Source organism: Caulobacter sp. FG121, from assembly GCF_057809815.1.
Window position 1 is genome coordinate 223519 of record NZ_JBMDKR010000002.1, and the last position, 54090, is coordinate 277608.

Genomic DNA, 54090 nt, shown 5'->3' on the forward strand with positions numbered 1-54090 from the left:
GTATCGAGATCAGCCGCCAGCACCGCCGCGCGGATCGCCGCCGCCTCTTCGGGCGAAACATCCAGCACGGTGTCCGGCGGCGCGCTCATGATCCTGCCAGGCGCTCCAGCGGTTCACCGGTCAGCCGGCGGGTCGTCCAGCCGTCCAGCGCCTCGGCCCCCAGGGAGTCATAGAAGGCGATCGACGGCGCGTTCCAGTTCAGCACCGCCCAGTCGAGGCGGGGCAGCCCCTCGTCGCGGCAGCGCCGCGCCAGCCCGGCGAGAAGCGCCTTGCCCGCCCCAAGGCCACGCGCCTCCGGAACGACGAACAGGTCTTCCAGATAGATCCCGTGTCGGCCCCGGAAGGTGGAGTAGCTGTAGAACCAGACCGCGAATCCCACCGGTTTGCCGTCCTGTTCGGCGATATCGCAGAACACGCGCGGCGCGGCGCCGAAGAACGAGACCTCCACATCCCACAGCGTCAGGTCCGCCTCGTGGCGCAGCTTTTCGTACTCGGCCAAGGCCTGCACGAAATCGAGGATCATGGGTGCGTCGCCGGGGTGGGCGGGTCGGATGGTCAGGGTCATGGCGCGAGCGTAGCTCTCGCGCGCCTTCATGGGGAGAGTGCGTGGTTCGAGACGCGGACCCGAGGGTCCGCTTCTCACCATGACGAGCAGGGTGGCGATCAATCCCTTGCCGTCATCCTGAGGAGCGAGCCTCAGGCGAGCGTCTCGAAGGACGCAAACGCCATCCGCGTGGCGAAACCCTGCGTCCTTCGACACGGCCCTGCGGGCCTGCTCAGGATGACTTTGTATTTGTGTTGGTCACGCTGAGCAGCGCTTGGAGAGCGCGTCTCGAACCACGCACCATCAGCCCGCGCCGACTGTCTCCACGGACAGGGCCCACAGCCTCTCCGCGCTGTCGGGGTTCAGGGCATGCGGCATGACGCCGGTGAAGGGCGACTCCTTGCTCCAGGGCAGAGCCTGGCCGCAGTTCTCGAGGTAGAGACCGCCGACGCCCTCAAGCTCAGGTCCGACTGCCGCCCAGACACTGGTCGAGGCGCCCTGTTCGGGCGTCTTGAAGCCATCGCGGATCTTGCCGGTCTCGGGGTCGATCCAGCCCATGGCGACCATCTCCTCGTGCTGCATGTGGCGCTGCAGCGGGGTCATGATGCCACCGGGCATGACGGCATTGGCCGTGATCCCGCGATCCTTGAACCGCTTGTGGAAGCCGACGGCGAACAGGGCGTTGGCCGTCTTGGCCTGACCGTAGCTCTCCCATTTGTCGTAGGGCCGGGTGACGTAGTTGACGTCTTCCCAGTTGATGTCCGAGCGGCGGTGGCCGATCGACGACAGGCTGACCAGTCGCGAAGGCTTGCTGGCGCCCTTGGCGCCCGCTTCCAGCGCCGGGGCCAGCAGGTTTCCGAGCAGGAAATGGCCGAAGTGGTTGGTGCCGATCTGCATCTCGAAGCCGTCGTGGGTGCGGTCCAGCGGACAGGCCATGACGGCGGCGTTGTTGATCAGGATGTGCAGCGGCGTGACGCCCCAGCGGGCGCCGAACGCGCGGATCGAGGCCAGCTCGGACAGGTCGAGCATCTCGAAGCGGGTCTTGCCCGGCGCGGTCTTGTCGATGTCGGCGATGGCCGCGGCCGCGAGGTCCGGCTTGCGGGCGGCGATGACCACGTCTGCGCCGGCCTCGGCCAGGGCCCGGGCGGTCTCGATGCCGATGCCGGTGGCGGCCCCGGTGACGATGGCGGTCTTGCCCGTCAGATCGTGACCGGCCACGACCTCGCGGGCCGGCGTGAAGGCCCCGAAGGGCGAGGTGATGCGATCGGTCATGGGGTTCAGTCCTCTTTCGTGAGTTTGGTTGTGACGGACTCGAGCCAGCGCGCGATGGTCCGCGCGTCCGCCTCGGACAGCCCCTCGCCCATGCGGGCATTGAGCTCGCCCAGCACCCGGACTGCGTCGTTGCGCGCCGACCAGCCCTGTTCGGTCAGATGGAGTCGTTGGCCGCGTCCGTCGCGGGGGTCCGGCCGCCGCTCGACCAGTCCGGCGCGGGTCATGCGGTCGACCAGCCCGGTCATCGCGGAGGGCGCCACGTCGAGCGCCTCGGCCGCGTCGCCGATGCCCGCGCCGTCAGACTTGCCGAGAAAGAGCACCAGTCCCGCCTGGGCCGAGGATAGGCCTTCATTGGCGGCCTCGGCCTCGATCCAGCGCTCCATGCGCCGGTAGGCGGTCTTTAGCAGGAGATAGAAGGTCGGGCGTCCAGTCATCGACCGCCGATATATACTTCATATGCGAAATATCAAGTTCGCATGTGAAACAGATATGGGCCTTCCTCCCCGCGAAGCCGGGGAGGGGAACCATGCGAAGCATGGTGGAGGGGACGGAACCACCTCTTCAGGTTGCTCAGGTGGAAAACAATCGTTAATATGGCATCATGGAAGCCCGCTCAACCCTGACACAGGCCAGACACCTCCGGCGGCACATGACCCGTGCGGAGATCACGCTCTGGCAAGCGCTGCGCGGCAAGCAGCTCGCCGGCCTGAAGTTTCGCCGCCAGCAATTGATCGGCGCCTATGTGGTCGATTTCTACTGCAGCGGGAGCCGACTGGTCGTGGAGCTCGACGGAGGCGTTCACGGCGACGAAGACGCGCGGATCCATGACGCGGTGCGCGATCAATGGATCGGCGCACAGGGGTTGAGCATTCTAAGGCTGCCCAACCAACTGGTATTCGATGACTTGAGCGGCGTCTTGGCGGCGATCGTTAGGACCGCCCGGCCAGATGCCCGGATCGGGTCAGTCCGCTAGCGGCGGCGCTGCCCCCTCCACCGCCCTCCGGGCGGTCCCCCTCCCCGGCTTCGCGGGGAGGAAGAATCTCGACTCACCTCGCCCGGTACCAGATCACGCCGTCTTCATCCGCCTCTGCCACGGCCTGGCCGCGCTCGATCAGGCAGTTGAGGTGGGCCAGGCTCTCGCCCGTCGCCATGCCGACCAGTTCGGGCCCGATCGGGCGGGCGAACAGGGCGCCGAACACGTCAATGGCGCGCTTCGGTTCGGCCAGCGACTTCTCCAGACGGCCCAGTGACCGCTCATGGCCGGCAATGAGATGGTCGAGCCGCGCGTGCAGACCGTGGAACGGATCGTTGTGCGCCGGCAGCACCAGCACTTCATCCGGCACGGCGGCCTTGACCTTGGCGCAGCTGGTCATCCAGTCGGTCAGCGGATCGTCCTCCGGCTCGGTCGGAAACACCGAAACGTTCGAGGAGATGCGCGGCAGAACCTGGTCACCGGAAATCAGCAGCTTCAGCTCAGGACAGTAGAGGCAGGCATGGTCCGGCGAGTGCCCGCAGCCGGTGACGATGCGCCAGACATGGGCGCCAATCAGGAACTCCTCCCCGTCGTTCACCCGGCGATAGCTGTCCGGCAGCTGGTAGATCGCCTTGCCGAAGCCGCCGAAACGGGCGCGGTAGTTCTCCAGCGCATCCTCGTCCCAGCCGGCGGCCTTGTAGAAGCGCATCCCGTCCTCGGGCGCCTCGCGGCCGGTGTCGGCCACCAGCATCCGGCACTGGAGGTACTCCAGCCGGGTCATCCACAGCCGGCACTGGAACTTGCGGGTCATCCAGCCAGCGAGACCGATATGGTCCGGGTGCAGGTGCGTCACGATCACGCGGGTGATCGGCTTGCCGCCCAGCGCGTCCTTGAACGCGGCCCGCCAGGCCTGGGACGTGTCACGGGTCTGCATGCCGGTATCGACCACGCACCAGCCCTCTCCGTCGGCGAGCGCCCAGACGTTGATGAACTGCAGCGCCCCGCCCAGCGGCATACGCAGCCACAGCACACCGGGGGCGACTTCGACCGCCTCACCCGTTCCGGGTGCAGGGCCCGTCTCGAACGGATAGTCCAGTTTCGGACGACGGATCTCGGCGGCCGTCTCTTCGATTCCGTCCCGCAACGTGCTGCACTCCCGATGAATGCCCCCATCATCGGCTGTTCAGCCCCGCGCCGCAATTCCGCCAGTCGGTTGCGTGACCTTGACCCCCGAAAAAAGCGCGCGTTTAAGTCCGCGCGAGGAATCTGCCAGGAGACAGAACAATGAGAAAATTCGGGATCGGCCTGGCGGCCGTTCTGGCCCTGTTGGCCATCGCGCCCGCCACGCTCGTGCTGGCGGCCAAGAAGCCGGCCGAAGCCGCGGGCGGCGTGGACGCCAAGTCTCGCGAGAAGGGCATGGCCGACGCGCCGGCGCTCATCGCGGCGGCGGGCCTCAACTGCACCCTCTCCGACGCACGCTGGGTCGGCGCGGACCCGAAGACCAAGACGGCCTACTATGAAATCGCCTGCAATCCCGGCATGGGCGGCGTCGTCGTCGCGTCGGCCGGAAACGTAACCCCGCCAGCCTATTACCCCTGCCTCGAAACCGGCAAGCCCGGCCCCGATGGCAAACCCGGCCAGCTGGCCTGCAAACTGCCGGCGAACGCCAATCCGATGCAGTCGCTCGCACCGTTCGTAACCAAGGCCGCCGGCTCCTGCGATATCACCAACGCCCGCTCGATCGGGGCCAGCACCAAGAACACCTTCTTCGAGGTCGCCTGCGCCAACGGGTCCGGCCTGGTCGTGATCACCTCCTACCCGGCTGACGCCTCCAAGGAGGTCAAGGCCAATACCTGTCTTGCCTACGAAGACGGTTCAAACCTGTCCTGCACGCTGACCACCCGCGAAGCCCAGCTCGCCATGGTCGACACCCTGGCCGCGGCCTCGGGCAAGAACTGCGTGGTCAAGGACAAGCGCTACATCCTGTCGGCGGTGAACGGATCGACCTACTTCGAAGTCGCCTGCCAGGACGGCAAGGGTTACGTGCTTGAACGCGCCGCCAGCGGCGCGCTCGCCCGCGCCATCGACTGCGCCAACGCTCCGGGCGGCGCCGAATGCACGCTGACCGACTCGCGCGAGGCGATGACCGAACAGGCCGGCCTCTATACCCGCCTGGCCACCAAGGCCGGCTTCCCCTGCAAGGTCGAGAAGTACGCCCTGTTCCCGGCCCGCGGTAAGCCCGAGGAAGTGGTTGAGCTGAAGTGCTCGGATCGCCCCGACGGCGGCGTCGCTGTCTTTGACTCCAACGGCGGCGGCAAGGTCTACAACTGCATTACCGCCGAACTGCAGGGCTACGGCTGCTCCTTCACCCCGAAGGCGGCGTCGGTGGTCAAGCTCAGCACCGACCTTCGCGGGCTGGGCAAGGGCTCCTGCTCGGTCTCCGACGCCCGCGTCATCGGCAAGACCGAGACGGGCGACGGCTTCATCGAAGTCGCCTGCGCTGACGGCCTGCCGGGCTGGGTGATCAGCTATCCGCTGAGGAACGAGACGCCCAAGGAAGTCCTGAGTTGCAAGCAGGCCTCCGGCATCGGCGGCGGCTGCAAGCTGCCGACCAACAAGACCAGCAACTGATCCTTCAGTTGGTCTGAAAGATGAGGGCCCGCCGGAGCGATCCGGCGGGCCCTTTTTCTTTGGTTGCGATCGGAAAGCGCTAGAGCGCCGCCTCGATAAACGCCGGGCCCTTGCGGCTCATGGCCCGGGCGAAGGCCGCATCAAACTCATCCACCGTTGAGCAGCGCTCGGCGGGCAGGCCCAGGCCGCTCGCGACATTGACCCAGTCGATGCGCGGATCGCCGAGATCCAGCAGCTTCTTCGCCGCCGGTCCGGGATTGCCGGCTCCGGTGCGGCCCATCTCGATGTTGAGAATGCGGTAGGCGTGGTTGGCGAACACGACGACGCAGACGTCGAGCTGCTCGCGGGCGATCGTCCACAGGCCCTGCACGGTGTACATGGCCGCGCCGTCGCCGTTGAGACTAAGCACCTTCTGGTCCGGACAGGCCACCGCCGCGCCAATGGCCAGCGGGATGCCCTGGCCGATGGCGCCGCCGGTCAGGCACAGCCAGTCGTGAGGCCTTGCGGTCCGGGTTGACTGGAACACGGGCAGGCCGGCGGTCACCGCGTCGTCGCTGATGATGGCGTTGTCGGGCATGTGCCGGGCGATCGAGGCGCCGATCGTGTAGGGATTCTGCGCGCCGACCGGCATGTCGGGCAGCTTGAGCGCCTCGATCGGAGTGGCTTCGGGCGCGCCCAGCGCATCGGCCAGGGCCTGCAGCGCGCCGATGCCGTCCGCCTCGCGGCCGCACAGACTGGCGGTCTCGCAGCCCTCCGGAACCAGCAGGCTGGGCCGGTCGGGATAGGCGAAGAAGGCCACCGGCTCGGTGGTCTCGACCAGCACGATCAGATCGACGCCCTCGAGGTCCGCCAGGGCCATCTCGCCGAAATACATCATCTTGTCCGGCGCGAACCGACCGGCGCCGCGGGCGATGCGGGCGACGAACGTGTCGGTCAGGGTGCGCACGCCGGTGGCGGCGATCCGGCCTGCCTGGCGCACGCCGGCGTCGAGACAGGTCGAGCCTCCCATCAGGATCACCGGCTTCTTCGCCGCCTTGATCCGCGCGGCCATGGCGGCGGTCGCGTCCGCTGAGACCTTGGCGCGCGGCTTCGGCGCGAGCACGGGCCCGACCACGGCGGTCTCGGTCCAGGCGCTGTCGGCCGGCAGGATCAGGCTGGCGCAGCCGCCGGGCGCGCCGAAGCTGGCCTGCACCGCTTCAGCCGTCAGCGGCCCGACCGTGTCCGCCGACTCGGCCGATTTGACCCACAACGAGTTGGGCGCGGCCCAGCCGGCGATGTCGGAGTTGAGCGGCGCGTCGTACTGCCGGTGATAGGTGGCGTGGTCGCCGATCACGTTGACCAGCGGCGTGGCCGCCCGCCGGGCGTTGTGCAGGTTGGCCCCGCCGTTGGCGTAGCCGGCGCCCAGGTGCAGCAGGGTGCAAGCGGGCTTGCCGGCCATCCGGCCGTAGCCGTCGGCGGCCCCCGTGGCTACGCCCTCGAACAGGCACAGCACCGACCGCATGCGCGGCTCGCGATCCAGGGCCGAGACGAACTGCATCTCGCTGGTGCCTGGATTGGCGAAACAGGCGGTCACGCCGTTGTCGGCGAGCGTGGTGATCAGGGCGTCGGCGCCGTTCATGGTCTTCTCCGTTCGGGGCAGCACGCCACCCATCCAACATTTCGCGCGCCACGCCAACGGGTGGGCGCCCAGCCCTTGATCAGGCGATGATCTTTCCAGGGTTCAGAATGCCTCGTGGATCAAGCGCCACCTTGAGCCGCCGCATCAGGGCGATCTCGGCCGGCGAGCGGGTCAGATCGAGATGATCGCGCTTCTGAAGGCCGATGCCGTGCTCGGCCGAGATCGATCCGCCCAGCGCCGCCAGCGGGCGATAGACGATCATCTCGACCCTGTGCCGGTGCTCCGGCGTCATGGCCGGGACGCGAGCGATGATGTGCAGATTGCCGTCGCCGAGATGACCGAACACCATCGGCGGCCCGAGCTCCGGCCAGTGCTCAGCCAGGGCGGTCTGCACCGCCCCGACATAGGCGTTCATCACCGGGATCGGCAGGCTGACATCAAAGGTCACGATCGGGCCGTTGCGCGCGGTCTGGGCGACATCGTCGCGCAGGGCCCACATCGCCTCGCGTTCGGCCTTCGAGCGCGCGATCACGGCGTCGGCGATATCGCCGTCCTCCAGCGCCGCCGCGAGGCAGGCCTCGAACCGAGCGGCGTCGATATCCGGATCGGCGCCCAGACTTTCGACCAGCACATACCAGGGGTATCGGCCGTCCAGCGGCGGGCGGCCCCGCGCCGGGGCGGTGGTCACCAGGTCGTGGAAGTCGGCCCACATCACCTCGAAGGCCGACAGGTTGCCGCCCAGACCCCGCTCCAGCCGGCGCAGCAGCCTCGGCAGGTCGTCGAACCGCTCGACGCCGATGAAGGCCGTGTCCTGGCTGACGGGCGCCGGCCGAAGCCGCAGCACCGCCCGGGTGACCACGCCCAGCGTGCCCTCCGAGCCGATGAACAGCGGCTTGAGGTCGTAGCCGGCATTGTTCTTCAGCAGCGGGTTCATGGCGTCGATGATTGTGCCGTCGGCCAGAACCGCCTCCAGCCCCAGCACCATCTCGCGCATCATGCCGTAGCGCAGGACGCGGTTGCCGCCGGCATTGGTGGCGATGTTGCCGCCGATGGTCGCCGAGCCACGCGAGCCCAGATCCAGCGGCAGCAGCAGCCCCTCCCCGGCGGCGGCTTCGCAGGCGGTCTGCAGGATGCAGCCGGCCTGGACGGTCAGGGTCCCGGCGGCGGCGTCGACGCGTTCGATGGCCGCCATGCGGTCGAGTGACAGGGCGACGGCCCCGTCCGCGACACAGCCGTCGACCAGGCCCGTGCGCCCGCCCCAGGGCACGACGGGCACGCCTGCGGCCGACGCCAGGCGCAGCACCGTGGCCACCTGCGCTGTCGAGGCCGGCCGGACCACAGCCAGTGGTTCGCCCAGCCGGGTCCAGGGGCTCTGGAACCTGTCGGCGCCCTCCGCGCCGCCCAGCACCGCGTCGGGAGCCAGGGCCTGTTTCAGGTCATCGATGAGGGTGGTCATGCCCGGCGGCTCCCGTGTCTGGCGGCACCCTAAAGGCCCTGCCCGGGCGGCGGCTTGATCCAGACCAATTCGACCTTTTGCCGCCGCGCCAAACCGGGCATGCAGAGGGCAAAGAGGGGACACGACCATGACACTGCGCGACAGGGCGGCCCGCTGGGCGCTGATCGGCTCGATCCTCGGCGGGGTGAGCTACATCGCGTCGTGGGGTCTGCATCTGCCCACGCCGCTGGAACTGGCGTGGAAGGGGACCGGCGTCGGACTTCTGGCGGTCTACGCCGCGCTGAAGGCCCGTGACCGCGACGGATGGCTTCTGACGGCGGTGATGACCCTCGGCTTCCTCGGCGACGTGTTGCTGGGCATCCAGTTCATCGTCGGCGCGGTGGCGTTCCTGATCGGCCACGTCGTCGCCGTCGGCCTCTACCTGACCAATCGCCGTCCGGACTTGAGCCGCAGTCAGGGGGCTCTGGCGCTGCTGCTGGTCCCGGCGGCGGTGTTCATCGCCTTCATGCTGCCCGCCGACCGGTCCGGCGCGCCGGGCGTGGCCTTCTACACCCTCGGCCTGTCGCTGATGGCCGCGACTGCCTGGACCAGCCGCTTCCCGCGCTTCACGGTTGGCGCCGGGGCGCTGATGTTCCTCGTCAGCGACCTGGTGATTTTCGCCAAGATGGGGCCTCTGCCGGACAGTTTCCTCAGCGGCCTGGCGGTCTGGGTCCCCTACTATTTCGGCCAGCTGTTGATCTGCGTGGGGGTTGCCGCGGCGTTGGCGATTGAGCGCGCTCCCCAACCCCTGTCATCCCGGCCGTAGCGAAGAGACGGGACCAGGATTCGGCCTGGACTTGATCTGGGTTCCGGATAGCCGCTGCGCGGCTTCCGGGATGACAGTGGATCAGAACACCATCACCCCGTCATCGGGCGCATCCGCGAACAGCCTCGCCACCTCCGCCGGCCGGCGATCCCGGGCCATGGCCTGGTTGATGTAACCCTTGTCGGTCAGCTCGCCGCTGGCGGCGTCCGGCGCGCCGTCGAGGATCAGGGCGCGCCAGATCCTGCCGCCGCCGCCCCTCGCCGCCGCGTTCATCTTCTCCAGCCCGGTACGGATCACCGCCCGCACCTCCGCCGGATCCGGATGGCGCGCGTTGAACGACGGGTCGAGGAACAGCATCAGGCCGACGCCCTCCTGCCCTTCGCCGCAGACCACCGCATCCAGCGCTGCGCCGCCGATGGCCGAGACGGCCGTCACCCGCAGGGCTCCCGCCGCGACGAAGGTCCCGCTGGCCAGCTTGAAGTTCTCCACCAGCCGGCCATCGAACATCAGGCCAGCCTCCGGATCGGCCGGATCGATGGCCCGCGCCGCGTCGCCGAGGCGATAGAAGCCCTCCTCATCGAAGGCGTCGGCCGACAGTTGCGGTTCACCCAGATAGCCGGGCGAGACCTGCGGGCCTTTCACGCGGATCTCGAATTTCTCGCCGGCCGGAACCAGCTTCACCGCCGTGCCCGGCACTGGCAGGCCGATCATCCCGCCCCGACCGTTCAGCCAGTGGATGTTGCAGGCCGTCGGCCCGGTCTCGGTCGAGCCGTAGCCGGTGGCGAAGGTCACCCGTTCGCCGATGGTCCTGATCGCCACGGCCTGGACCCGGTCGATGATGCTCTGGGCGATAGAGGCGCCGCCGTACTGCAGCACCCGAACCCGCTTGAAGAAAGTCCGGGCCAGGGCCTCGTCCTTCTCCAGAGCTGACGCGAACAGCCCCCAGCCGGCCGGGACCATGTTGTGATAGGTCGGCGAGACTTCCGACAGGTTGCGGATTGTCTCGGCGAACCGCGCCTGGGTCGGCTGGCCGGCATCGATGTACAGCGTCCCGCCCCGATGCAGCACCATGTGCAGGATGGCGTTGGCCCCCAGGCTGTGGCTCCAGGGCGCGGCGTTGACCACCACCGGCGGATCAGGATCGTCGAAACAGGCCGCGATCTGGGCGGCGTTGAAGGCGATGTTGCGGTGCAGGCCGATCACCGCCTTGGGCCGTCCCGTCGAACCCGAGGTCAGCAGCAGCTTGGCCGTGTCGTCCGGCCGGGCGACGAACGCGGTCGGCGCCGAAGTCAGCAGGCTGGCAAAGGCAATGTCGGTCGGCCGCGCGTTGGCGCTGGCGACCACCGGGAGGCCCTGCAGAAAGTCGGCCTCCAGCGCCCCGGCGAAGGCCGCCGCGTCGTCGGCATAGACCGCGTCCGGGCTCAGCACGCCGCAGGCATAGGCCAGTCGCGAAAGATCGGCCCCGGCCAGGCCGTACTGCGGCGACACCGGAGCCACCGCCACGCCGAGCGCCATGGCCGCGTAGCAGATCAGGGCGTGGTCGACCGTGTTGCGCGCGAGGATCAGCAGGCAGTCGCCGCGCTTCAGCCCCAGACCCTTGAGACCGCCGGCGAGCGCCGACACCTGTTTATGGGCCGTGGCAAAGTCGACCGTCCGCCAGCCGTCCGCAGCCCGCTCGGCCAGCCAGACCCGATCCGGCGCCTCCGCGCTCCAGCGGACCAGCGCGTCGAGCGTGGTGGTGTAGCGCCCGTCGACCGGCGTCGGATTGGCCAGCACCAGCGACCCGTCCGCCCGCCGCTCGACGTCGAGCCGGCGCGGCGCATAGCGGGCGTCACGAAAGGGGGTTGTGGAGAGCGCGGTGTTTCCGTCCATGGGCGCGGTTATCGGGCGCCAATGCAACGCGTTCAATCCTCCCCGCTTCGCGGAGAGGATCAGTGTTTCAGCGTCTCCCCGAACCGCACGGGCTTGCCCCGTCCGTGCGCGACGATCTCGTCGTCACGCATGACGCTGATGCCGCGGACGATGGTCGCGACCGGCCAGCCCCTGGCTTCGAAGCCGTCGAACGGGGTCCAGCCTACCCGGCTGGCCTGGTCGGCGTGGCGGATGGTTCGACGGGCCTTGAGGTCGACGATGGTCAGGTCGGCGTCGAAGCCCTCGGCGATGCGGCCCTTCTCGGCCAGACCGAACACGCGGTTGGGGCCGTGGCTGGTCAGGTCGACGAACCGCTCCAGCGTCAGCCGGCCCTCGGCCACATGGGTCAGCATGATCGGCACCAGGGTTTGCACCCCCGGCATGCCCGACGGCGAGGCGGGATAGGGTCGCGCCTTCTCCTCGGCGGTGTGCGGCGCATGGTCGGAGCCCATGACGTCGGCGACGCCGGTGGCGAGGCCGGCCCACAGCGCGGCGCGGTGGTGCGCCTCGCGGATCGGAGGGTTCATCTGGGCATAGCCCTTGAGCCGCTCATAGGCCTCCGGTCCCTCCAGCGTCAGATGCTGCGGCGTGACCTCGACGCTGGCGACGTCCTTGTTGAGGGCCAGAAATTCCATCTCCTCGGCCGTGGTCACGTGCAGCACATGGATGCGCTTGCCGACCTTGCGGGCGAGGCCGACGAGGCGGCGGGTCGAGCGGATCGCGCTCTCGGCGTCGCGCACCTCCGGGTGGCTGGTCCAGTCGCCGGTGCGGGCGATCGGCCGCCGCTCTTCCAGCCGGTACTCGTCCTCGGAGTGGAAGGCGGCCCGGCGGTTGATGTGCTTCAGCACCTCTTCAACGCCCGCATCGTCCTTGATCAGCAGGGAGCCGGTCGAGGCGCCCATGAACACCTTGATGCCGCAGCAGCCCGGCAGCCGCTCCAGCTCGCCCAGGAACCGCGCGTTCTCGTGCGTGCCGCCGACGTAGAAGGCGTGGTCACAGCTCATGCGGCCCGAGGCGCGGCGCAGCTTGTCGGCGAGAGCATCCGGATCGGTGGTTGTCGGCTCGGTGTTCGGCATCTCGAACACGGCCGTGACCCCGCCCAGCACGGCCGCGTTGGCGCCGGTCTCGAGGTCTTCCTTCCATTCGAGGCCCGGCTCGCGGAAGTGCACCTGACTGTCGATCACGCCCGGCAGGACGGTCAGACCGGTGGCATCGATCACCTCGCCGGCCGAGGCGTGCGACAGGTCGCCGACGAAGGCGAACTTGCCACTGCGAATGCCGATGTCGGTGATCCCGCGTCCCGCGTGGTTCACCACTTCGCCGCCACGGATGATCAGGTCGTAGGTCTGGGTCATTTCACAATCCGCTCATCCGGCTCAGGCCGGCTTCGTCGCTTCCAGCAGTTCGCGCGCCGTCTCGACCACCCGGTCCACCGGCAGGTCCATCATATGGCCGATGGTCTGGTTCAGGCCGGGGTCGACGGCTTTGAACTGGTCGAACTCACGCGGACCCCGTACGACGCGCGTGTCGGGTCCCCACGGGGCGTACAGCCGGTCGTCGGAAGGCCCGAACAGGCCGATGGTCGGGGCGCCCGCCGCCGCGGCCAGATGCATCAGTCCGGAGTCGTTGCCGACGAACAGGCGCGCCCGCTTGAGCACGGCGTAGGCCGTCAGCAGATCGACCTGACCGGTCAGGTCGATGACCCGGTCGCGCGGGATGGTGCGCACCAGCGGCTCGACGTAGCGGGCATCTTCCGGTCCGCCAAGCACCAGCAGTCGGCCGCCGGCCATCGGTCCATCCGCGTCGAGCAGTTCGATGGCCACCCGGGCGAAGCGCTCGATTGGCCAGGTCTTGCCCAGCCAGTTCGCCGCCGGCCCCATGGCCAGGATCGGCCCGCCCTCGCCGAGCAGCTCGACGGCGCGCGCCTCGATCTCGTCGGAGGTGAACAGGAAGGGCGCGGGCGGATCATCCTCCAGCGTCAGCAGACTGGCGGCCTCGATGACCTTGTGCACCGGCTCGCCGCCGGCCTTGCGGTGCCGGGCCCGACGGTCCGCCCTGAGGAACCGCGCCGTAGCCGAACCGCGCATGTCGACGACGAGGCTCCAGTGTGTGCTTCGCACCTGGTTCCACAGGGCGAACCAGTGGCCCGACCCCTTCTGCTTCCGCATCACGATGAGGGCGTCGAGCCCGGGCACCTCGGCGAACAGCGGTGCGGCGGCCGGGCCGACCGCGATGGTGAACCGGGCGCCGGGCGCCTCGTCGGCGAGCTTCCTGATCAGGCCGGACGCCAGAACAGCGTCGCCGATACGGGAAGGGCCTATGAACAGAATCGGGAAGGGCTTGATCGCCATTGCGACACCTTAGACTGGCATGCACTGGCGTTACAGCGTGTGAAAGGCCACATCGGGATCATGACCAAGGCTCCGACCTATGCCCTCCTCCGCGACCGGGCCCTTCTGGCCGTCACCGGGCCGGACTGGCGCACCTTCCTGCAGGGCCAGCTGACACAGGATGTCGACACCCTCGCGGTCGGGGAACTGCGCTTCGGCGCCCTGCTCTCGCCCCAGGGCCGACTGCTGTTCGACCTGTTCATCCTCGGCCGTGAGGATGGATGCTGGTTGGATGTCGCCGCCGACCGGCGAGAGGCGCTGATCGCCCGGCTGACGATCTTTCGGCTGCGGGCCAGGGTCGAAATCGCGCCGCAGACCGGGCCGGTCGTGGCCCTGTGGAACACGGACCGGCCGGAGCCCGGCTTCGCCGTCGATCCCCGCCTGCCGGCGCTGGGTCTGCGCGGCTACGGCGACGTCGAACCGCCGGGCGTCCGCGCGGACAGCGCCGCCTATGAGACGCGGCGACTCACGCTCGGCGTGCCGGACACGGCCGACTATGGCGACGACAAGACCTATCCGATCGAGGCCAACTTCGACCTGCTGAACGGGATCGACTTCCGGAAGGGTTGTTTCGTCGGGCAGGAAACCACCAGCCGGATGAAGCGTCGCGGCCAGATCAGGAGCCGCATGCTGCCGATCGCCTTTGACGGCCCGCCGCCGGCTTTCGGCGCAGAGGTGCTGAATGGCGAGTTGCGGGCGGGTCAGGTGCTTTCAGGGAACACGGGCCGGGCCATCGCCCTGCTGCGGCTCGACCGGATCGAGGACGCCGCGCTGACGGCGGACGGACGGCCCGTGAGCGTCGACCGGCCGGCGTGGCTCGAGGCCTGACGGCTCAATCGTCGCCGGCGAAGATTTCCGGCAGCGCCGCCCGGAGAGTCGAATAGTGCGACAAGCCCGGAAAGGTGCGTAGCATCGGCGCGCCCGGGAGAGCGGCGGCCATCGCCCGCGCCATCGCCGGCGGGGTCCAGGTGTCGGCCTCGCCCTGCCACAGGGTCACGGGATAGGTCAGGCCGGCGAGCCGGTCGGGCGTCCAGGCGACATAGGCCAGCACATCGCGGCGGTAGGCACGCGCGCCGCCCGAGAGGCTGTGGGCAAGGATGGCCTTGATGATGGTCTGGAACCCTGGATCCCGGGCGAGCTCGGCATCGGCCCCGGCCGCGCCGGCGAAGATCTGACCAAACAGCGCCCCCGGCACGAGCCGGGCCAGCCACCCCTGCAGCCGGGTCAGCGCCGCGAACAGAGCCGGTCGACGAGCCGCCAGACCAAACACCGCGCCGCCCGCCATGTCCGGCAGAAAGTCGCCCAGTCCCAACGGGGCGGCGGGCGACACCAGATCCAGCCGAACATCTCGGCTGGCGATCCGCAGCGCCACCTCAAGAGCGATGAACGCCCCAAGCGAGAATCCGACGAGCCGGATCGGGCCGGCGGGATATCGCGCCAGGATCGCCGCCGTCAGATGGTCGAGCCAGGCGCTCATGGGCAGCTCAGGACGATCGGTCGCGCGGTCAGCCGCGAACATGGCCGCAGGCAGGCCGGCCACGCCGACCAGCGCCGGCTCCGCCGGCGAGCCCGGCTGGCCGTGAAAGTAGACGTACTGATCCGCCGCCATCGCCGCTCCGCCCGACTCATCGCGGCTCGACCCTAGCATCGGGCCGCACCGTCAGGATCAGACGACGCGCCCCGCAAGGACGTGACATTACGCCGGCGATGCGAGCGCGATCATCCGTCGCTAGACTGACGCCATGACCGACTCGCTCCCCCGTTGCGCCTGGCCCGGAACCTCGGACGCCCTCTACCTCGCCTATCACGATGAGGAATGGGGCGTGCCTGAGTACGACCCGCGTGCGCTGTGGGAGAAGCTGGTGCTGGACGGGTTCCAGGCCGGGCTCGCCTGGATCACCATCCTGCGCAAGCGCGAGGCCTTCCGCGCGGCCTTCGACAATTTCGATCCGGAAAAGGTCGCCCGCTATGGCGAGGCCGACCGCGCCCGGCTGATGGCTGACGCCGGCATTGTCCGGTCGACCGCCAAGATCGACGCGGCCATCGGCGGTGCGAAGATCTGGCTGGAGATGCGCGACAACGGCGAGGACTTCTCCGAGTTCCTGTGGAACTTCGTCGGCAGCCAGCCGATCCAGAACCACTGGCCCGACATGAAGTCAGTCCCGGTGAAGACCCCGGAGGCCGAGGCCATGGCCAGGGCGCTGAAAAAGAAGGGCTTCAAGTTCGTCGGTCCGGTAATCGTCTACGCCTTCATGCAGGCGACCGGCATGGTCAACGACCACATCGGCGACTGTTTCCGGCATGGGCCGGTGCGGGACCTGACGCGCTGATGCCGGACTTCATGCTCGAGCTGGCCTGCACCGGCCCGGTCTGCGGCGTGGACGAAGCCGGGCGCGGCCCCTGGGCGGGACCGGTCAGTGCGGCGGCGGTGATTCTCGATCCCGCGACCGCCCCGGAGGGCCTGGATGACTCCAAGAAGCTGAGCCATGCCCGGCGTGAGGCCCTCGAAATCGAGATCAAGACGCGCGCTGTCGCCTGGTGCGTGGCCTTCGCCACCGTCGAGGAGATCGACGAGCTCAACATCCTGCAGGCTACCGGTCTGGCCATGCGCCGCGCCGTCGAGGGCCTGTCGGTGACGCCGGCCTTCGCCCTGGTCGACGGAAACTACCGGTTCAGGCTGCCATGCGAGAACAGGACGGTGGTCAAGGGCGACGCCATCAGCGCCTCCATCGCCGCCGCCTCGATCCTGGCCAAGACCGCGCGGGACCGGCTGATGGTCGAGATGGACGCGGTGCATCCGGGCTACGGCTTCGCCGGCCACAAGGGCTACCACGCGGCGGTGCATGTGGAGGCGCTGCGGACGCTGGGCCCCAGCCCGATCCACCGCATGACCTGGGCGCCGATACGGGAATTGCTCGGCGGCTGACCCATCCCCTCAGCATCGATGACACCTGCCCATTGGCCTTGATGGAATGATGCGCTCCGGACGGTCGTCCTGGTCAAGGACGACCCCTGCGGGGTCGCCGCTACGCGGCCGCGAAGCGGTCCTTGAGCAGGTCGTCCGCCGGAGCAACACTGGCCGTCAAGACATCAGGGCGTGGTTCGCCAAACACCTTTCCTCTCCCGGAGGGAGAGGTGGCCCGGCGGAGCCGGGTCGGAGAGGGACGAACTGCTGATCAGCGGATTTCTCGCATGCCCAACTACCACCGGCGCCTCCCTCTCCACCATGCTCCGCATGGTCCCCCTCTCCCTACGGGAGAGGAAAGTCAGAGGCTGGGCAGGAATTCAGATCCCCATCTGCCGGGCCGCGAGGTCGCGCATGATCTCCTCGCTGCCGCCGCCGATCGCGTTGACCCGCACCTCGCGGTAGATCCGCTCCACCCGGCTGCCGCGCATGTAGCCGGCCCCGCCCATGATCTGCATCGCCTCGCGGGCGCAGTATTCCATGGTCTCGGTCGCCTGGACCTTTAGCAGCGCAATCTCGGCGATCGGCGACTCGCCGTTCTGGATCCGCCAGGCGAGGGTCTCAAGCCAGGCCTGGGTGGCGTTGATGCGCTTGTACATGTCCGCCAGCTTGTGGCGGATGACCTGGTGGTCGGCGAGGCGCTTGCCGAAGGTCTTGCGGTCGCGGGCCCAGTCGATGGCGTCCTCGAGGCAGACCCGCGAGAAGCCGATCGCCCCTGCGGTCATGCCGATCCGCTCGCCGTTGAAATTCTGCATGATCCCGGAAAAGCCCATGTTCTCCTGGCCGATGAGGTTCTCGGCCGGCACCCGCACATCGTCGAAGAACAGTTGGGCCGTGTCGGACGCCCACCAGCCCTGCTTCTTCAGCGGCTGGCGGCTGAATCCCGCGCGCTCGCGCTCGATCAGCAGCAGCGAGACGCCGCCGGCGCCGTCCCCGCCGGTGCGCACGGCGACGGTGTAGAAGTCCGCGCGCATGCCGCTGGTGATGTACATCTTGCTGCCGTTGACGACCCATTCGTCCCCGTCGCGGCGGGCGGTGGTCTTCAGGTTGGCGACGTCGGAGCCGCCTGTGGGCTCGGTGATGGCAAGGGCGGAAATCTTCTCGCCGGACAGCACCTGCGGGATGATCCGGTCCTTCATCTCCTGGCTGCCCATGCGGCGGATCGGAGGCAGGCCGATGCCGTGGCTCATCAGGCTGGCGTTGACCCCGCCGGCGCCGTGGCGGGCCATCTCCTGGCTGGTGACGATCGACATGAAGGGGTCGGTCGCCACGCCGCCGTACTCCTCGGGCCAGCCCAGTCGCAGCAGCCCGACGTCCGAGGCCTTTTTGTACAGCTCGCGCGGAAACTCGCCGGCTTCGTCCCAGTCGTTGACGAACGGCATGATCTCCGCCTCGACCCAGCGTCGCAGCGTCTCGCGCCAGGCCTTGTGGTGCGGCTCGTAGAACGGACTGGTGCGGCTCTCGTCGAGCGGGGCGAGCGGGCTGGGCATGGGCGTCTCCGATCCTGTGGCGAGTCTATCAGCGCGCCTTGGGGTCAAGGTTCCAGCCCTTCCGCAAGGGTAGTCGAGAGGCCGTCTTCCCGTCATACGGTTTACGTCTATCTTTGTTATCCCAGAGTGCAGCCGCAGGAGCAGCCCGCCATGTGTGACGACGACATCCACCCCGGCCTGATCGTGGACCCCAGGGTCTCCCGCCGGGCCTTCGGCCTGATGACCGTCGCCGCCGCCGGCGCTGCCGGCTCAGCGCGTGCGGCCGCGCCCGTGGTCGAAAAGGAGGTCGATGTCAGGACCGCCGACGGCGTCGCTGACGCGGTGCTCTACTACCCGGAGGGCAAGGGCAGCTGGCCGGCGGTGCTGGTCTGGACCGATGTCGTCGGCCTGCGCCAGGCCTTCCGCGACATGGGCCGGCGCCTCGCCGGGGAGGGCTATGTCGTGCTGGTCCCCAACGTCTACTACCGCGTCAAACGCTCGCCGGTGATCGAAGGCGGGTTCGACTTCAACAAGCCTGAAGATCGCGCGAAGCTGGCCCCTCTGCGGGCGAGCCTGACGCCGGACGGGATCGATCGGGATGCCATCGCCTACGTCGCCTTCCTCGACGCCCAGTCGCAGACCAGCCACAAGAAGAAGGCCGGCGTGCAGGGCTATTGCATGGGCGGCCCGCTGTCGTTTCGCACGGCCGCGGCGGTCTCCGACCGGATCGCGGCGGTGGGCAGCTTCCACGGCGGCGGCCTGGTCACGGACCAGCCCACCAGCCCGCACCTGCTGCTTCCGAAGACGAAGGCCGAGTACCTGATCGCTGTGGCCGACAATGACGACAAGGCCGATCCGACCGTGAAGGACAAGCTCGCGGCGGCCATGACCGCCGCCGGCCGGCCCAACTCGATCGAGGTCTACACCGGCGCAAACCACGGCTGGTGCGTCCCCGGCAGCGCTGTCTACAACGAGGCGGCCGCCGAGAAGGCCTGGGCCAAGCTGCTGGCGCTGTACAAGCGGGCGCTTTGAGAGGGATGCTCCCCCCTTGGGGGAGCTGTCGGCCCGCCCGGGCCGACTGAGGGGGTCACCCATGATCTGAGCGGACCCCCTCCGTCTCGGCTGACGCCAATCCACCTCCCCCGATGGGGGAGGAACTGTTCTACACCGCCAGGAAGCTCCTGAAGCCGCCGTAGATCATCCGTTTTCCGTCGAAGGGCATGTTGGACTGCCACCGCTCCATCCGCGGATCGGTCATGACCTTCGCGTTGATCTCGTCGCGCTTCTCGCGGGATTCGTAGGTGATCCAGGAGAAGACCACGACCTCGTCATCGGTCGCCTGGACCGCGCGCGGGAAGGAGGTCAGTTCGCCATAGGGCACATCGTCAGCGAAGCACTCGACGTAGCTCAGCGCGCCCAACTCCATCCAGATCTCGCTGCCGAGCCTGGCCATCTCCCTGTAGTCCTCCAGCCGATCCTTCGGGACCGCGAGCACGAAACCGTCGACGTAGGGCATTGTCGCCTCCTTTTGGGTGTCACCTGAGCATAGGACGGACAAGGTCGGCCAGTTCCGACATCGGAGGTCTGTTAATCCCTCGCTAACCACGTCAGCGAACGCCCCCTTAACCGTAATGCCCCCAGATTCCTTGGACTCTCTTGTGTTCGGGAAATCAGACCATGGCGTTCGGCGCGGAAACCATCATCCAGGGCGATTGCATCGAGCAGCTGCGCAAGCTGCCGGATAAATCGGTCGATCTGGTGTTCGCCGATCCGCCCTACAACCTGCAGCTCGGCGGCGACCTGCTGCGGCCGGACAATTCCAAGGTCGACGCGGTCGACGACCACTGGGACCAGTTCGCCAGCTTCAAGGCCTATGACGACTTCACCCGGGCCTGGATGGCCGAGTGCCAGCGCGTCCTGAAGGACGACGGCGCACTGTGGGTCATCGGCAGCTACCACAACATCTTCCGTGTCGGCACGGTGTTGCAGGACCTGGGATTCTGGATCCTCAACGACGTAGTCTGGCGCAAGACCAACCCGATGCCGAACTTCAAGGGCACCCGCTTCGCCAACGCGCACGAGACGCTGATCTGGGCCGCAAAGAGCCGGGGCGCCAAGCGTTACACCTTCAACTACGACGCCATGAAAATGGCCAATGACGACGTGCAGATGCGCTCGGACTGGACCCTCTCGCTGTGCACCGGCGAGGAGCGCATCAAGGGCAGTGACGGCCACAAGGCCCATCCGACCCAGAAGCCGGAAGCCCTGCTCTACCGCGTGATCCTAAGCTCGACCCGTCCCGGCGACGTGATCCTCGACCCGTTCTTCGGCGTCGGCACCACCGGCGCGGCCGCCAAGCGGCTGGGCCGCCGGTTCATCGGCATCGAGCGCGAAAGCGAATACATCGCCCATGCCAAGGAACGCATCCGCAAGGTCATCCCGGTCGCTCCGGCGGACCTGGACGTGATGGGCAGCAAGAAGTCAGAGCCGCGCGTGCCGTTCGGCACCATCGTCGAGGCAGGCCTGCTGCGCGCGGGCGACACCGTCTGGTGCCCCAAGGGCCAGCGCTCGGCAAAGGTCCGCGCGGATGGCTCGCTGGCCATCGGCGACCTGACCGGCTCGATCCACAAGGTCGGCGCCATGATCCAGAGCCAGCCGGCCTGCAACGGCTGGACCTACTGGCACTTCAAGTCCGACAAGGGCCTGGCTCCGATCGATGTGTTGAGGAGCAAGGTCCGGGCGGAGATGGCGGCCTAGGGCCTGCGTGGTTCGAGACGCTCGGCTGAGGCCTCGCTCCTCACCATGACGAATAGAAGTGAAGCCCACCAAAGATCGTCATCCTGAGGAGCGATCCCTCAGGATCGCGTCTCGAAGGACGCACGCTGTCACCCCAGCCCCAGCCGCGCCGCCTTCAGGAACACGCTCGGCAGCGCACCGAGCCCTTCGCGCGCCGTCCACTCCGCCGCCATGTCCCCCTCGGCCCTGAACACCCGCAATGTCAGCGAAAAGTGCGTGAACACGTGCTCGATTTCGCCCGCGTCGCGCCAGTTCGTCTCCACCGGCGCCGCGGAGACCGCCTCATGGTCAGCCCACGGACGATCACGCCAGTCGCTGGTCGGCAGGCCCAGCATGCCACCCAGAAGCCCCTTCGGCGGGCGACGGACCAGCGCCACCGCGCCGCCCCGCGTCAGCAGATACGCCACGCCATATCGCCGGGGCCGGTCGGCCTTCTTTGTCTTGCGGGGAAAGGTCTCCTGATCCCCCTGCGCAAACGCCGTGCAGAATCCTGACACCGGACACCGGTCGCACAGCGGAGCCTTTGGCCGGCACACGGTCGCACCAAGGTCCATAAGCGCCTGGGCCCAGTCGCCGGAACGGTCAGCGGTGACCAGGGATCCGGCCAGCCGCTTCAGCTCCGGCTTGCTGTCCGGCATCGGCGCTTCAACCGCGAACAGGCGCGCCATGACGCGCTCGACATTGCCGTCGACGACATTGGCCTCGCGGTCGAAGGCGATCGCGGCCACGGCCGCCGCGGTGTAGGCACCGACGCCCGGCAGGGCCCGTAGTCCCTCCTCCGTATCCGGAAACACCCCGCCATGTTCGGCCGCCACGGCCCGGGCGCAGGCCAGCAGGTTGCGGGCGCGGGCGTAGTAGCCGAGCCCGGCCCAGGCGGCCATCACCTCGCTGTCGGCCTCAGCGGCAAGATCGCTGACTGTCGGCCAGCGGCGGGTAAAGCTCAGAAAATAGGGCGTCGCATGCGGTACGGTGGTCTGCTGCAGCATCACCTCTGACAGCCAGACCCGGTACGGATCGGCCCGCGGCGTCCGTCCAGGTCCCACGCGCCACGGCAGGTCGCGCGCGTTGGCGTCGTACCAGGCGAGCAGGGCGGCGCGGAGCGCGGGGGTGTTCATTGAGGCGAGGGATAGCGGATCGCGCGAGCCTGAGCGACTGCATTGGCGCGGTGCGTCCTTCGAGACGCGATCCTGAGGGATCGCTCCTCAGGATGACGAAGAGGGTCGGGCTGTATGATTGTTCGTCATGGTGAGGAGCGAGGCATCAGCCGAGCGTCTCGAACCACGCATGAACGCACCGTTCCTCGCTTCGCGTCATCCGGGATCGCGGCTATGGTGCCCCCATGCCTCCCCGCCGCCCGCTCCCGACCCTGCAGGAAGCCGCCGAGATCCTCTCGCGCCGGCGCACGCGACCGATGCCGCGGCCCGCGCCGCCGGCCGGACGTGCGCTGGGCCCGGTGCTCAAGGCGCTGGAAGAAAAGTTCGGCCAGGGCCCCGGCCAGCTGCAGCTGAAGTGGAAGGAAATCGTCGGCGAGACCCTCGCTCGCCACACCGAGCCGGTTAAGCTGGTCAAGGCGCGCGGCAATGCGCCCGGCGTTCTGGAGCTGCGGGTCGCCGGCCCGGCGGCCGCCATCGTCCAGCACCAGGCTCCCGAGATCCTGCAACGCGTATCGTTGGTCCTCGGCGAGGGCTCGATCGGCAAGCTGCGCATTATCCAGGGCGCCATCCGCGCCACGCCCGGACGGACACAGGCTCTGCGCCGCCGGCCGAGGGGGCCGCTCGACGCCGCCGCGGAACAGTCCCTGGCCGAAGGTCTGGCGGACCAGCCCGAGGGACCGCTGCGCGAGGCGCTCATCCACCTGGGCCGCGAGACCCTGCGCGGGCGGAACGGTTGACAACGGCCCGCCCTGCAGGCTGTTGCGCCCCATAAACGCCGCCTTCTGTGAGCTTGTGGAATCGGGCTCTAATCACCGTTCGCTCTTCTGGGGGACATCCCGACATGCGCATTGACCGTCGTTCCATTCTGGCCGCCGCCGCGGCCATCGCCACCCTCGCCCTGGCCGCCTGTGGCGGCGGAGGCGGCGGCGGCGTCACCAGCGACGACATGACGCTCGGCAAGGCCGACGCGCCGGTCACGATGATCGAGTACGCCTCGCTGGCCTGTTCACACTGCGGCCGCTGGGAAAACGACGTCTTTCCCGCCTTCAAGGCCAAGTACATCGACACGGGCAAGGTGCACTACGTGTTCCGCGAGTTCATCACCGCGCCGCCGGAACTGGCCGCCTCCGCCGCCCTGCTGGCGCGCTGCACCGGCAAGGACAAGTATTTCCCGACCATCCAGGCCGTGTTCCACGCCCAGGAGGAGATCTTCACCACCGGCGACATTCGCGGCCCGCTGCTGCGCATCGCGGAAACGGCCGGCATGAGCGAGGCCGACTTCGACAAGTGCGTGGGCGACGAGAAGGCGCTCGCCGCCTTCAACGCCCGCGTCGAGAAGTACGCCAAGGAAGCCAAGATCGAAGGCACCCCGACCTTCATCATCAACGGCGACCGCTACGACAAGGGCGAGCTGTCGCTGGCCGAGATCGACGTCGCCTACGCCAAGGCCCTCGCGGCCAAGAAGAAGTAGGGAAGGTCTCACCGGCCCGTGCACTTCCAGCGGCTGCGCCTTTCCGGGTTCAAGTCCTTCGTCGATCCGACCGAGTTCCGGATCGAGCCCGGACTCACGGGCATCGTCGGGCCGAACGGATGCGGCAAGTCGAACCTGCTGGAAGCCCTGCGCTGGGTCATGGGGGCCAACTCCGCCAAGGCCATGCGGGCCGGCGGCATGGACGAGGTGATCTTCAACGGCGCGGGCTCACGGCCGCCGCGCAACCACGCTGAAGTCACCCTGACCATCGACAACGGCGACCACACGGCGCCTGCGCAGTTCAACCAGCACGCCGTCATCGAGGTGGTCCGCCGCATCGACCGCGGCGAGGGCTCGACCTACCGGGTCAACGGCCGCGAGGTCCGCGCCCGCGACGTGCAGCTGCTGTTCGCCGACGCCTCGACGGGCGCCAACTCCCCGGCGCTGGTCCGTCAGGGGCAGATCAGCGAGCTGATCGCCGCCAAACCGCAGAACCGCCGCCGCATCCTCGAGGAGGCCGGCGGCGTCAGCGGCCTGCACACTCGCCGCCACGAGGCCGAGCTGCGGCTGCGGGCGGCCGAGACCAACCTCAACCGCCTCGACGATGTCATTCGCGAGCTGGACGCCTCGCTGGCCCGGCTGCGCCGCGAAGCCCGCCAGGCCGAGCGCTACAAGAAGCTGTCAGCCGAGATCCGCGCCGTGCAGGGGGCGGTGATGTTCGCGCGCTGGACCGAGGCCCGCGACACCCTGCTGCGGGTCGAGGAGGAGTCAACCAACTCCGGCCGGCTGGTCGAAGACACTGCCCGCGCCGCCGCCGCCGCGACCATCGAGGCGCAGAAGGCTGAAGAGGCGATCCGGCCGCTGCGCGAGGAGGAGACGGTCTCCGCCGCCATCCTCAACCGCTTGGCCATCGAGAAGGACCGACTGGAGCGCGAGCACGAAACGGCCGCCGCCGAGGTCGAACGCCTGACCAATGAGCTGGCCCGCATCGACGTCGACACGGCCCGCGAGACCCAGATCATCGAGGACGCTGCGACCGCGCTGGAACGGCTGGCGACGGAACTCCTTGTTGTTGAGGCAGAGGTGCAGTCGGCCCCTTCCCGTCTGCCCGAACTGCAGGCGACCCTGAAGGCCGCCGAAGATGTGCGCGCCGCCGCCGACCGCGAGGTGGAGAACCTGGCCGCCGGGGTCGCCGCTGACGAGGCCCGCCGGGGCGCCGCCCGCGCCCGCGTCGCTGATGCCGAGAGTCGCCTCAACCGCACGGTTCGCGCCCTGGAGCAGGCGAAGGCCGACCGCGCCGCCATCGGCCCTACCGTCGATCCGCGCGCAGCCGAGGCAGCCGCCGCCTTCGAAGCCGCCACCTCCGCCCTCGCCGCCGCCCGCGCGAAGCTCGAGGCCGCCGAAACCGAACGTTCCGACGCCGCCCGCGCCGAGGGCGCCGCCCGCGACGCAGCCCGCCAGCTGGAAGACAAGCTGGGCCGGCTGAAGACCGAGGCCAGGGGCCTGGCCCAGCTGTCGGCGCCGCGCGGCAAGTCCGGCTTCGCCCCGGCGCTGGACACCGTCACGCCCGACCGTGGCTACGAAGCCGCCCTGGCCGCCGCGCTTGGTGACGACCTGGAAGCCGCGCTCGACGCCAAGGCGCCGTCCTACTGGGCCGGCCGCGACGCCGAGGGGCCGAAGTGGCCCGAGGGCGCGACACCGCTTGCCCCGCTGATCAAGGCGCCGCCTGAACTGGCCGCCCGCCTCGCCTACACCGCCCTGGTCGAGCGCAAGGACGGCGAGCGTCTGAGCAAGACCCTCCCGGCCGGCGCACGTCTCGTGTCCCGCGAGGGTGACCTGTGGCGCTGGGACGGCTTCACCGCCCGGGCCGAGGCCCCGCGCCCGGCCGCGATCCGCCTGGAGCAACGCACGCGCCTGGCTGAGGTCGAGGCCGAGATCGAGATCCTGACTCCCGCCGCGGACACCGCGACGGAGACGCTCAAGGCCGCCCAGGTCCGCTTCCGGGCCGCCGAAGAAGCCCTGCGAGACGCCCGCCGCGCACCGCAGGACGCCGAGCGCGCCCTGGCTGCCGCCCGCGACACGGTCGAACGGCTGACCAACGAGGCGACCCGCCGCGACGCTCGCGCCCAGTCGCTGGACGAGACCATCGCCCGCTTCGACGCCGAGCGGATCGAGGCCGAGACGGCCCTGGCCGCCGCCCGCGCCGACGCGTCCGAGGACGGGTCCTCCGCCAATCTTTCGCCGATGCTCGACGCGGCCCGGGCCGCCGCCCAGGTCGCCCGCGAGGCCGCGTCGGAAGCCCGCGCCGCCGTCGACATCGAGACCCGCGAACGCGACGGCCGCGCCCGCAGGCTGGAAACCCTGCAGCGCGACCGCGACGACTGGGCCCGCCGCCAGACCGCCGCCCGCAAGCGCGTCGACGGCCTGATCGAGGCCCGCCAGAACACCGACGCCGGCCTGGTCGCCGCCCGTGAGGCGCCGCGCACACTGGAAGCCCGCACGACGAAGCTGCTCGACGAGTACGCCATGGCCGAGGCCCGCCGCGCCAAATCCAGCGACGCCCTCGAACAGGGCGAGGCGACCCGCGCCGCCGCCGACCGCGCGGCCCGCGCCGCCGACGCCGCCGCCGCCGAGGCCCGCGAGCAGCGCGCCGGCCTTTCCGCCCGCCTCGACGCCGCCCGCGAGCGGTTCAGCGAGATCGCCGGCAACATCCGCGAGTCGGCCAAGATGGAGCCCGAGGAACTGGGCCAGCGGATCACCGAAGAAGCCATCGCGATCCCCGGCGACGCCGGCGGGGTCGAGGCCCACCTCTACGCCCTTGAGCGCGACCGCGACGCCATCGGCCTGGTCAACCTGCGCGCCGAGGAAGAGGCGACCGAACAGGGCGCCCGGGTGCTGGTTCTCAAGACCGAGCGCGCCGATCTGACGGGCGCCGTGGCCAAGCTGCGCGAAGGCATCGAGGAGCTGAACGCCGAAGGCCGCGCCCGGCTGCTGGCTGCGTTCGACATCATCAACGGCCACTTCCAGGCGCTCTTCCAGGCCCTGTTCGGCGGGGGCGAGGCCGAGCTTCGCCTGATCGAGTCCGACGATCCGCTGGAAGCCGGCCTCGAGATCTTCGCCTGCCCGCCGGGCAAGCGGCTGTCGACCATGAGCCTGATGAGCGGCGGCGAGCAGGCGCTGACGGCCTCGGCCCTGATCTTCGGCGTGTTTCTCGCCAACCCCTCGCCGATCTGCGTGCTCGACGAAGTCGACGCCCCGCTCGACGACGCCAACGTCGACCGCTTCTGCTCAATGCTCGACGAAATGCGCGCCCGCACCGCGACCCGCTTCATCTGCATCACCCACAACCCGGTGACCATGAGCCGGATGGAGCGCCTGTTCGGCGTGACCATGGCAGAGCGGGGGGTGAGTCAGCTGGTCAGCGTCGACTTGCAGACGGCGGAAGCGCTGGTGGCTTAATACCCCTTTCCTCTCCCGGAGGGAGAGGTGGCCCGGCAGCGCCGGGTCGGAGAGGGAGACGCCCATGTCTCCAGTGTTGCACCCTGAGGAAATACAAGTTCAACTTGTATCGATGAAAAATGCACCTCGTTCACCAGCGCGGGCGCGCGCTCACCGTCAGAGAATGACGCCGTCCGAGATCGCCCTTTGGCGCGTCCTCAGGGCGAACCGGTTCAACGGCCTGCGTTTCCGGCGGCAACACCCCTTCGGACCCTACATCCTCGATTTCTACTGTGACCGCGTCAGGTTGGCCGTCGAGGTCGACGGCGGTTTCCACCACCTTGAGGAGCGGAGACTGCAGGATGCCGTCCGCGATGCATGGGTGGCCAGCCAAGGGGTCAGGACAGTGAGATTGCCAGTGCGCCTGGTGCTGGAGAACCTCGATGCAGCGCTTGCGTTGATCAGCGCAGAACTGGGGTGGCGTGGACCAGGCTATCCGTTCGGATAGACTGGCCACTCCCTCTCCGACCTGGCTCCGCCAGGCCACCTCTCCCTCCGGGAGAGGAAGGTCAGGTCACAGTCCGGAACACCCCCGCCCGCGAGACCGACGACGCCGGCGGCTTGCCGATCAGGCCGCCCACCCATTGGGCCGTGTCGATGAGCTTGCCGATATCCAGCCCGGTGTCGAACCCCGCGCGGTCGAGCATGTACGCCAGGTCCTCGGTGCCGATATTGCCCGTCGCGGCCGGGGCGAACGGGCAGCCGCCCAGGCCGCCGACGGAGGCGTCAAGGATGGACACTCCCGCCTCGACGCTGGCGTAGGCGTTGGCGATGCCGGTGTTGCGGGTGTCGTGGAAATGCATCCGGAGCGGGATGTCGCCGATCACAGCCTGCACCGCCTCGACCCGTTTGCGCACGACCCAGGGGTCGGCCACGCCGATGGTGTCGGCCAGGGCGATCTCGTCCAGCTTCGCGGCGACCATCTCGCGGACGATAGCGACGACCTGGTCCTCGCTGATCTCGCCGTCGAACGGACAGCCGAAGGCGACCGAAATGGTGCCCGTGATCGGCGGGCCGCCCTCCGCATGCCTGCGCGCGGCGATGGCGCCCATGGTCGCGATCTGTTCGGTCACGGAGGCGCCCTGGTTACGAATGCCGAAGCCGTCGCTGGCGCAGACCACGACATTGGCCTCATCGCACTGGCCGGCGACACAGCGGTCCCAGCCGCGCATGTTCAGCACCAGGCCGATGCGCGAGCGGGCGTCGTCGTGCGGCAGGGCGGCCATGATCTCCTCGGCCCCGGCCATTTGCGGCACGCGGGCCGGGTTGACGAAGCTGACCACTTCCTGGCGACGCACGCCTGCGGCCTCGAGCCGGGCGATCAGGTCGAGTTTCTGACCCACGTCGAGGACGGTCTTCTCGTTCTGCAGGCCATCGCGGGCGCCGACCTCGACGATGTCGATCTTCCGGCCGCTCATGGCGCCACCGGCTGAACGGAGGCCGGCGCGGGCTGCGGCTCGCCGCGATAGAGGGTCAGGGTCATGTCGTCGCCATTGGAATAATCGACGCCAGAGATGGTCCCGGCGGGGTGGGGAGACAAGCCGGCGGCCGTCAGTGCGGCGAGGAAGGCGGGCTGCTCCTTCTTCTCGACGATCGCCGGACGGCCGGCCGCGATGGCCGCGGCTGCCTCCCCGGCGCCGCCCAGGCCCGTATCCGTACCCAGCGCGAAGACCAGGCTCGGCTCGGCATAGCCGGCGACTTCGACGGGACCCGGAACGACGCCGGCGCGGGGCGCGAGGCCTGTGCTCTCCATGGCCGCCGCGACCCGTTGCGAGATCCAGAGCGGCTCCAGCCGCGGCGCCAGCTGGCCGAAGAACGTTGCGTGGGCAAGAATGCCGAGGGCTCCGGCCGCGACCAGCGCCGTTCCGGCGGCCTTGCGAAAGATCAGCACGCCGCCGGTGATGGCGGTCGCGACAAACAGCGCGACGGTGATGGCGCCCCAGGTCAGGTCACTACCGTCGCCGTACTCGGCCAGGCCGGCGATGCTGAGGGCGCTAAACACCAGGCAGGCGAAGGCCAGCACGGCCACGCCCGCGATCCGCGTCTTGCGACCCAGCGGTTCTCGCAGCGCGGCGGCCATCAAGATGAACAGCGCGCCCTGCGCCGGCAGGCTGTAGTGGGCGAGCTTGGTCGGCAGCAGCTCGAACATCAGCCAGGTCGGGATCAGCCAGCACAGCGCGAACCGCACGCCGGGCTCGGTGCGCGCCTTCCAGCCCAGCACGAGGCCGGCCGGCAGCAGCAGGCTGCCGGGGAAGGTCAGCATCGGTGAAAGGACGGCGTGATAGCCGAACAGGCCGCCGTGCCGCTCGTGGCCGCCGACCAGCTTGGGCGTCAGATCGCCGCTGATCGCCGCGCCCCAGAACGCGCCGTCACTGGCCACGGTGATCGCCCAGGCCCACGGCCCGAAGATCGCCAGCACCAGCAGCGGCCCCCAGCCCCAGCCCAGCGACTTCGCCCAGTCGATCTTGCGCTCGGACGCCCACAGCGCCAGTCCGGCCATCAGCGCGACCAGCGGGCCGACCGGCCCCTTGACCAGCGTCGCCACCCCGATCGCCAGCCAGAACAGCAACCGCGTTCGCCAGGTAACGGGTGGGCCACCCCGGTGCGAAAACCAGATGCGGCCCATGGCCGCCAGCGCAAGGGTGACGGTCCCGGCCAGCACCGCGTCGGTCTTGGCGATCCCGGCCTCGGTCGAGAGCAGGAAGCTGGCCCCGAACATCGCCCCCGCGAGCAGGCCCGTGCGCGCGCCGAAGAACGCCGTCGCGCCCCATGCGCAGGCCGCCGCCGCCAGCATAGCGCCGAGCAGCGAGGGTATCCGGTAGGGCTGGATGTCCCGGTCGGCCGCGTCGGACAGGGCCGCGACACTGATCGCCTGAAGCCAGTGGATGCCGACCGGCTTCTTGTCGCGCGGCTGGTCCTGGTAGTTGATCGAGACATAGTCGTCGGTCTCGAGCATCTGGGCCGTGGCCTGGGCGAATCGCGACTCGTCGCGGTCCAGCGGCGGCACGGCCAGCAGGCCGGGCAGTCCGGCGATCAGCGCGACGAGAGCGGCCAGCATCGGACCGCGCCAGCCGCGGCTCCATTGGTCAAGGCGGGATTCGAACGTCATGGAACTCCTGATAGCACGATCCTCCCTTCCGACGTCTTTTCGGCTATAGGGAGTCATGACCGAAAAGACTCCCGCGCCGCGCCGCAAGGCGCCCGCCGCTCCGAAAGCCTCTGTGAAAGCCGCCGCAAAGGCCGCGCCGAAGACCATGGCGAAGGCCGTTCCGTCGACTCCCGACTTCTCCGTCGTGGTGCCCGTGTTCGATGAGGGCGGCGCCGCGCCCGCCCTTGCGCGCGAGATCGCCGGCGCCTTCAAGGGCACGAACTTCGAGATGGTGTTCGTCAACGACGCCAGCCGCGACAACACCCTGGCGCTGCTGACCGAGTTGAAAGCGGAGCTGCCGATGCTGCGGGTGCTGTCTCACCGCAAGAACGCCGGCCAGAGCCGCTCGATCCGCACCGGCATCATGGCCGCTCGCGCGCCGATCGTAATCACCCTGGACGGCGACGGCCAGAACGACCCGGCCGACGCCCCGCGGCTGGCGGAGGCTCTCAAGGCCGGCCCGGCAGAACTCGCGATGATCGGCGGGGAGCGCGTGAAGCGTCAGGACAGCGCGGCCAAGAAGATCGCGTCGCGCTTCGGCAACGGCGTGCGCAACTGGCTGCTGAAGGACGGCGCGACCGACACGGGATGCGGCCTGAAGGCGTTCCGGCGCGAGGCCTTCCTTCGCCTCCCCTACTTTGACCACATCCACCGCTACCTTCCGGCGCTGATGATCCGCGAGGGCTACCAGATCGGCTTCCAGCCGGTGAACCATCGCCACCGCGAGACGGGCGTATCGAAGTACACCAACTTCGGACGGCTCAAGGCCTCGGTCAGCGACCTTCTGGGGGTCATGTGGCTCCAGTCCCGCGCCCGCAACCCAGGCGGCGCCGACGAAGTTTGACACTCAATAGTTGTTCCGGTTATGTTCCACTGAAAGGTGGCGCATGGTCTTCGCGGAACTGGATCGGCGGGCGCGGCGGGACCGCGCGCATAGAATGCTCCTAGGCGTGCAGATGCTGACGACATCGGCGTACGGGGCGCTAGGCGTCTCGGTGGCGGACCCTGTCCTGCGTTCCGGCCAGTTCGGCCTGGGCCAGTTCGTCAGCCTTGCGTTCGGACTGGTCTGCGCATTCGCCGCGCTCTATCTTGCGCCGCAAGGAGACCGCGATGGACTACTTTGACCCCGTCATCGGCGTCATTCTCGCCCTGATCGCCGTTAGCCTGATCGGCTACCTGCTCTACGAAAAGCGGCAGATCGAAAAGCTCGACCGCATCATCGCCGAGAAGGAAGCGGCGCTGAACGCAGCCGAGCAACCGGCCGCCACGCCCCGCTGAGGCGAGCTCGCTTCACCGACAGGCCGAAAGAGGTTAACCGTTGCGAACCGGGGTTATCCCGGGTTGGGGGAGATCTGCCCATGTTCGCCGCGTTTCCGCTGCTGGCCCTGCCGGTGCTGGTCTACAATCTGGTCGCCCTGACGCTCGCGGGCGGCTTCGGTTCACACGCCGCGAGCGGCCGGTTCACCGAGCCGCTGTTCACTGTATCCATGACGTCCGGGTCACCCTGGCCGGTGAGTCTGTCGGACCTGCTGCTGGCGGGCGCGCTGGTGGTCCTGTTCATCGAGCTGCTGAAGTCGACCACGAGCCGCCGGATCGCCATCATCAATCACTCGCTGTCGATGATCCTGTTCATCGTCTGCCTGATCGAATTCCTGCTCGCGCCGGCGTTCGCGACCTCGACCTTCTTCCTGATGACCCTGATGGTCCTGCTGGATGTGCTGGCCGGGTTCATCGTGACCATCGTCGCCGCCCGCCGGGACATCGACCTGGCCGGCGGGGGGATCGACGGCCACTGACTTCAGGTGAGGACCGTGAAGATCAGGGTCACGACGGCGACGTCCAGAAGGCGGATGGCGAACAGGGACACGGGAGCGCTCCAGCGTTGGATTCACTTCCGGTTAAGCAAGACCCGCGCCAGTTTGCCGGCTGATGGCCCTGTTCTTCGATCAGCTCTGGTTTGACGCGCGGCTCGCGGAGCGCGGGCTGACGCGCGGTGTCCTGGCCGCCGCCACGGGTATGAGCGAGGCGGAACTCGCCCTCGTGTGGAAGGACCAGCGAGAGCTGTCCGCCGCCGAGGTGGCGTCGCTCGCGGAACTGCTGGGGGTCAGCGGGGCCGAACTGGCGAACCGCGCAGGGGTTTCCACGCCCACGCCGGGCGCCGATCCCGCCTCACGCCTCGCGGCGCTGGAACGTCGGGTGGCGGCGCTTGAGGCCGAGGTGGCGCGCCTGAAGCGCTAGATTTCGGTCTTCTTCAGCAGGCCCTTGGGCGGCCTGCGGTCGTCCGGACCCGAGTATTCAGTCTCGAGGTAGGCGGCGCGGGCCTCGTCGATTACGGGCTGTCCGCCGCGCAGACCACGCTTTTGACCGGTTTGACCGTAGATCTGGGCCGTGAAGACCGAATAACCTTGGGCCGGCGGCGGATCCGCGATCTCTTCGGCGTGGGGGGTCGCGATCACGACCGGCAGATTCGTCCCACCATCAGCCGGCGCCGGGCGGGAGGCGTCCTCCACGCGACGGCGGGTCTGGCGGCGCTCGAACGGGCGAACGGGGTCGACGGAACCGGTCATGACCCCAGCCTAGCGTAGCGAGGGTAAAGAAGTTCTCAGCCCTTGGTCGCCAGCTTCTCGAGTTGCGCCTGCATGGCGGCCATCTGGCGCTTGAGCTCGTTGAAGGCGTCGTCGCCCCCGGCAGGCGGCGTCTCGGCGGATTTCGTCGCCGCTTCGCTTTCCTCGGTGCGGTTTCCGTAGCCGCCGAAGGGCGAGAACATCTTCATCGCCCGATCGAACAGCACCATGTTCTGGCGCACCTGTTCCTCGTAGGCGCCCAGGCCCGCCCCGGTCAGGCCGGCGCCGGGGGTCATCGCTCCGAACTGGCTGCGAAACTGCTCCTGCTGCTTGGCGAAGTTGGCCAGGCTCATTTCCAGAAAGCTGGGAACGAACGCCTGCATCTGGCCGCCGTAGAAGCCGATCAGCTGACGGAGAAACTGGATCGGCAGGAGGTTCTGGCCGCCACCCCGGTTTTCCTCTTCGAAGATGATCTGGGTCAGGACGGGCCTGGTGATGTCCTCGCCGGTCTTGGCGTCATAGACCACGAAGTCGACGCCCTCCTTCACCATGTCCGACAGGTGTTCGAGCGTGACGTAGGAACTGGACGCCGTGTTGTAGAGCCGCCGGTTCGCGTATTTCTTGATGACGACGCGTTCGCCGCCGTTCTTGTCTCCGGCGGCATTTTCGCCGGACTGGGGCTTCTCGGACATTTCCATTCCCTGAAGAGCGCTTTCCCGCGCCTTTTCGCACCGCACTATCGCGGATGCAAAGGCATGACGAAAGAGCCGTTATGCTGCGCAGCATATTGCGCTGCAAAATGAGCGCGTGACGAACACGGTTCGTCTATGCAAGGTGCGGCTTCGCAAGAGAAAATTGAGCGCTCCGGGCTCGTACCGCCGGGGCGCCGCGCAGGGAACGACGGAGAAAATTCCATGAGCGACATCGTTATCGTTTCGGCCGCCCGGACCCCTGTCGGGTCGTTCAACGGCGCCCTGTCCAGCCTGCCCGCCCACGAGCTGGGCAAGATCGCCATCCAGGCCGCCGTCGAGCGCGCCGGCATCACCGCCGGCGACGTGGACGAGGTCATCATGGGCCAGGTGCTGCAGGCCGGCGCCGGCCAGGGCCCCGCCCGCCAGGCCGCCATGAACGCCGGCATCCCCGCCGAAAGCCCGGCCTGGAGCCTCAACCAGCTGTGCGGCTCCGGCCTGCGCGCGGTGGCCCTTGGCGCCCAGCAGATCGCCGACGGTTCGGTCAGCATCGTCGTCGTCGGCGGCCAGGAGAGCATGAGCCAGTCGCCGCACGCGGCCAACATCCGCAACGGCCAGAAGATGGGCGACCTGGGCTTCGTCGACACCATGATCAAGGACGGCCTGTGGGACGCCTTCCACGGCTACCACATGGGTCAGACGGCCGAGAACATCGCCGTTCGCTGGCAGATCACGCGCGAAGACCAGGACCGCTTCGCGGTCACCTCGCAGAACCGCGCCGAAGCCGCCCAGAAGGCCGGCAAGTTCGCCGGCGAAATCGCGCCTGTGACCATCAAGGGGCGCAAGGGCGACACCGTCGTCGACCAGGACGAATACATCCGCCACGGCGCGACCTATGAAAGCCTGTCGGGTCTGCGCCCTGCCTTCACCAAGGATGGAACGGTCACCGCCGCCAATGCCTCCGGCCTCAATGACGGCGCCGCCGCCCTGGTGCTGATGAGCGCGGACGAGGCGAAGAAGCGCGGCCTGACGCCGCTGGCGCGCATCGCCAGCTGGGCCAGCGCCGGCGTCGAGCCGGAAATCATGGGCACGGGACCGATCCCGGCGATGAAGAAGGCGCTCGACAAGGCGGGCTGGACCGTCGCGGATCTCGACCTCGTGGAGTCCAACGAAGCCTTCGCCGCCCAGTCGCTGTCGGTGGTCCGCGAGCTGGGCCTCGATCCGGCCAAGACCAACGTCAACGGCGGCGCCATCGCCATCGGTCACCCGATCGGCGCCTCGGGCGCGCGCATCCTCACCACACTGCTCCACGAGATGAAGCGGTCCGGCGCGAAGAAGGGCGCCGCGACACTCTGTGTCGGCGGCGGCATGGGCGTGGCGATGTGCGTGGAAGCCGTCTGAACCAACAAGAAACTCAAAACACTATCTGCAGGGAAGAAGCGCATGAGCAGGGTTGCATTCGTCACGGGCGGGACCCGGGGCATCGGCAAGGCGATCGTCGAGCGGCTGAAGGCCGACGGCATGAAGGTTGCCGCCGGCTATTCGGGCAATGAGGAAGCTGCCGCCGCCACCGCCAAGGAGCTTGGCGTGATGGTCGTCAAGGGCAACGTCGGCAACTTCGAGGACTGCGCCCGCGCGGTGAAGGAGGTCGAGGACGCGCTCGGCCCGATCGAGGTGCTGGTCAACAACGCCGGCATCACCCGTGACGGCTTCTTCCACAAGATGTCCTACGAACAGTGGGGCGAGGTCATCCGCGTGAACATGGACAGCGCCTTCAACATGACCCGTCCGGTCATCGAAGGCATGCGCGAGCGCAACTGGGGCCGGGTGATCAACATCAGCTCGATCAACGGCCAGAAGGGCCAGGTCGGCCAGACCAACTATTCGGCCGCCAAGGCGGGCCTGATCGGCTTCACCAAGGCCCTGGCGCTCGAGAACGCCAAGAAGGGCATCACCGTCAACGTGATCTGCCCGGGCTATATCGACACCGACATGGTCGCCGGCGTGCCGGAAAACGTGCTGGCCGGAATCGTCGCGGGCATTCCCGTCGGCCGCCTCGGCAAGGGCGAGGAAATCGCCGACATGGTCTCCTATCTGGCCGGCGAGCGCGCAGGGTTCGTGACCGGCGCGACCTTCACGTTGAACGGCGGCCAGTATCTGGCCAGCTAACTACCGGGAGGGGGCATGCGCGACCGTGCGTGCCCCCTGTTCCGCGCTTGCCGCCTTGCGCGAACCCGTCCAAGAATCGCCCCAGTCGCGGTGCAGAACCGACGGAATGGCGAGTACTGAGGTCCGTTTTCCCGGAGTCGTGACGATTGTCGCGGCGACACTGACGCTGCTGTGCATCTGCGCCGCGGCGCCGGCCATCGCGCAGGACGGATCGCTCAAGGATTTCCTGTTCCGCGACAAGCGCGGCGAGAGTCAGCGGCAGGCGCCGCCGCCGCCGATCGCCCGCTATGTGTCGGAGACCGGCGAGGGCTTCATCCTCGACCGCTCCAGTCAGCGCACGCTGATGCGCTTCGAGAACAGTCCCGAAATCTGGGTTCTGCAGCCGACGATCGGGCCGCGCGGCGACGTCATCTACAAGAATGACATCGGCCAGGTTCTGTTGCGGGCCACGCGGGTCGGCGGCTTGACCTTGTTCACTGGAAAGCGGCCCGCGGGAGCTGCGGCGTCGCTCGCCGGGACGGCGGGTCCGATCCGGCTCAAGGCCATTGGCCCGGGCGAGCTGCTGCGGATCCTGCTGGGCGCAAGCGTCCGCGCCAGCAGGCTCGCCAGGCACCGGATCAGCTTCGAATCCGAGGCAACGCCGGACTCCTCGAGTCTGATCGCCGACGCCGCCGTGCTGTCGATCGTGGCCATCGAGCGGTTGACCCAGCGGGCCGACGGCGCGACGCATACGGCCAAGATCCAGCGCGTAGTGATCGTCGAGGGCCGCCGGCCGGACGTCATCTTGCGCGCCGGCACCCTGCTGATCGCCGTGACCCCGGGCCTCGGCATGGCTGGCCGCCCCTCCTCAGACAGGATCGCCGCGGTTGCGCTGAGGTAGCGCTCAGCCCGGGGACCAACCTTCGGGCGCCATCTCGAACCCGGCGAAATCGAAACCCGGCGCTACCGTGCAGCCGACCAGCGTCCAGTCGCCGAGTGACCTTGCCTTCTGCCAGTCCCCGACCGGAACGATGGCCTTCGGACGCTCACCCGCCGCCAGATCCGACCCGAGCCGGTGCTCGTCGCCGCCGATGGTCAGCAAGAGCGGCGCGCCGGCGTAGTAGTGCCAGACCTCGGCCGCGTCGACGCGGTGCCAGCGGCTTTCCTGTCCCGCCTCAAGCAGGAAATAGATCGCCGTCGACGCGCCGCGGGCCTCGGGACCAACGGTGTCGCGGAACGTCTGGCGGTACCAGCCGCCCTCCGGATGCGGGGCGAGGTCCAGCAGGGCGATGATCTCCGCCGCCGTCATCCCTTGAAGCTGTCCTTGGCCGCGCGGACGGCGCCGAAGGCCTCGGCCGGGTCGGCGATGTCGGGACGCAGCAAGGGCGCGCGCAGGAAGGGGTTGGTCGCCTTTTCCAGGCCGATGCTGGTCGGCACCGTCCATTCGTTCCGCTCGCGGGCGGCGAAAATCTGCTCGGCCCGCGCCTTGAGCGCCGGATCAGCATCCACCGACAGGGCAAATCGCGCGTTCGAGGCCGTGTATTCGTGGGCGCAGTAGACGGCTGTCTGGTCCGGCAACGCGGTCAGCTTCGCGAGGCTGGCCCACATCTGCTGCGGCGTGCCCTCGAACAGACGGCCACAGCCGAGCGCGAACAGCGTGTCGCCGACGAATGCGACCTTGTCGGCGGCGTCATGGAAGGTGATGTGCCCGAGCGTGTGGCCGCCGGTGCTGATGACGTCGAAGCGGGTCTCGCCCAGCATCACCACATCGCCGTCGTCGACCACCCGATCCGGCGCTGTTCCGATCCGCTCGACCTCGGCCGGGCCGACCACGGTGCAGCCGGTCGCCGCCTTGATCTCCGCGTTTCCGCCGGCATGGTCCGGATGCCAGTGCGTGTTGAGAATGTGCGTCAGCGTCCAGCCGAGCGTCTTCAGCTCGCGCAGGATCGCCGCGGCGTCCGGCGTGTCGATACAGGCCGCCTGGCCTGTGGCGTCATCACGGACCAGAAAGCCGTAGTTGTCTGACAGGCAGGGGAACTGGTGGATGGTGACGGACATATCGGCCTCGGACAGTGACGGCGGGGACCTCCCCACCCTACATTGACTGCGACTCGAAACGGGAGCGCCAATGCGCCGCGACGTACTGGAACTCAGGGCCTTCTACGCCTCCGCCCGTGGACGGGCGGCGCGGGAGATGGTCGGCCGCAAGGTCGCCGAGGCCTGGGGCGACCCCCGCGGGCTGGACCTGCTCGGCGTCGGCTACGCCACCCCCTATCTCGAACGGTTCCGGGCGCGTGCCCGCAGGACGGTCGCCGTGATGCCGGCGACCCAGGGCGTGGAGGTCTGGCCGGTCAGCGATCGCAACCTCGCCTGTCTGGCCGACGAGACCGCCCTGCCCCTGCCAAATGCTCTGTTCGATCGGGTGCTTTGCGTTCACGCCCTCGAGGAGGCGGACGACGCCACAGCCCTGATGAGCGAGGTCTGTCGCGTGCTGGCCCCGTCGGGGCGGGTGATCGTGGCCGTCGCCGCGCGCAACGGCCTGTGGTCCAACGCCGAGGGCACGCCCTTCGGCCACGGCCGACCCTGGAGCCGCAGCCAGCTGGAACGGGTATTGCGCGACGCCGACCTTGAACCCTCGGGCTGGACCCGCGCCCTCTACGCCCCGCCCTTCGCCTGGACGTCCCGCTGGGCGGAAGGATTCGAGCAGGTCGGGGCCTGGCTCTGGACACCGCTGGCGGGGGTCATGCTCATGGAAGCGGTCAAACAGACGTACGCCCTGAAACCCAAGGGCGCGCGGGCACGGGCCCGCGTGTTCGTCCCGGGGACCCTGGTTCCCGCGCCCCCGGCGCCCGCTGGACGGGCGCCCGATGCCGCATTGCAGCAAGACCCCTTGGCGGCGGCGCCTGTTTCGCCCTAGCTTGAGGCTGAACTGAATACCCGTGCGATCGGAGTTGTCGCCATGAAGATGATCGTCGCCGTCATCAAACCCTCCCGTCTGGACGCCGTGCTCGATGGCGTGACCGAGGCCGGCGCGTCCGGGCTGACGGTGACCGAGGTGCGCGGCTACGGTCGTCAGAAAGGCAAGACCGAGGTCTATCGCGGCGCCGAATACGAAGTGAAGCTGCTCCCCAAGGTGAAGCTGGAAATCGCCGCGCCCGACGATGTTGCCCAGGCGGTGATCGACGCCATCGTCCGCACCGCCAACACCGGCAAGATCGGCGACGGCAAGATCTTCGTCATGGATCTGGAGCAGGTCCTGCGCATCCGCACCGGTGAGACAGGCGCGGCGGCGATCGCTGGTTAGTTGTCCTTCTCCCGTCGCTTCGCGCCGGGCCCCTCCCTCTCCCGCTGGGACAGGGGTTGATTGGAGCCCCTTCCCGCCTTGCGCGTTGACCCCCTGAACCCAGAGGGCGACACGGGGCGGCATGACGACCATTCTGCGTGAGAATGACACCTGCTGGCGGACGGCGCGGGCCGACGCCCTGGCCTTTCTTGTCGACGGCGCTGAATACTTCGGGGCCGTGAAGGCCGCGATCCTGAAGGCCAGACAGTCGGTCTGGATCCTCGCCTGGGTGTTCGATCCCCTGACCCGCCTGGAGCCTGACCGTATCGAACGCAGCGGCGATCCCGCCACCGCCGACCGGCTGGGTCTGTTGCTGCGTCGGCTCGCGGCCCTCAATCCGGCGCTCGATGTCCGGGTGCTGGCCTGGGACATGCCCTTTCCCCTCAATGCGTCGCAGGCATTCGCTCCGGAGCGCGCCGTGGCTGAATTCGTGGGGTCGCGGGTCAAATTCCGGCTCGACAACAGTCTGCCCAACAGCGCCTGCCATCACCAGAAGCTGGTCGTCATCGACGGTCGGGTCGCCTTCGTCAGCGGCGGAGACCTCGGGATCGACCGCTGGGATACCTGCGACCACGCCGATGGCGATCGTCGTCGTCGCCTGCCGAACCTGCGACACTACAAACCCCGGCACGATGTCGCGGTGATGATCGAGGGGGCCGTGGTCCAGGACTGCGCCGAGCACTTCGCCGACCGGTGGGTCCGATCCGAAGGCGGCGTTCTGGACGTGCCGCCGCCGGACGTTTCCGTGGAATCGCCCTGGCCGGACGATGTCCCGCCGGACCTTATCGGGCGGCAAGTCGCGCTGGTCCGCACCCAGCCGGCCTGGAAGGACATGCCTGAAGTGACCGAGGGGCTGAAGCTGCATCTGGCGGCCATCGCTTCGGCCCGGCGCTGCATCTACCTGGAGAACCAGTATCTCGCCGCCCCGACGGTCGTCGCGGCCCTCGCCCGCAGACTGGCCGAACCGGACGGGCCGGAGGTGGTGACCATTGGCCCCTCCGCCAGCCCGAGCACGTTTGACCGCCTGACCATGGACAGCGCGCGCATGGCCGCCATCTCCGCCCTGGCCAGAGCCGACGTTCACGGCCGCTTCCGGGCCTACTGCGCCCGCACCCCGGACGGCGCGCCGATTATCGTCCATTCGAAGGTGACCATCGTCGACGACGGCTTCCTGCGCATCGGCTCGGCCAACCTCAACAACCGTTCGGCCGGCCTCGACACCGAGCTGGACCTGGCGCTGGAAGCCGAGGCGGGTGACGCCGGCGCTTCGACCTTCGCGTCGATTGTCGGTTTCCGCGATGAGCTGGTGGCCCACTTCCTCGGGCGAACCCTGGCGGAGGTGCAGACGGCCATCGCCACGGCGGGCGGCCTTGGCGCGGCCATCGACTCTCTCGACAGCGCGCCCCGCCGGCTAAGGCCGGTCGACGTCCGTCCCCTTGGTCCATTCGAGAGGATCGTCGTGGCCTGGAGTCTCGGCGATCCCACCGCGCCATCGGACGCCTGGCGGCCGTGGCTGCGGCGTCGCCGTCTCAGGCAGCAGCTGGCGATGATCGGTCAGGCAGCGCCAGAGTCACCACCAGCGGCAGATGATCCGACGCCGTCCGCGCCCGCGGATCGAAGGGCGACTCAACCGCAATCGTCCTGATCCCGTCCGACAGGAAGACGTGATCGATGCGCAGGATCGGAAATCCTGAAGGAAAGGTCGCGGTCGGCGACTTTCCCATCCCGTCCTGGGCGTCTCGCAGCACGGCGGTCAGCATGCGGTAGGTCTGCGAGAACGGGGTGGCGTTGAAATCGCCGAGCAGCACCGCCGGACCGACAAAACCCTCCGAGCCGAGCCAGCGCTGTCCCAGCAGTTCCGCGGCCTGAACCTGTTGTTCACGGGGCACCAAGCCCAGGTGGGTGTTGATGACCTGCAGTTCGACTCCATCGACCTCCACGGCCACCCAGAGGGCGCCTCGGGGCTCCAGCCCGCGCAGCTTCGGCAAGCCGGGCAGCGGCCCCACCTTGACCAGCCGTTCCGGCAGGGCGGTCAGGATGGCGTCGCCGTAGCGTTCCTCCTCGACCGTCAGGGCGGCATTGAAGTGGGCCCGCATGCTCAGCAGCTCGGCCAGCCGGTGGGCCTGGTCAACGCCACCCGTGCGGCGGCGGCCCACGTCCAGTTCCTGCAGTGCAACGACATCCGGCTTGCAGGCGGCAATCACCTCGGCCACCCGCCCGACATCGAGCTTGCGGTCCGTGCCCACGCAGCGGTGGACATTCCAGGTCATGAGGCGAAGGGTCATCCGCCGAAGAGATCGCGTGGAACGTCCTCTGGTTCCACCGGAGCCGTACTTCGCCTCGCCAGAAGGAACAGCGCCGCCTCGGCGCGCCAGTTCTCCAGCGTGCTGTCCGGGTTGATGATCCGGGCCGGGCTGCCTTCGGACAGCGCCGCACAGGCCTCGATCCGCACATCCAGATCGGCGACCAGGGCGTTGAAGTCGGCCAGGGTGCAGAGGTGGATATTCGGCGTCGACCACCAGGGATCCGGCAATGACCGGGTTTCCGGCATACGGCCACGGGTCAGCAGCGACCAGCGCACCCGCCAGTGGCCGAAGTTGGGGAAACTGACCACGGCCCGGTCGGCGATGCGCAGCAATTCGCCGAGCACCTGGCGCGGGTTGCGGGTCGCCTGAAGCGTCTGCGACAGGATGGCGTAGTCGAAGGCGCCGGTCGGGAACTGGTCAAGGTCGCGGTCCGCGTCCCCTTGCATAACGGCCAGGCCTCGGGCCAGGCAGGCGGACACGCCCTGGGCGCTGATCTCGACGCCCCGCCCGTCAGCCTGCTTCTCGCGCGCCAGCAGTTCGAGCAACTCCCCGCCACCACAGCCGACGTCGAGCACCCGCGCGCCCGGCCGCACCAGCCGAAGGATCTCGCGGAAATCCTCGCGCTCGCCGCTCATTTCAGGCCCCTGGCGGAATCGACGGAATCCAGGAAGCCGGCCAGCGCCGAGTCCATTACCGGCTCCTCGAGCAGGAAGGCGTCGTGACCCTTGTCGCTCTCGATCTCGACGAAGCTCGCCCGGGCTCCAGCCGCATTGAGCGCCCTCACGATGCTGCGGCTCTCGGTCGTCGGATAGAGCCAGTCAGAGGTGAACGACAGCACGCAGAACCGCACATCGCGCGCGCCGCGGAAGGCCTCGGCCAGCACGCCGCCATGCCCGGCGGCGAGATCGAAGTAATCCATCGCCCGGGTGATGTAGAGGTAGCTGTTGGCGTCGAACCTGTCGACGAACGTCGCCCCCTGGTGGCGCAGGTAGCTCTCCACCTGGAAATCCGCGTCGAAGCCCCAGCTCAGGCCGTCGCGTTGCAGCTCGCGGCCGAACTTCCGCTGCAGGGCCGTTTCGGACAGATAGGTGATGTGCGCGGCCATGCGGGCCACCGCCAGGCCCTTCTCGGGCCGGGTTCCGTGCAGGGCGTAGTCGCCGCCGCGCCAGTCAGGGTCGGCCATGATCGCCTGACGGCCGACCTCGTGGAAGGCGATGTTCTGGGCGCTGTGGCGCGCGGCGGAGGCGACGCAGACCGCGCTGAACATCCGCTCCGGATAGTCCGAGGCCCACTGCAGCACCTGCATGCCGCCCATCGAGCCGCCGACCACGGCGGCGAGGGTCTCGATCCCCATGGCCTCGACCAGCATGGCCTGGGCCCGGACCATGTCGGCGATGGTCACGACGGGAAAGGTCAGGCCCCAGTGGCGGCCGGTCGCCGGGTTGACCGAGCCGGGGCCCGTCGTGCCCTGACAACCGCCGACGACGTTGGCGCAAAGGATGAAATGCCGGGCCGGATCTAGCGGCTTGCCGGGACCGACCAGCCGGGTCCACCAGCCGGGCTTGCCGGTCACCGGATGGGTCGCGGCGACGTGCTGGTCGAGCGTCAACGCATGACAGATCAGCACGGCGTTGGATTTGTCGGCATTGAGCCGGCCGTAGCTGGCCCAGGCGACCTCGAGATTGTCGATCCGGCCGCCGGAATCCAGCGTCAGCGGCTGGCCGGCGGGAAACCGCCAGACACCGCCCCGCTGTTCAATCTCGCTCGTCGCCTCAAGGGTCATCTCGGCCTTGGACCGCCACGCGCGGCCAGTGTCAACCGGCGCCTTCCGGCGGGCCGCGTCGACGGCTATGAGAGGCCCGATGAAACGCCTGATCCTCATGCGCCACGGCAAGGCTGAACGGTCCAATCCGGGCGGCGACTTCGCGCGGGCGTTGGCCGACCGGGGCCTGTCCGACGCCGCCCTGATGGGCCGCCTGCTCCTCGACGAGGGGCTGGTTCCTGACATCGGCCTGGTGTCCGCCGCCCGCCGCACGCAACAGACGTGGGATCAGGTTTCCCTGTCCTTTCCCAAGGCCGCGACGACCTCGCTGCCAGGGCTGTACAATGCTGACGCCGGCCGGATCCTGTTCGAGGCTGAAGCCGCCGGCGCCGAGCACGACTCGGTCATGGTCATCGGCCACAATCCGGGCATGCACGCCCTCACTGTCGGTCTGCTGCGCGAAGGCGGCGCGGGCGGGGCGCTGATCGCCCGGGCGGAGAGCCGGTTCCCGACATCGACGGTGGTGGCCTTCACCTTCGACGCGGCGGGACGGCCCGCCTATGACGGCCTGTTCTACGCCGCCGATCACGGCGGGGGCGGCGGCGAGTGACGCGGATCTACAAACTGCTGACCCGCGCCGAATGGCTGGCCGCGTCCGACGAGGGCGTATTCACCGGTTCGCCGGTCGATGTCGCCGACGGCTTCATCCACTTCTCTACCGCGGCCCAGGCCGTCGAGACGGGCCGCAAGTACTTTTCGGGCGTCGAGAACCTTGTCGCGGTGGCCTTCGAGGCCGAAGCGCTCGGCGAAGGCCTGAAGTGGGAGGCATCGCGCGGCGGCGACCTGTTCCCGCATCTCTATGGTCCACTGCCCACGGCCCTCGCGGTCGAGGCGATGCCGGTCGACCTTGATGACCAGGGCGTACCGGTGCTGACGGACCTGACGGCGTGACCGTCCACGACACCCTTGCGCGCGCGCTGCACGTGCTGGATCCGGAAGACGCGCACACCGCCACGATCATTGGCCTGAAGGCCGGCCTCGGCCCGGTCGACCGCACAGCCGACGACCCGATCCTGTCCACAAGCCTGGCTGGCATTCCGCTCGCCTCGCCGGTCGGCCTGGCCGCCGGGTTCGACAAGAACGCCGAGGTTCCGGCCGCCATGCTCAGGGCCGGGTTCGGCTTCGTCGAATGCGGGACGGTCACGCCGCTGCCCCAGGCCGGCAATCCACGGCCGCGCCTGTTCCGGCTGAGCGAGGATCACGGCGTCATAAACCGCATGGGCTTCAACAACGCCGGCCTGGGCGCCTTCGCCGGCAACCTGGCTCGTCGACGCGCGGCCGGACCGGTCGGCGCCAACATCGGAGCCAACAAGGACTCGAACGACCGTATCGGCGACTATGTGCAGGGCCTGCAGCGGCTGTGGGGTCTGGCTGACTACTTCACCGTCAACATCTCCTCGCCGAACACGCCGGGCCTGCGCGCCCTGCAGACCCGGGCGGCGCTGGAAGAACTGCTGGGCCGTCTGGCCGAGGCGCGGGGCGCCCTGACCGGAGACTACCCGGTGTTTCTGAAGGTGGCTCCCGACCTTGAGGACGGAGAGGTCGAGACCATTGTCGAGACGGTCGCCGCCTTTGGCCTGCAGGGGATTATCGTTTCCAACACGACCATTTCCCGGCCGGACAGCCTGCGGTCACAGCACAGGACGGAGGCTGGCGGTCTGTCAGGTCCGCCTCTGATGCCCTTGTCGACAACCATGCTCGGGCGCTTCCACGCGGCCAACGACAAAGGCCTGACCCTGATCGGCGCGGGCGGGATCGCCTCCGGCGCCGACGCCCTGTCCAAGATCCGGGCCGGCGCATCCGCCGTGCAGCTCTATTCGGCCATGGTCTTCGAAGGGCCCGGGCTCATTCAGCGGGTCAAGCGTGAGCTTGCCGCCCGTCTCCGCGCCGAAGGGTTCGCGTCCGTCAGCGAGGCGATCGGCGCCGGATGAGGCGCGCTTTCTGGTCAAAGCACGCCCGCCGGGCCATCGAAGCGCCACGCGGCCTTGCTCTTTTCGCCTTCGACGCGAATTCTCCTTTCGTTGCTCTGTCGTCGGACGTGAAGTAACGCATGGCCATGGTCGACGCCCCGCCCCCCGAGACGGAGACGTCGGGACCGCACGCCCAGCCCTCGCGTCGCTGGCTGTGGCCCGGCGGCCTGTCCGCGCGCCTGCTGGTGCTGACGGCCTTGTTCGTCGCCGGCGCGGCGCTGTTCGTCTTCCCGGCGACCCTCGCGGCCTACGAGGAGCAATGGCTGCTCGACCGTATCCGGGCGGCCGAACTGGCCTCGACCATCGCCGAGGCTGACCCCGCCCGCCGCGTCACCGCTCCGGTCCGCCAGCAGCTGCTGGAACAGGCCGGCGTGGTCTCGGTGGCGATCCAGACGGACGGCATGCGGCGACTGATCCTGGCGGCCCCGCGCGACCTGCGAACACCGTATATGGTCGACCTGCGCTACCAGAACCCGCTGGCCTGGATGATGGCCCCGTTCCAGACATTGTTCGGCGGCCAGGGCCGCATGGTGCGGGTGATCGCCGAGCCGCGCTTCAGGTCCGGCGAGTTCGTGGAAATCGTCACGCCGGACGCGCCCCTGCGCGAGGCCTTGCTGGGCTACCTCGGACGGCTGCTGGCCGTGACCCTGTTCGTCGCCATTCTGGCCGGCCTGGCGGTCTATCTGGCGCTGAACGCCTTCCTCGTGCGGCCGATGCAGAAGATCACCGTGGCCATGGAGCGGTTTCGCGCCGATCCGGCCGATCCGTCAGCGCGGGTGACGCCCTCGGGCCGCCGCGACGAGATCGGCCGCGCGGAGGCGGAACTCGATCGCATGCAGGTCGACCTGCTGGCCGCCCTGTCCTCCCGCGCAAGGCTGGCTGCGCTGGGCGAGGCCGTGGCGAAGATCAATCATGATCTGCGCAACATGCTGACCAGCGCGCAGATCGCCTCCGACCGGCTGGCGGCCATCGGCGACCCCAAGGTGGCCCAGGCCCTGCCCCGCCTCGAACGGGCCCTGGACCGGGCCGTGACCCTGGCGACGGATGTCCTGGCCTATGGCAAGTCGGCCGAGGCTGCACCGGAAGCCCGGCCAACGCCTCTTCGGGCAGCGCTCGATGCCGCCGCCGAGGACGCGGGCCTGAGCGAAGGCGGCGTGCGTCTGGAAACCCAGATCAGCGAGACGGACGCCGTCATAGCCGATCCCGACCAGCTGCACCGGCTGCTGGTCAATCTGTTCCGCAACGCCCGCGAAGCCATTCAGGACAAGGACCCCGACCGCAAAGGCAAGGTGCTGGCCGCCCTGACCCAGCGCGACGGCGCCAGCATCGTTCGCCTGTCCGACGACGGTCCCGGCCTGCCCGAGCGCGCCATGGTCAACCTGTTCCAGCCCTTTTCGGGCTCGGCCCGACGCGGCGGCACGGGCCTTGGCCTCGCCATCTCCCGGGAGTTGGCGCAGGCCCACGGCGGCGACCTGACCCTCGTCAAATCGACGGCCAAAGGCTCGGTGTTCGAACTCACCCTGCCGGGAGACCTGAGCGCGGCGAAGGCGAAGCGCCCCCCCCGGAAGAAGGCGGAAGCCTAGAACCCCTTCGCCACGCCTTCGCGGCGCGAGTCGGCGGCGCCGACCAGGCCGTTCGGGGTCATCGCCACGCCATGCAGGCCGGAGTTCTCGCCGGCGGTGTTGTTGAACACCAGACCTCGCGCCGCCAGACCGTCGATCACGCCCGGCGGATACCGCGCCGGCTCGCTGGAAAAGCGGTCGCCCTTGGCCACGAGGTTGGGTAGTTCGAAGGCCTCCGCGAGGCTGAGATTCCAGTCCAGATACCCCACCAGGGCCTTGAGATTGTACGACAGGATGCTGGTGCCGCCCGGCGAGCCGAGGGCCACCACCGCCTTGCCCTGACGGTCGAGAACAATGACCGGCGCCATCGACGAGCGCGGCCGCTTGCCGCCCGCCGGGGCATTGGCGGCCGGCGCGCCGTCGGGGTCGTTCGGCGTGAAACTGAAGTCGGTCAGCTGGTTGTTGAGGAAGAAGCCGGCGACCATCCGGCCCGAGCCGAAAAAGCTCTCGACCGTGGTCGTCATCGAAACGACGTTGCCCTTCGCGTCGACGATGACGAAATGGGTCGTGCCACCCGGCTCGGGCGTGTGGTCAGGCCCGCGCACGCCGGCGCCCTCCGGATCGCCTGCCTTGGGCGGGGGGCCCGCACGGTCGCCGATCAGCTTCGCGCGGCCATCGACGTATGCGGGCTTGAGCAGCCCCTTCAGCGGCACATCGACGAACGCCGGGTCGCCGAAGAAGCGGTCCCGGTCGGCGTACATCACCCGTTCCGCCTCGGCGAGGCGCAGCCAGCCCAGCGGATCGCCGGGTCCGCGCGTGGCGATGTCGGTCCGCTCCAGCAACATCAATCCCTGCAACAACGCGCCGCCGCTGGAGGCCGGCCTGGTCGTGCAGACGACATAGATGCGATAGGGTCCGCACAGCGCCTTGCTCCGTCCGGGACGGTAGGCCTTGAAATCCGCCGTGGTCAGCGACCCGGGCAGCGCGCCCTCATGCACCCGCGCTACGATCGCCTCGGCGATCGGGCCCTCGTAAAGCGCCGAAGGGCCTTCGGCCGCGAGACGGCGCACCGTCGTCGCGTAGTCCGGGTTCCGCAGCAGGTCGCCCGCCCGGTAGCGTTTGCCGTCGGCTTTGGTGAAGTAACGAACGGCGTCGGGCGCGCCGGTCTGCGGGAACGGGCCGTTGATCATGCCGGCGAGACGGGGGCTGACGATGAAGCCGTCGGACGCCAGCCGGGCGGCATCGTCGAACAGCGCCGACCAGGGCAGGGCGCCGTGATCCTTGTGCGCCAGGGCCAGCATCGCCACCGCGCCGGGCACGCCCGTCGCGCGGCCGCTGAGCACGGCGGCGAAGAACGGCAGGGGCTTGCCGTCGGGGCCGAGGAACATGTCAGGGGAGGCGCCGGCCGGCGCGGTCTCGCGGCCGTCATAGGCCGTCACCGTCTTCGACCGGGCATCGTAGTAGACCATGAAGGAGCCGCCCCCGAGACCGGAGCTCTGCGGCTCGACCAGACCCAGGACGGACTGCACGGCGATGGCCGCGTCGATGGCTGACCCGCCCTGGCGCAGCACCTTGAGTCCCGCCGCCGTCGCCAGCGGATTGGCCGAAGCGACCATGACCTGCGGTCCCACCCGCGCGGGAGCGGCGGCCTCTTTCGGCAGCAGCGAACAGCCGGCCAGGAACAGGGCGGCGAAAAGACTGAGAAGGCGCATGCGGACTCCGGATAGATGGCTGTCACAATAGGGACCGCGCGGCGGAGGGAAAGCCCCGTGCATGGACAAGTTCGGGAGGTCGTGCCACTCGAACGGCATGACCACGGCCCGCCCCGGACCCCGAAACCTGATCACCGACGTACCCGGCCTGATGGTCGGCCAGGCGCAGGATGAGATCGTCCGCACCGGCGTCACCGTCATCCTGCCGACCGAGCGGGCGGTCTGCGCCGTCGATGTGCGTGGCGGCGGGCCGGGTACGCGCGAAACGGACGCGCTCGATCCTCACAATCTCGTCGGCGGCTCGGTGGACGCCGTGGTCCTGTCCGGCGGCTCGATGTACGGCCTGGCCGCCGGCGACGGCGTGGCCGCGTGGCTGGGCGCGCAGGGGCGGGGCTACCCGGTCTCGGCCAGGCCGGGCGTTCCGGTCGCCCCGATCGTGCCGACGGCCATCCTGTTCGACATGGCCAACGGCGGCGACAAGGCCTGGGGTATGGAGCCGCCCTACCGCCGCCTCGGCATCGAAGCGGCGATGGCGGCCGGCCTCGACGTCGCGCTCGGCGTCGCCGGCGCGGGCTATGGCGCCAAGGCTGGACAGCTCAAGGGCGGCACCGGCTCGGCCTCCATCGTCACGCACGACGGCATCACCGTCGGCGCCATCGCCGGGGTCAACAGTTTCGGCTCGGTGGTCGGCGGCGACGGGCTGACCTTCTACGCCTCGCTGTTCGAGATCGACGGCGAGTTCGGCGGCCGCTCGCCGGCCGGCCTGGCGATCGACGCCGACGACTGGGGCCTCGCCAAGATGAATCCGGGCGTCCGCGAGAACACCACCATCGCCTGCGTGGCCACCGACGTGGTCCTGACGCCCGTCCAGGCCAAGCGGGTCGCGATCATGGCCCAGGCGGGCCTCGCCCAGGCGATACGGCCGATCAACACGCCGTTCGACGGCGACGTGGTATTCGCCCTCTCCACCGGCCGCCAGAGCGCTGGCGACGCTCCCGACCGCATGGTCGCCCGCCTGGGCGCGCTGGCGGCGGACTGCCTGGCTCGCGCGGTCGCGAGGGGTGTCTACGAAGCCATCGCCTGGCCAGGCTGTGACGTGCCCGACTGGCGAAGCCTGGCGAGGCCCTGACGGGTCGCCCGATGTCGGGAAGACGCTCCGGCGCCCGCGCTCCGGGAGCCCCGGGTCCGGGCGGCCGAGGATAGTTTGAAAAAGGCCCCCGCGGGCGCTTGCCATCCGTCGATTGCCCGACTAGGTTCCGCGCCCTTGCAGGAGGCCTAGATCGGCCCCCGCGAAATGCGCGCCCGTAGCTCAGCTGGATAGAGCATCAGACTACGAATCTGAGGGTCGGACGTTCGAATCGTTCCGGGCGCGCCATTTTCTTCCCCACATCCACGGTGATGCCTGGCGGTAGCCCGCAGGGCGGCTTGCTGTCGCGCCGGCCTGCGGGACAGTCGTCCTTATGCTTCCCTTATGCCGACGGTCCCGCATCCGTCTGGCGCCCTGACGGGGGTCGGCGCGACCCTGCCTCCAACATCGCTGTGGAGGCCTTGATGGCTGACTTCTTGTATCTCGCCCTGGGACTGGGAGCGTTCGCGCTCTTCGGCCTCTATGCGGCGTTGCTGCGCAAGGTCTGACGACCATGCTCGTGACCCTGCTCTACGCCGCCGCGGCCATCGGACTGGCCGTCTACATGGTCGCGGCGCTGCTGCGCCCCGACAAATTCTGATCATTCAAAAGGGAGACCTCGCATGGACTGGCGGGGCTGGGCCGAGATCGTCTTCACGATCGGCCTCACACTGGCGTTGAGCGTACCGCTCGGCGTCTATCTCGCGCGCGTCTGGACCGGTGAGCGCACCTGGCTGGACCCGGTGCTGAAGCCCGTCGAGCGGGTCGCCTACGCCGCGTTCGGCATCGACGGGACCAGAGGCCAGGGCTGGCTCGCCTACACCGGCTCGGTGATGGCCTTCAGCGCCGCCGGGTTCGCGCTGCTCTACGGCATCCTGCGGCTGCAAGGCCTGCTGCCGTACAATCCGCAGGGTTTCGCGGGCCTGTCGCCCCATCTGGCGTTCAACACCGCGATCAGCTTCGTCACCAACACCAACTGGCAGTCCTATGTGCCGGAGCAGACGGTCTCGACCTTCTCGCAGATGGCCGGGCTGACGGTGCACAACTTCGTTTCCGCCGCGACCGGTCTGGCCATCGCCGCCGCCGTGGCGCGTGCCTTCGTCGCCAACCGCGGCGACACCCTCGGCAACTTCTGGGTCGATGTGACCCGCATCACCCTCTACGTCCTGCTGCCGGTCAGCCTGGTGTTCGCCCTGGTGCTGGTCGCGCTGGGCGTGCCGCAGTCGCTGGCCTCGGGCGTCGAGGTGACGACCGTCGAAGGGGCGAAGCAGACGCTGGCCCTGTTCCCGGTCGCCAGCCAGGAGGTCATCAAGCAGTTCGGCACCAACGGCGGCGGCATCTTCAACGCCAACTCCGCCCACCCGTTCGAAAACCCCAACGCCTGGACCAACCTGATCCAGATCGTCGCCATGAACGTGCTCAGCCTGGCGGCGGTGTTCGCCTTCGGCCGGGTCGTGCTGGCCCGCAAGGAAGCTCGCGCCCTGGCGGCCGTGATGGTCATCCTGGTGACGACCGCGGCCGGCGGCCTCTACGCCGCCGAGACGATGACGCCGCAGCCGGCGATGATCGCCGCCGGCGTCGATGCGCCGGTCAACATGGAGGGCAAGGAGGTCCGCTTCGGCGCTCCCTCGACCGCGGTCTGGTCAGCCTTCACCACCGGCGCCTCCGACGGCGGCGTCAACGGCATGCACGACAGCTTCTCGCCCCTCGGCGGCGGGATCGCCATGTTCATGATCCAGCTGGGCGAGATCCTGCCCGGCGGCGTCGGATCCGGCCTCTACGGTATGATGGTCATGGCCCTGCTGGCGGTTTTCGTCGCCGGTCTGATGGTCGGTCGCACGCCAGAGTATCTGGGCAAGAAGGTCGAGGCGCGCGAGATCAAGTTCGCCATGCTGGCGGTGCTGATCCTGCCGATCACCATCCTCGGCTTCTCGGCGGCGGCGGCGGTGCTGCCGGTGGCCCTGGCCGGCCTGCTGAACCACGGACCGCACGGCCTGTCGGAGATCCTCTACGCCTACACCTCGGCGGCGGGGAACAACGGCTCGGCCTTCGCGGGTCTGACGGCCAACGCGCCCTGGTGGAACACGACCCTCGGCATCGCCATGCTGCTCGGCAGGTTCGCCTACATCGTGCCGGTAATGGCCATCGCCGGATCGATCGCCGCCAAGCCCAAGCTTGCGCCGACCGCCGGCACCCTGCCCTCGGACGGCCCGCTGTTCGTCGGCCTGCTGATCGGGATCATCCTGATCCTCGGCGGCCTGCAGTTCTTCCCCGCGTTGGCGCTGGGTCCGATCGTCGAGCACTTCCAGGTGCTGGCGGCGGCGCGCTGACCCCCTTTTTTGATCCTCAAGGACGCCTGAAATGTCCATCACCACCACCGCCGACACCAACGGCCGCAGTGCAAGGAGCGCCATCGGCGCGGCCGGTCTCTCCCCGGCGGTCCTGCTGCGGGCGTCGAAGGACGCCTTCATCAAGCTCGACCCGCGCAAGCTGACCGGCAACCCGGTCATCCTCGCCACCGAGGTCGTCGCGGGCCTGGCCACGGTCTCGGCCGTGGCCGCCATCAGTGGCGGCCAGCCAGCCGGCTTCCCGGTCCAGATCGCCGGTTGGCTCTGGGCGACGGTCCTGTTCGCCAACCTCGCCGAAAGCGTCGCCGAAGGCCGCGGCAAGGCGGCGGCCGACAGCCTGCGCGCCGCGCGGGTGACGACCAAGGCCAAACTGCTGATCGACCCGACCACCGGCACCTGGATCCCGACCCCGGCCCACAAGGTCGGCGTGGGCGAGGTCGTGCTGGTCGAGGCCGGCGACGTCATCCCGTCCGACGGCGAGATCATCGAGGGCGTCGCCAGCGTCAACGAGGCGGCCATCACCGGGGAGTCCGCGCCGGTCATCCGCGAGAGCGGCGGCGACCGTTCGGCCGTCACCGGCGGCACCACGGTCGTCTCCGACTGGATCAAGGTGCGCATCACCAGCCAGCCCGGGTCGACCTTCCTCGACCGGATGATCGCAATGGTCGAGGGTGCCGACCGGCGCAAGACGCCCAACGAACTGGCCCTGGCCGTGCTGCTGGCCGGGCTGACGCTGGTGTTCCTGATCGCTGTTGTGACCCTGCTGGGCCTGGGCGCCTATTCAGGCGTCAAGCTCGACCCGATGGTGCTCGGCGCCCTGTTCATTACCCTGATCCCGACGACCATCGGCGGTCTGCTCAGCGCCGTCGGCATCGCCGGGATGGACCGGCTGCTGAAGGTCAATGTGCTGGCCACGTCCGGCCGGGCCGTCGAGGCCGCCGGCGACGTCGACACGCTGCTGCTCGACAAGACCGGCACCATCACCTTTGGCAACCGCATGGCCACCGAGGTGATCCCGGCGCCGGGCGTGAGGCCGGAAGTGGCGTTGCGCGCCGCGCTGATGGCGTCGCTGGCCGACGAGACGCCCGAGGGTCGCTCGATCGTCGATCTGGCTCATGACCACGGCATGACGGCGGAAGCGCCGGCCGGCTCGACCTTCATCGCCTTCTCCGCCACCACGCGGCAGTCCGGTCTCGACGCCGGCAAGGCCTCCTGGCGCAAGGGCGCGGTCGACGCGGTGCTCAAGTCGCTGGATCTGACCGAAGACCGCACGCCGGCCGAGTTCCGTCAGGCCGTTGACCGCATCGCCCGCTCCGGCGGCACGCCCCTGGCGGTGACCGAGAACGGCGTGCTGGTCGGGGTCATCCACCTCAAGGACGTGGTCAAGCCGGGCGTGAAGGATCGCTTCGCCGACCTGCGCCGCATGGGCGTGCGGACCATGATGATCACCGGCGACAACCCGGTGACCGCCGCCGCCATCGCCTCCGAGGCCGGGGTCGACGACTTCCTCGCCGAGGCCACGCCCGAGGACAAGCTGCGGCTGATCCGCGCCGAGCAGGCCAAGGGCCGGCTGGTGGCCATGTGCGGCGACGGGGCCAACGACGCCCCTGCCCTTGCCCAGGCCGACGTCGGCGTGGCCATGCAGACCGGGGCCCAGGCCGCCCGCGAGGCCGGCAACATGGTCGACCTCGACAGCGACCCGACAAAGGTTCTGGAGATCATCGAGGTCGGCAAGCAGCTGCTGATCACCCGCGGCGCCCTGACGACCTTCTCGATCGCCAACGACGTGGCCAAGTATTTCGCCATCATCCCGGCGATGTTCGTGGTCAGCCTGCCGGCGCTGGGCGCGATGAACATCATGCATCTGCACAGCCCGGAGAGCGCGATCCTCTCGGCGGTGATCTTCAACGCCCTGGTGATCGTCGCCCTGATCCCGCTGGCCCTGCGCGGCGTGAAATACCGCGCTATCGGCGCCGGAAAGCTGCTGAGCCGCAACCTGACCATCTACGGCCTGGGCGGCCTCGTCGCCCCGTTCATCGGCATCAAGCTGATCGACATGATCGTCTCCACACTCGGCCTCGCCTGAGGATCCCGCCATGCTGTCGCAAATCCGTCCCGCCATCGTCTCGATGGTCTTCTTCACCGCCCTGCTGGGCCTGGGCTATCCCCTGGCCGTGACGGGCATTGCCCAGGCGGCCTTCCCGGCCCAGGCCAACGGTTCGCTAGTGACCGACACGGCCGGGAAGACCGTCGGCTCCGGCCTGATCGCCCAGGCGTTCAGCCAGCCGCGCTACCTGCACCCCCGTCCCTCGGCGGCCGGCAAGGGTTATGACGCCGCCGGCTCGTCAGGCTCGAACTACGGCCCGATGAACCCCGACTTCGCCGCCCGGGTGAAGACC

At 68.9% G+C, this 54090-nt stretch carries 56 protein-coding genes and 1 tRNA gene (2 of these 57 cut by a window edge); 33 read left to right on the plus strand and 24 right to left on the minus strand.

From position 1 onward, the window contains the following. The 4 genes from ACODSL_RS06995 to ACODSL_RS07010 form a co-directional block, all read right to left on the minus strand. On the minus strand, positions 1 to 89 hold the start of the coding sequence (locus ACODSL_RS06995; RefSeq protein ID WP_488899943.1) for a GNAT family N-acetyltransferase. 523 nt of this gene lie to the left of the window's left edge; only the first 89 of its 612 coding nucleotides appear in the window; it begins with the start codon at positions 87 to 89; its stop codon lies off the left edge, out of view. Next, positions 86 to 565, minus strand: coding sequence for a GNAT family N-acetyltransferase (locus ACODSL_RS07000; protein WP_488900290.1), 480 nt, complete (start codon positions 563 to 565; stop codon positions 86 to 88). Before ACODSL_RS07000 ends, ACODSL_RS06995 begins: the two co-directional genes overlap by 4 nt. A 282-nt stretch (positions 566 to 847) precedes the next feature. Further along, positions 848 to 1816: an SDR family NAD(P)-dependent oxidoreductase gene (locus ACODSL_RS07005; protein WP_488899944.1), complete on the minus strand. Its 969-nt coding sequence runs from the start codon at positions 1814 to 1816 to the stop codon at positions 848 to 850. A gap of 5 nt (positions 1817 to 1821) precedes the next feature. Continuing rightward, positions 1822 to 2250 carry a MarR family winged helix-turn-helix transcriptional regulator gene (locus ACODSL_RS07010; RefSeq protein ID WP_488899945.1) on the minus strand — a complete coding sequence of 143 codons (429 nt, stop codon included), beginning with the start codon at positions 2248 to 2250 and terminating at the stop codon, positions 1822 to 1824. Positions 2251 to 2417: 167 nt separating this feature from the next. On the opposite strand from ACODSL_RS07010, the gene ACODSL_RS07015 reads away from it, so the two are divergent. Further along, the gene (locus tag ACODSL_RS07015) at positions 2418 to 2789 is read left to right on the plus strand and encodes an endonuclease domain-containing protein (RefSeq protein ID WP_488899946.1); all 372 of its coding nucleotides are present in this window, start codon (positions 2418 to 2420) and stop codon (positions 2787 to 2789) included. Between the two features lie 73 nt (positions 2790 to 2862). Here the strand turns inward: ACODSL_RS07015 and ACODSL_RS07020 are convergent, their stop codons facing one another. Further along, positions 2863 to 3933, minus strand: a complete 1071-nt coding sequence (locus ACODSL_RS07020; protein WP_488899947.1) for an MBL fold metallo-hydrolase — start codon at positions 3931 to 3933, stop codon at positions 2863 to 2865. Between the two features lie 140 nt (positions 3934 to 4073). On the opposite strand from ACODSL_RS07020, the gene ACODSL_RS07025 reads away from it, so the two are divergent. Beyond that, on the plus strand, positions 4074 to 5420 hold the full coding sequence (locus ACODSL_RS07025; protein WP_488899948.1) for a hypothetical protein: 1347 nt from the start codon (positions 4074 to 4076) through the stop codon (positions 5418 to 5420). A gap of 79 nt (positions 5421 to 5499) precedes the next feature. Here ACODSL_RS07025 and ACODSL_RS07030 read toward each other — a convergent pair whose 3' ends face one another. Together ACODSL_RS07030 and ACODSL_RS07035 are read right to left on the minus strand one after the other, a co-directional pair. Then, entirely contained in the window at positions 5500 to 7038 is a 1539-nt protein-coding gene (locus tag ACODSL_RS07030; RefSeq protein WP_488899949.1) for an acetolactate synthase large subunit, read from the minus strand. A 79-nt stretch (positions 7039 to 7117) separates the two neighbouring features. Next, positions 7118 to 8494 (minus strand): FAD-binding oxidoreductase, encoded by a 1377-nt coding sequence (locus tag ACODSL_RS07035; RefSeq protein ID WP_488899950.1) that lies wholly within the window; start codon positions 8492 to 8494, stop codon positions 7118 to 7120. 127 nt (positions 8495 to 8621) lie between these two features. Here ACODSL_RS07035 and ACODSL_RS07040 point away from each other — a divergent pair, with 127 nt between their 5' ends. After that, positions 8622 to 9299, plus strand: a complete 678-nt coding sequence (locus ACODSL_RS07040) for a lysoplasmalogenase family protein (protein ID WP_488899951.1) — start codon at positions 8622 to 8624, stop codon at positions 9297 to 9299. A gap of 81 nt (positions 9300 to 9380) precedes the next feature. Here the strand turns inward: ACODSL_RS07040 and ACODSL_RS07045 are convergent, their stop codons facing one another. The 3 genes from ACODSL_RS07045 to ACODSL_RS07055 are packed head-to-tail and all read right to left on the minus strand — an operon-like array spanning position 9381 to position 13561. Continuing rightward, positions 9381 to 11171: an AMP-binding protein gene (locus ACODSL_RS07045; protein ID WP_488899952.1), complete on the minus strand. Its 1791-nt coding sequence runs from the start codon at positions 11169 to 11171 to the stop codon at positions 9381 to 9383. Between the two features lie 59 nt (positions 11172 to 11230). Beyond that, entirely contained in the window at positions 11231 to 12565 is a 1335-nt protein-coding gene (locus ACODSL_RS07050) for a dihydroorotase (protein WP_488899953.1), read from the minus strand. A gap of 21 nt (positions 12566 to 12586) precedes the next feature. Then, positions 12587 to 13561 (minus strand): glycosyltransferase family 9 protein, encoded by a 975-nt coding sequence (locus ACODSL_RS07055; protein WP_488899954.1) that lies wholly within the window; start codon positions 13559 to 13561, stop codon positions 12587 to 12589. A gap of 60 nt (positions 13562 to 13621) precedes the next feature. Here ACODSL_RS07055 and ygfZ point away from each other — a divergent pair, with 60 nt between their 5' ends. Then, the gene (ygfZ, locus tag ACODSL_RS07060; RefSeq protein ID WP_488899955.1) at positions 13622 to 14428 is read left to right on the plus strand and encodes a CAF17-like 4Fe-4S cluster assembly/insertion protein YgfZ; all 807 of its coding nucleotides are present in this window, start codon (positions 13622 to 13624) and stop codon (positions 14426 to 14428) included. Between the two features lie 4 nt (positions 14429 to 14432). Here ygfZ and ACODSL_RS07065 read toward each other — a convergent pair whose 3' ends face one another. Then, a complete protein-coding gene (locus ACODSL_RS07065; protein WP_488899956.1) occupies positions 14433 to 15209 on the minus strand; it encodes an alpha/beta fold hydrolase in 777 nt (258 codons plus the stop codon). A 133-nt stretch (positions 15210 to 15342) separates the two neighbouring features. On the opposite strand from ACODSL_RS07065, the gene ACODSL_RS07070 reads away from it, so the two are divergent. Together ACODSL_RS07070 and rnhB are read left to right on the plus strand one after the other, a co-directional pair. Further along, the gene (locus ACODSL_RS07070) at positions 15343 to 15930 is read left to right on the plus strand and encodes a DNA-3-methyladenine glycosylase I (protein ID WP_488899957.1); all 588 of its coding nucleotides are present in this window, start codon (positions 15343 to 15345) and stop codon (positions 15928 to 15930) included. Continuing rightward, positions 15930 to 16526: a ribonuclease HII gene (gene rnhB, locus ACODSL_RS07075; protein ID WP_488899958.1), complete on the plus strand. Its 597-nt coding sequence runs from the start codon at positions 15930 to 15932 to the stop codon at positions 16524 to 16526. The genes ACODSL_RS07070 and rnhB overlap by 1 nt, the downstream gene beginning before the upstream one ends. A gap of 359 nt (positions 16527 to 16885) precedes the next feature. Here the strand turns inward: rnhB and ACODSL_RS07080 are convergent, their stop codons facing one another. After that, positions 16886 to 18055, minus strand: a complete 1170-nt coding sequence (locus ACODSL_RS07080; RefSeq protein WP_488899959.1) for an acyl-CoA dehydrogenase family protein — start codon at positions 18053 to 18055, stop codon at positions 16886 to 16888. A 150-nt stretch (positions 18056 to 18205) separates the two neighbouring features. Between ACODSL_RS07080 and ACODSL_RS07085 the strand changes: the two genes are divergently transcribed. Then, on the plus strand, positions 18206 to 19066 hold the full coding sequence (locus ACODSL_RS07085) for a dienelactone hydrolase family protein (RefSeq protein WP_488899960.1): 861 nt from the start codon (positions 18206 to 18208) through the stop codon (positions 19064 to 19066). A 130-nt stretch (positions 19067 to 19196) separates the two neighbouring features. Here the strand turns inward: ACODSL_RS07085 and ACODSL_RS07090 are convergent, their stop codons facing one another. Beyond that, complete coding sequence (locus tag ACODSL_RS07090) at positions 19197 to 19550, minus strand: DUF1428 domain-containing protein (protein ID WP_488899961.1); 354 nt, start codon at positions 19548 to 19550, stop codon at positions 19197 to 19199. Between the two features lie 161 nt (positions 19551 to 19711). Here ACODSL_RS07090 and ACODSL_RS07095 point away from each other — a divergent pair, with 161 nt between their 5' ends. After that, positions 19712 to 20791, plus strand: a complete 1080-nt coding sequence (locus tag ACODSL_RS07095; RefSeq protein ID WP_488899962.1) for a site-specific DNA-methyltransferase — start codon at positions 19712 to 19714, stop codon at positions 20789 to 20791. 128 nt (positions 20792 to 20919) lie between these two features. Here the strand turns inward: ACODSL_RS07095 and mutY are convergent, their stop codons facing one another. After that, the gene (gene mutY, locus ACODSL_RS07100; RefSeq protein ID WP_488899963.1) at positions 20920 to 21945 is read right to left on the minus strand and encodes an A/G-specific adenine glycosylase; all 1026 of its coding nucleotides are present in this window, start codon (positions 21943 to 21945) and stop codon (positions 20920 to 20922) included. 224 nt (positions 21946 to 22169) lie between these two features. Here mutY and ACODSL_RS07105 point away from each other — a divergent pair, with 224 nt between their 5' ends. From ACODSL_RS07105 to ACODSL_RS07120, 4 genes are all read left to right on the plus strand, one after another. Continuing rightward, complete coding sequence (locus ACODSL_RS07105) at positions 22170 to 22721, plus strand: DUF721 domain-containing protein (RefSeq protein WP_488899964.1); 552 nt, start codon at positions 22170 to 22172, stop codon at positions 22719 to 22721. Between the two features lie 104 nt (positions 22722 to 22825). Further along, complete coding sequence (locus ACODSL_RS07110) at positions 22826 to 23455, plus strand: thioredoxin domain-containing protein (RefSeq protein WP_488899965.1); 630 nt, start codon at positions 22826 to 22828, stop codon at positions 23453 to 23455. An 18-nt stretch (positions 23456 to 23473) separates the two neighbouring features. Continuing rightward, positions 23474 to 26914 (plus strand): chromosome segregation protein SMC, encoded by a 3441-nt coding sequence (smc, locus tag ACODSL_RS07115; protein WP_488899966.1) that lies wholly within the window; start codon positions 23474 to 23476, stop codon positions 26912 to 26914. A 112-nt stretch (positions 26915 to 27026) separates the two neighbouring features. After that, the gene (locus tag ACODSL_RS07120) at positions 27027 to 27401 is read left to right on the plus strand and encodes an endonuclease domain-containing protein (RefSeq protein WP_488900291.1); all 375 of its coding nucleotides are present in this window, start codon (positions 27027 to 27029) and stop codon (positions 27399 to 27401) included. Between the two features lie 61 nt (positions 27402 to 27462). On the opposite strand, the gene ACODSL_RS07125 is transcribed toward ACODSL_RS07120, so the two are convergent. Both ACODSL_RS07125 and ACODSL_RS07130 read right to left on the minus strand, forming a co-directional pair. Continuing rightward, positions 27463 to 28371, minus strand: coding sequence for a hydroxymethylglutaryl-CoA lyase (locus ACODSL_RS07125; protein WP_488899967.1), 909 nt, complete (start codon positions 28369 to 28371; stop codon positions 27463 to 27465). Next, a complete protein-coding gene (locus ACODSL_RS07130; protein ID WP_488899968.1) occupies positions 28368 to 30062 on the minus strand; it encodes an ArnT family glycosyltransferase in 1695 nt (564 codons plus the stop codon). The genes ACODSL_RS07125 and ACODSL_RS07130 overlap by 4 nt, the downstream gene beginning before the upstream one ends. Before the next feature lie 145 nt (positions 30063 to 30207). Here ACODSL_RS07130 and ACODSL_RS07135 point away from each other — a divergent pair, with 145 nt between their 5' ends. The 5 genes from ACODSL_RS07135 (at position 30208) to ACODSL_RS07155 (ending at position 32339) form a co-directional block, all read left to right on the plus strand. After that, entirely contained in the window at positions 30208 to 30945 is a 738-nt protein-coding gene (locus ACODSL_RS07135; protein WP_488900292.1) for a glycosyltransferase family 2 protein, read from the plus strand. Between the two features lie 112 nt (positions 30946 to 31057). Further along, a complete protein-coding gene (locus ACODSL_RS07140) occupies positions 31058 to 31225 on the plus strand; it encodes a hypothetical protein (RefSeq protein WP_488899969.1) in 168 nt (55 codons plus the stop codon). Continuing rightward, entirely contained in the window at positions 31212 to 31379 is a 168-nt protein-coding gene (locus ACODSL_RS07145; RefSeq protein WP_488899970.1) for a hypothetical protein, read from the plus strand. Before ACODSL_RS07140 ends, ACODSL_RS07145 begins: the two co-directional genes overlap by 14 nt. An 80-nt stretch (positions 31380 to 31459) precedes the next feature. Then, the gene (locus tag ACODSL_RS07150; RefSeq protein WP_488899971.1) at positions 31460 to 31897 is read left to right on the plus strand and encodes a hypothetical protein; all 438 of its coding nucleotides are present in this window, start codon (positions 31460 to 31462) and stop codon (positions 31895 to 31897) included. A 133-nt stretch (positions 31898 to 32030) separates the two neighbouring features. Next, complete coding sequence (locus tag ACODSL_RS07155; protein WP_488899972.1) at positions 32031 to 32339, plus strand: helix-turn-helix domain-containing protein; 309 nt, start codon at positions 32031 to 32033, stop codon at positions 32337 to 32339. On the opposite strand, the gene ACODSL_RS07160 is transcribed toward ACODSL_RS07155, so the two are convergent. Both ACODSL_RS07160 and phaR read right to left on the minus strand, forming a co-directional pair. Next, on the minus strand, positions 32336 to 32668 hold the full coding sequence (locus ACODSL_RS07160) for a hypothetical protein (RefSeq protein ID WP_488899973.1): 333 nt from the start codon (positions 32666 to 32668) through the stop codon (positions 32336 to 32338). The two genes, ACODSL_RS07155 and ACODSL_RS07160, sit on opposite strands and share 4 nt — an antisense overlap. 35 nt (positions 32669 to 32703) lie before the next feature. Continuing rightward, entirely contained in the window at positions 32704 to 33357 is a 654-nt protein-coding gene (phaR, locus tag ACODSL_RS07165; RefSeq protein ID WP_488899974.1) for a polyhydroxyalkanoate synthesis repressor PhaR, read from the minus strand. Positions 33358 to 33579: 222 nt separating this feature from the next. On the opposite strand from phaR, the gene ACODSL_RS07170 reads away from it, so the two are divergent. From ACODSL_RS07170 to ACODSL_RS07180, 3 genes are all read left to right on the plus strand, one after another. Next, a complete protein-coding gene (locus ACODSL_RS07170) occupies positions 33580 to 34755 on the plus strand; it encodes an acetyl-CoA C-acetyltransferase (protein WP_488899975.1) in 1176 nt (391 codons plus the stop codon). Positions 34756 to 34797: 42 nt separating this feature from the next. After that, positions 34798 to 35523 (plus strand): acetoacetyl-CoA reductase, encoded by a 726-nt coding sequence (phbB, locus tag ACODSL_RS07175; RefSeq protein ID WP_488899976.1) that lies wholly within the window; start codon positions 34798 to 34800, stop codon positions 35521 to 35523. 106 nt (positions 35524 to 35629) lie between these two features. After that, entirely contained in the window at positions 35630 to 36403 is a 774-nt protein-coding gene (locus ACODSL_RS07180) for a DUF4908 domain-containing protein (protein WP_488899977.1), read from the plus strand. A gap of 3 nt (positions 36404 to 36406) precedes the next feature. Here ACODSL_RS07180 and ACODSL_RS07185 read toward each other — a convergent pair whose 3' ends face one another. Together ACODSL_RS07185 and gloB are read right to left on the minus strand one after the other, a co-directional pair. Continuing rightward, positions 36407 to 36811: a cupin domain-containing protein gene (locus tag ACODSL_RS07185; RefSeq protein WP_488899978.1), complete on the minus strand. Its 405-nt coding sequence runs from the start codon at positions 36809 to 36811 to the stop codon at positions 36407 to 36409. Continuing rightward, positions 36808 to 37560, minus strand: coding sequence for a hydroxyacylglutathione hydrolase (gloB, locus tag ACODSL_RS07190; RefSeq protein WP_488899979.1), 753 nt, complete (start codon positions 37558 to 37560; stop codon positions 36808 to 36810). Before gloB ends, ACODSL_RS07185 begins: the two co-directional genes overlap by 4 nt. A 70-nt stretch (positions 37561 to 37630) precedes the next feature. On the opposite strand from gloB, the gene ACODSL_RS07195 reads away from it, so the two are divergent. The 3 genes from ACODSL_RS07195 (at position 37631) to ACODSL_RS07205 (ending at position 40490) form a co-directional block, all read left to right on the plus strand. Further along, positions 37631 to 38419, plus strand: a complete 789-nt coding sequence (locus ACODSL_RS07195; RefSeq protein WP_488899980.1) for a class I SAM-dependent methyltransferase — start codon at positions 37631 to 37633, stop codon at positions 38417 to 38419. Between the two features lie 42 nt (positions 38420 to 38461). Next, positions 38462 to 38806: a P-II family nitrogen regulator gene (locus ACODSL_RS07200; RefSeq protein ID WP_488899981.1), complete on the plus strand. Its 345-nt coding sequence runs from the start codon at positions 38462 to 38464 to the stop codon at positions 38804 to 38806. A 121-nt stretch (positions 38807 to 38927) separates the two neighbouring features. Further along, positions 38928 to 40490, plus strand: coding sequence for a phospholipase D-like domain-containing protein (locus ACODSL_RS07205; RefSeq protein ID WP_488899982.1), 1563 nt, complete (start codon positions 38928 to 38930; stop codon positions 40488 to 40490). On the opposite strand, the gene ACODSL_RS07210 is transcribed toward ACODSL_RS07205, so the two are convergent. The 3 genes from ACODSL_RS07210 to metX are packed head-to-tail and all read right to left on the minus strand — an operon-like array spanning position 40375 to position 42934. Next, on the minus strand, positions 40375 to 41115 hold the full coding sequence (locus ACODSL_RS07210; protein ID WP_488899983.1) for an endonuclease/exonuclease/phosphatase family protein: 741 nt from the start codon (positions 41113 to 41115) through the stop codon (positions 40375 to 40377). The genes ACODSL_RS07205 and ACODSL_RS07210 overlap by 116 nt on opposite strands. Positions 41116 to 41126: 11 nt before the next feature. Then, entirely contained in the window at positions 41127 to 41786 is a 660-nt protein-coding gene (gene metW, locus ACODSL_RS07215; protein ID WP_488899984.1) for a methionine biosynthesis protein MetW, read from the minus strand. Beyond that, positions 41783 to 42934, minus strand: coding sequence for a homoserine O-acetyltransferase MetX (gene metX / locus ACODSL_RS07220; protein WP_488899985.1), 1152 nt, complete (start codon positions 42932 to 42934; stop codon positions 41783 to 41785). Before metX ends, metW begins: the two co-directional genes overlap by 4 nt. A gap of 79 nt (positions 42935 to 43013) precedes the next feature. Here metX and ACODSL_RS07225 point away from each other — a divergent pair, with 79 nt between their 5' ends. From ACODSL_RS07225 to ACODSL_RS07240, 4 genes are all read left to right on the plus strand, one after another. Continuing rightward, on the plus strand, positions 43014 to 43523 hold the full coding sequence (locus tag ACODSL_RS07225) for a SixA phosphatase family protein (RefSeq protein ID WP_488899986.1): 510 nt from the start codon (positions 43014 to 43016) through the stop codon (positions 43521 to 43523). Beyond that, the gene (locus ACODSL_RS07230) at positions 43520 to 43864 is read left to right on the plus strand and encodes a DUF952 domain-containing protein (RefSeq protein ID WP_488899987.1); all 345 of its coding nucleotides are present in this window, start codon (positions 43520 to 43522) and stop codon (positions 43862 to 43864) included. Before ACODSL_RS07225 ends, ACODSL_RS07230 begins: the two co-directional genes overlap by 4 nt. Further along, complete coding sequence (locus ACODSL_RS07235; protein WP_488899988.1) at positions 43861 to 44904, plus strand: quinone-dependent dihydroorotate dehydrogenase; 1044 nt, start codon at positions 43861 to 43863, stop codon at positions 44902 to 44904. The genes ACODSL_RS07230 and ACODSL_RS07235 overlap by 4 nt, the downstream gene beginning before the upstream one ends. A 119-nt stretch (positions 44905 to 45023) precedes the next feature. Next, entirely contained in the window at positions 45024 to 46526 is a 1503-nt protein-coding gene (locus ACODSL_RS07240; protein ID WP_488899989.1) for a sensor histidine kinase, read from the plus strand. Here the strand turns inward: ACODSL_RS07240 and ggt are convergent. Then, the gene (ggt, locus tag ACODSL_RS07245) at positions 46523 to 48217 is read right to left on the minus strand and encodes a gamma-glutamyltransferase (RefSeq protein WP_488899990.1); all 1695 of its coding nucleotides are present in this window, start codon (positions 48215 to 48217) and stop codon (positions 46523 to 46525) included. The genes ACODSL_RS07240 and ggt overlap by 4 nt on opposite strands. Before the next feature lie 61 nt (positions 48218 to 48278). On the opposite strand from ggt, the gene ACODSL_RS07250 reads away from it, so the two are divergent. From ACODSL_RS07250 to kdpC, 6 genes are all read left to right on the plus strand, one after another. Continuing rightward, complete coding sequence (locus ACODSL_RS07250) at positions 48279 to 49346, plus strand: P1 family peptidase (RefSeq protein ID WP_488899991.1); 1068 nt, start codon at positions 48279 to 48281, stop codon at positions 49344 to 49346. Between the two features lie 169 nt (positions 49347 to 49515). Beyond that, a tRNA-Arg gene (locus ACODSL_RS07255) sits at positions 49516 to 49592 on the plus strand. Between the two features lie 265 nt (positions 49593 to 49857). After that, on the plus strand, positions 49858 to 49944 hold the full coding sequence (gene kdpF / locus ACODSL_RS07260; protein ID WP_488900293.1) for a K(+)-transporting ATPase subunit F: 87 nt from the start codon (positions 49858 to 49860) through the stop codon (positions 49942 to 49944). Between the two features lie 22 nt (positions 49945 to 49966). After that, the gene (gene kdpA / locus ACODSL_RS07265) at positions 49967 to 51673 is read left to right on the plus strand and encodes a potassium-transporting ATPase subunit KdpA (protein WP_488899992.1); all 1707 of its coding nucleotides are present in this window, start codon (positions 49967 to 49969) and stop codon (positions 51671 to 51673) included. Positions 51674 to 51704: 31 nt separating this feature from the next. Then, a complete protein-coding gene (gene kdpB, locus ACODSL_RS07270) occupies positions 51705 to 53777 on the plus strand; it encodes a potassium-transporting ATPase subunit KdpB (RefSeq protein WP_488899993.1) in 2073 nt (690 codons plus the stop codon). A 10-nt stretch (positions 53778 to 53787) separates the two neighbouring features. Next, a protein-coding gene (gene kdpC, locus ACODSL_RS07275) for a potassium-transporting ATPase subunit KdpC (RefSeq protein ID WP_488899994.1) crosses the window boundary here: on the plus strand, positions 53788 to 54090 show its 5' portion. Its footprint extends 285 nt past the window's final position; the window shows 303 of its 588 coding nt (coding positions 1-303); its start codon is at positions 53788 to 53790; its stop codon lies beyond the right edge, outside the window.

What these genes read in the sequence shown, in the direction of transcription:
- ACODSL_RS07000 (WP_488900290.1), bottom strand. Translation starts at nt 565, where the DNA reads ATGACCCTGACCATCCGACCCGCCCACCCCGGCGACGCACCCATGATC.
- ACODSL_RS07005 (WP_488899944.1), bottom strand. Translation starts at nt 1,816, where the DNA reads ATGACCGATCGCATCACCTCGCCCTTCGGGGCCTTCACGCCGGCCCGC.
- ACODSL_RS07010 (WP_488899945.1), bottom strand. Translation starts at nt 2,250, where the DNA reads ATGACTGGACGCCCGACCTTCTATCTCCTGCTAAAGACCGCCTACCGG.
- ACODSL_RS07015 (WP_488899946.1), top strand. Translation starts at nt 2,418, where the DNA reads ATGGAAGCCCGCTCAACCCTGACACAGGCCAGACACCTCCGGCGGCAC.
- ACODSL_RS07025 (WP_488899948.1), top strand. Translation starts at nt 4,074, where the DNA reads ATGAGAAAATTCGGGATCGGCCTGGCGGCCGTTCTGGCCCTGTTGGCC.
- ACODSL_RS07030 (WP_488899949.1), bottom strand. Translation starts at nt 7,038, where the DNA reads ATGAACGGCGCCGACGCCCTGATCACCACGCTCGCCGACAACGGCGTG.
- ACODSL_RS07035 (WP_488899950.1), bottom strand. Translation starts at nt 8,494, where the DNA reads ATGACCACCCTCATCGATGACCTGAAACAGGCCCTGGCTCCCGACGCG.
- ACODSL_RS07040 (WP_488899951.1), top strand. Translation starts at nt 8,622, where the DNA reads ATGACACTGCGCGACAGGGCGGCCCGCTGGGCGCTGATCGGCTCGATC.
- ACODSL_RS07045 (WP_488899952.1), bottom strand. Translation starts at nt 11,171, where the DNA reads ATGGACGGAAACACCGCGCTCTCCACAACCCCCTTTCGTGACGCCCGC.
- ACODSL_RS07050 (WP_488899953.1), bottom strand. Translation starts at nt 12,565, where the DNA reads ATGACCCAGACCTACGACCTGATCATCCGTGGCGGCGAAGTGGTGAAC.
- ACODSL_RS07055 (WP_488899954.1), bottom strand. Translation starts at nt 13,561, where the DNA reads ATGGCGATCAAGCCCTTCCCGATTCTGTTCATAGGCCCTTCCCGTATC.
- ygfZ (WP_488899955.1), top strand. Translation starts at nt 13,622, where the DNA reads ATGACCAAGGCTCCGACCTATGCCCTCCTCCGCGACCGGGCCCTTCTG.
- ACODSL_RS07065 (WP_488899956.1), bottom strand. Translation starts at nt 15,209, where the DNA reads ATGGCGGCGGATCAGTACGTCTACTTTCACGGCCAGCCGGGCTCGCCG.
- ACODSL_RS07070 (WP_488899957.1), top strand. Translation starts at nt 15,343, where the DNA reads ATGACCGACTCGCTCCCCCGTTGCGCCTGGCCCGGAACCTCGGACGCC.
- rnhB (WP_488899958.1), top strand. Translation starts at nt 15,930, where the DNA reads ATGCCGGACTTCATGCTCGAGCTGGCCTGCACCGGCCCGGTCTGCGGC.
- ACODSL_RS07080 (WP_488899959.1), bottom strand. Translation starts at nt 18,055, where the DNA reads ATGCCCAGCCCGCTCGCCCCGCTCGACGAGAGCCGCACCAGTCCGTTC.
- ACODSL_RS07085 (WP_488899960.1), top strand. Translation starts at nt 18,206, where the DNA reads ATGTGTGACGACGACATCCACCCCGGCCTGATCGTGGACCCCAGGGTC.
- ACODSL_RS07090 (WP_488899961.1), bottom strand. Translation starts at nt 19,550, where the DNA reads ATGCCCTACGTCGACGGTTTCGTGCTCGCGGTCCCGAAGGATCGGCTG.
- ACODSL_RS07095 (WP_488899962.1), top strand. Translation starts at nt 19,712, where the DNA reads ATGGCGTTCGGCGCGGAAACCATCATCCAGGGCGATTGCATCGAGCAG.
- mutY (WP_488899963.1), bottom strand. Translation starts at nt 21,945, where the DNA reads ATGAACACCCCCGCGCTCCGCGCCGCCCTGCTCGCCTGGTACGACGCC.
- ACODSL_RS07105 (WP_488899964.1), top strand. Translation starts at nt 22,170, where the DNA reads ATGCCTCCCCGCCGCCCGCTCCCGACCCTGCAGGAAGCCGCCGAGATC.
- ACODSL_RS07110 (WP_488899965.1), top strand. Translation starts at nt 22,826, where the DNA reads ATGCGCATTGACCGTCGTTCCATTCTGGCCGCCGCCGCGGCCATCGCC.
- ACODSL_RS07120 (WP_488900291.1), top strand. Translation starts at nt 27,027, where the DNA reads ATGAAAAATGCACCTCGTTCACCAGCGCGGGCGCGCGCTCACCGTCAG.
- ACODSL_RS07125 (WP_488899967.1), bottom strand. Translation starts at nt 28,371, where the DNA reads ATGAGCGGCCGGAAGATCGACATCGTCGAGGTCGGCGCCCGCGATGGC.
- ACODSL_RS07130 (WP_488899968.1), bottom strand. Translation starts at nt 30,062, where the DNA reads ATGACGTTCGAATCCCGCCTTGACCAATGGAGCCGCGGCTGGCGCGGT.
- ACODSL_RS07135 (WP_488900292.1), top strand. Translation starts at nt 30,208, where the DNA reads ATGGCGAAGGCCGTTCCGTCGACTCCCGACTTCTCCGTCGTGGTGCCC.
- ACODSL_RS07140 (WP_488899969.1), top strand. Translation starts at nt 31,058, where the DNA reads ATGCTGACGACATCGGCGTACGGGGCGCTAGGCGTCTCGGTGGCGGAC.
- ACODSL_RS07145 (WP_488899970.1), top strand. Translation starts at nt 31,212, where the DNA reads ATGGACTACTTTGACCCCGTCATCGGCGTCATTCTCGCCCTGATCGCC.
- ACODSL_RS07150 (WP_488899971.1), top strand. Translation starts at nt 31,460, where the DNA reads ATGTTCGCCGCGTTTCCGCTGCTGGCCCTGCCGGTGCTGGTCTACAAT.
- ACODSL_RS07155 (WP_488899972.1), top strand. Translation starts at nt 32,031, where the DNA reads ATGGCCCTGTTCTTCGATCAGCTCTGGTTTGACGCGCGGCTCGCGGAG.
- ACODSL_RS07160 (WP_488899973.1), bottom strand. Translation starts at nt 32,668, where the DNA reads ATGACCGGTTCCGTCGACCCCGTTCGCCCGTTCGAGCGCCGCCAGACC.
- phaR (WP_488899974.1), bottom strand. Translation starts at nt 33,357, where the DNA reads ATGTCCGAGAAGCCCCAGTCCGGCGAAAATGCCGCCGGAGACAAGAAC.
- ACODSL_RS07170 (WP_488899975.1), top strand. Translation starts at nt 33,580, where the DNA reads ATGAGCGACATCGTTATCGTTTCGGCCGCCCGGACCCCTGTCGGGTCG.
- phbB (WP_488899976.1), top strand. Translation starts at nt 34,798, where the DNA reads ATGAGCAGGGTTGCATTCGTCACGGGCGGGACCCGGGGCATCGGCAAG.
- ACODSL_RS07180 (WP_488899977.1), top strand. Translation starts at nt 35,630, where the DNA reads ATGGCGAGTACTGAGGTCCGTTTTCCCGGAGTCGTGACGATTGTCGCG.
- ACODSL_RS07185 (WP_488899978.1), bottom strand. Translation starts at nt 36,811, where the DNA reads ATGACGGCGGCGGAGATCATCGCCCTGCTGGACCTCGCCCCGCATCCG.
- gloB (WP_488899979.1), bottom strand. Translation starts at nt 37,560, where the DNA reads ATGTCCGTCACCATCCACCAGTTCCCCTGCCTGTCAGACAACTACGGC.
- ACODSL_RS07195 (WP_488899980.1), top strand. Translation starts at nt 37,631, where the DNA reads ATGCGCCGCGACGTACTGGAACTCAGGGCCTTCTACGCCTCCGCCCGT.
- ACODSL_RS07200 (WP_488899981.1), top strand. Translation starts at nt 38,462, where the DNA reads ATGAAGATGATCGTCGCCGTCATCAAACCCTCCCGTCTGGACGCCGTG.
- ACODSL_RS07205 (WP_488899982.1), top strand. Translation starts at nt 38,928, where the DNA reads ATGACGACCATTCTGCGTGAGAATGACACCTGCTGGCGGACGGCGCGG.
- ACODSL_RS07210 (WP_488899983.1), bottom strand. Translation starts at nt 41,115, where the DNA reads ATGACCTGGAATGTCCACCGCTGCGTGGGCACGGACCGCAAGCTCGAT.
- metW (WP_488899984.1), bottom strand. Translation starts at nt 41,786, where the DNA reads ATGAGCGGCGAGCGCGAGGATTTCCGCGAGATCCTTCGGCTGGTGCGG.
- metX (WP_488899985.1), bottom strand. Translation starts at nt 42,934, where the DNA reads ATGACCCTTGAGGCGACGAGCGAGATTGAACAGCGGGGCGGTGTCTGG.
- ACODSL_RS07225 (WP_488899986.1), top strand. Translation starts at nt 43,014, where the DNA reads ATGAAACGCCTGATCCTCATGCGCCACGGCAAGGCTGAACGGTCCAAT.
- ACODSL_RS07240 (WP_488899989.1), top strand. Translation starts at nt 45,024, where the DNA reads ATGGCCATGGTCGACGCCCCGCCCCCCGAGACGGAGACGTCGGGACCG.
- ggt (WP_488899990.1), bottom strand. Translation starts at nt 48,217, where the DNA reads ATGCGCCTTCTCAGTCTTTTCGCCGCCCTGTTCCTGGCCGGCTGTTCG.
- ACODSL_RS07250 (WP_488899991.1), top strand. Translation starts at nt 48,279, where the DNA reads ATGGACAAGTTCGGGAGGTCGTGCCACTCGAACGGCATGACCACGGCC.
- kdpF (WP_488900293.1), top strand. Translation starts at nt 49,858, where the DNA reads ATGCTCGTGACCCTGCTCTACGCCGCCGCGGCCATCGGACTGGCCGTC.
- kdpA (WP_488899992.1), top strand. Translation starts at nt 49,967, where the DNA reads ATGGACTGGCGGGGCTGGGCCGAGATCGTCTTCACGATCGGCCTCACA.
- kdpB (WP_488899993.1), top strand. Translation starts at nt 51,705, where the DNA reads ATGTCCATCACCACCACCGCCGACACCAACGGCCGCAGTGCAAGGAGC.